General features: G+C 69.7%; 54 protein-coding genes, 1 tRNA gene and 2 pseudogenes (1 of these 57 running past the window's edge). 40 read left to right on the top strand and 17 right to left on the bottom strand.

Annotated elements, in window-relative coordinates; all coding sequences use genetic code 11:
* The 4 genes in view from AU196_RS06100 to AU196_RS06085 are tightly spaced (at most 11 nt apart) and all read right to left on the bottom strand, a layout consistent with a single transcriptional unit that may run on beyond the window.
* Nucleotides 1-599 carry the start of an ABC transporter family substrate-binding protein gene (locus AU196_RS06100; protein ID WP_059094203.1) on the bottom strand. The gene continues 1069 nt to the left of window position 1, outside the view, so only the first 599 of its 1668 coding nucleotides appear in the window; its start codon is at nt 597-599; its stop codon lies beyond the left edge, outside the window.
* Between the two features lie 11 nt (nt 600-610).
* Nucleotides 611-2446, bottom strand: coding sequence for a dipeptide ABC transporter ATP-binding protein (locus AU196_RS06095; RefSeq protein ID WP_059094202.1), 1836 nt, complete (start codon nt 2444-2446; stop codon nt 611-613).
* A complete protein-coding gene (locus tag AU196_RS06090) occupies nt 2443-3366 on the bottom strand; it encodes an ABC transporter permease (protein ID WP_059094201.1) in 924 nt (307 codons plus the stop codon). Before AU196_RS06090 ends, AU196_RS06095 begins: the two co-directional genes overlap by 4 nt.
* Nucleotides 3363-4340, bottom strand: coding sequence for an ABC transporter permease (locus AU196_RS06085; protein ID WP_059094200.1), 978 nt, complete (start codon nt 4338-4340; stop codon nt 3363-3365). The genes AU196_RS06090 and AU196_RS06085 overlap by 4 nt, the downstream gene beginning before the upstream one ends.
* A 280-nt stretch (nt 4341-4620) precedes the next feature.
* Between AU196_RS06085 and AU196_RS06080 the strand changes: the two genes are divergently transcribed.
* From AU196_RS06080 to AU196_RS06030, 11 genes are all read left to right on the top strand, one after another.
* The gene (locus AU196_RS06080; protein WP_059094262.1) at nt 4621-5325 is read left to right on the top strand and encodes a response regulator transcription factor; all 705 of its coding nucleotides are present in this window, start codon (nt 4621-4623) and stop codon (nt 5323-5325) included.
* Nucleotides 5300-6907 carry a sensor histidine kinase gene (locus tag AU196_RS06075; protein WP_059094199.1) on the top strand — a complete coding sequence of 536 codons (1608 nt, stop codon included), beginning with the start codon at nt 5300-5302 and terminating at the stop codon, nt 6905-6907. Before AU196_RS06080 ends, AU196_RS06075 begins: the two co-directional genes overlap by 26 nt.
* Before the next feature lie 70 nt (nt 6908-6977).
* Entirely contained in the window at nt 6978-8219 is a 1242-nt protein-coding gene (locus AU196_RS06070) for a glycosyltransferase (protein ID WP_502687218.1), read from the top strand.
* A gap of 29 nt (nt 8220-8248) precedes the next feature.
* Complete coding sequence (locus tag AU196_RS06065) at nt 8249-10123, top strand: ArnT family glycosyltransferase (protein ID WP_059094197.1); 1875 nt, start codon at nt 8249-8251, stop codon at nt 10121-10123.
* Nucleotides 10124-10167: 44 nt separating this feature from the next.
* The gene (locus AU196_RS06060; RefSeq protein WP_059094196.1) at nt 10168-10659 is read left to right on the top strand and encodes a beta-class carbonic anhydrase; all 492 of its coding nucleotides are present in this window, start codon (nt 10168-10170) and stop codon (nt 10657-10659) included.
* Nucleotides 10660-10812: 153 nt separating this feature from the next.
* Entirely contained in the window at nt 10813-11742 is a 930-nt protein-coding gene (gene cysD, locus AU196_RS06055; protein ID WP_059094195.1) for a sulfate adenylyltransferase subunit CysD, read from the top strand.
* A gap of 1 nt (nt 11743) precedes the next feature.
* Nucleotides 11744-13594, top strand: a complete 1851-nt coding sequence (gene cysN / locus AU196_RS06050; RefSeq protein ID WP_059094194.1) for a sulfate adenylyltransferase subunit CysN — start codon at nt 11744-11746, stop codon at nt 13592-13594.
* Nucleotides 13591-14319, top strand: a complete 729-nt coding sequence (locus tag AU196_RS06045; RefSeq protein WP_059094193.1) for a 3'(2'),5'-bisphosphate nucleotidase CysQ — start codon at nt 13591-13593, stop codon at nt 14317-14319. Before cysN ends, AU196_RS06045 begins: the two co-directional genes overlap by 4 nt.
* A 14-nt stretch (nt 14320-14333) precedes the next feature.
* A complete protein-coding gene (locus tag AU196_RS06040; protein WP_059094192.1) occupies nt 14334-14933 on the top strand; it encodes a cysteine hydrolase family protein in 600 nt (199 codons plus the stop codon).
* Nucleotides 14934-15003: 70 nt separating this feature from the next.
* Nucleotides 15004-15492, top strand: a complete 489-nt coding sequence (locus AU196_RS06035) for an Rrf2 family transcriptional regulator (RefSeq protein ID WP_059094191.1) — start codon at nt 15004-15006, stop codon at nt 15490-15492.
* 43 nt (nt 15493-15535) lie between these two features.
* Nucleotides 15536-17116 carry a threonine/serine exporter family protein gene (locus AU196_RS06030; protein ID WP_059094261.1) on the top strand — a complete coding sequence of 527 codons (1581 nt, stop codon included), beginning with the start codon at nt 15536-15538 and terminating at the stop codon, nt 17114-17116.
* A 1-nt stretch (nt 17117) separates the two neighbouring features.
* On the opposite strand, the gene AU196_RS06025 is transcribed toward AU196_RS06030, so the two are convergent.
* From AU196_RS06025 to AU196_RS06005, 5 genes are all read right to left on the bottom strand, one after another.
* On the bottom strand, nt 17118-17588 hold the full coding sequence (locus AU196_RS06025; RefSeq protein ID WP_231737399.1) for a cupin domain-containing protein: 471 nt from the start codon (nt 17586-17588) through the stop codon (nt 17118-17120).
* A gap of 46 nt (nt 17589-17634) precedes the next feature.
* On the bottom strand, nt 17635-17883 hold the full coding sequence (locus tag AU196_RS06020) for a hypothetical protein (RefSeq protein WP_059094189.1): 249 nt from the start codon (nt 17881-17883) through the stop codon (nt 17635-17637).
* 147 nt (nt 17884-18030) lie between these two features.
* On the bottom strand, nt 18031-18924 hold the full coding sequence (locus tag AU196_RS06015) for a DUF4097 family beta strand repeat-containing protein (RefSeq protein WP_059094188.1): 894 nt from the start codon (nt 18922-18924) through the stop codon (nt 18031-18033).
* Nucleotides 18925-18943: 19 nt separating this feature from the next.
* A complete protein-coding gene (locus AU196_RS06010) occupies nt 18944-19588 on the bottom strand; it encodes a response regulator transcription factor (protein WP_059094187.1) in 645 nt (214 codons plus the stop codon).
* On the bottom strand, nt 19576-20880 hold the full coding sequence (locus tag AU196_RS06005) for a sensor histidine kinase (RefSeq protein WP_059094186.1): 1305 nt from the start codon (nt 20878-20880) through the stop codon (nt 19576-19578). Before AU196_RS06005 ends, AU196_RS06010 begins: the two co-directional genes overlap by 13 nt.
* A 102-nt stretch (nt 20881-20982) precedes the next feature.
* On the opposite strand from AU196_RS06005, the gene AU196_RS06000 reads away from it, so the two are divergent.
* Nucleotides 20983-21864 carry an LLM class flavin-dependent oxidoreductase gene (locus AU196_RS06000; protein ID WP_059094185.1) on the top strand — a complete coding sequence of 294 codons (882 nt, stop codon included), beginning with the start codon at nt 20983-20985 and terminating at the stop codon, nt 21862-21864.
* A 7-nt stretch (nt 21865-21871) separates the two neighbouring features.
* A pseudogene (locus tag AU196_RS26320) lies at nt 21872-21976 on the top strand (DUF899 domain-containing protein); the annotation flags it as partial.
* 100 nt (nt 21977-22076) lie between these two features.
* Here the strand turns inward: AU196_RS26320 and AU196_RS05995 are convergent.
* Nucleotides 22077-23117: pseudogene (locus tag AU196_RS05995) on the bottom strand (glycosyltransferase); the annotation flags it as partial.
* A 95-nt stretch (nt 23118-23212) separates the two neighbouring features.
* Here AU196_RS05995 and AU196_RS05990 point away from each other — a divergent pair.
* Nucleotides 23213-24187, top strand: coding sequence for a Gfo/Idh/MocA family protein (locus tag AU196_RS05990; RefSeq protein ID WP_059094183.1), 975 nt, complete (start codon nt 23213-23215; stop codon nt 24185-24187).
* Nucleotides 24180-25274 carry a zinc-dependent alcohol dehydrogenase gene (locus AU196_RS05985; RefSeq protein WP_059094182.1) on the top strand — a complete coding sequence of 365 codons (1095 nt, stop codon included), beginning with the start codon at nt 24180-24182 and terminating at the stop codon, nt 25272-25274. Before AU196_RS05990 ends, AU196_RS05985 begins: the two co-directional genes overlap by 8 nt.
* Nucleotides 25275-25343: 69 nt before the next feature.
* Here AU196_RS05985 and AU196_RS05980 read toward each other — a convergent pair whose 3' ends face one another.
* The gene (locus AU196_RS05980; RefSeq protein WP_059094181.1) at nt 25344-25826 is read right to left on the bottom strand and encodes a hypothetical protein; all 483 of its coding nucleotides are present in this window, start codon (nt 25824-25826) and stop codon (nt 25344-25346) included.
* Between the two features lie 397 nt (nt 25827-26223).
* On the opposite strand from AU196_RS05980, the gene AU196_RS05975 reads away from it, so the two are divergent.
* Nucleotides 26224-27384, top strand: a complete 1161-nt coding sequence (locus AU196_RS05975; protein ID WP_059094180.1) for a serine hydrolase domain-containing protein — start codon at nt 26224-26226, stop codon at nt 27382-27384.
* An 18-nt stretch (nt 27385-27402) separates the two neighbouring features.
* On the opposite strand, the gene AU196_RS05970 is transcribed toward AU196_RS05975, so the two are convergent.
* Nucleotides 27403-29388 carry a SpoIIE family protein phosphatase gene (locus AU196_RS05970; protein ID WP_059094179.1) on the bottom strand — a complete coding sequence of 662 codons (1986 nt, stop codon included), beginning with the start codon at nt 29386-29388 and terminating at the stop codon, nt 27403-27405.
* A 109-nt stretch (nt 29389-29497) separates the two neighbouring features.
* Nucleotides 29498-29570: transfer RNA gene (locus tag AU196_RS05965), tRNA-Arg, on the bottom strand.
* 102 nt (nt 29571-29672) lie between these two features.
* Between AU196_RS05965 and argS the strand changes: the two genes are divergently transcribed.
* The 6 genes from argS (at nt 29673) to rho (ending at nt 38413) form a co-directional block, all read left to right on the top strand.
* The gene (argS, locus tag AU196_RS05960) at nt 29673-31325 is read left to right on the top strand and encodes an arginine--tRNA ligase (protein ID WP_059094178.1); all 1653 of its coding nucleotides are present in this window, start codon (nt 29673-29675) and stop codon (nt 31323-31325) included.
* Nucleotides 31326-31360: 35 nt separating this feature from the next.
* A complete protein-coding gene (lysA, locus tag AU196_RS05955; protein ID WP_197415716.1) occupies nt 31361-32746 on the top strand; it encodes a diaminopimelate decarboxylase in 1386 nt (461 codons plus the stop codon).
* Nucleotides 32743-34065 (top strand): homoserine dehydrogenase, encoded by a 1323-nt coding sequence (locus tag AU196_RS05950; protein WP_059094176.1) that lies wholly within the window; start codon nt 32743-32745, stop codon nt 34063-34065. Before lysA ends, AU196_RS05950 begins: the two co-directional genes overlap by 4 nt.
* Nucleotides 34062-35144: a threonine synthase gene (gene thrC / locus AU196_RS05945; RefSeq protein ID WP_059094175.1), complete on the top strand. Its 1083-nt coding sequence runs from the start codon at nt 34062-34064 to the stop codon at nt 35142-35144. Before AU196_RS05950 ends, thrC begins: the two co-directional genes overlap by 4 nt.
* Nucleotides 35145-35156: 12 nt before the next feature.
* Nucleotides 35157-36101: a homoserine kinase gene (gene thrB / locus AU196_RS05940; RefSeq protein WP_059094260.1), complete on the top strand. Its 945-nt coding sequence runs from the start codon at nt 35157-35159 to the stop codon at nt 36099-36101.
* A gap of 284 nt (nt 36102-36385) precedes the next feature.
* Nucleotides 36386-38413 (top strand): transcription termination factor Rho, encoded by a 2028-nt coding sequence (gene rho, locus AU196_RS05935; RefSeq protein ID WP_059094174.1) that lies wholly within the window; start codon nt 36386-36388, stop codon nt 38411-38413.
* Nucleotides 38414-38554: 141 nt separating this feature from the next.
* Here rho and AU196_RS05930 read toward each other — a convergent pair whose 3' ends face one another.
* Entirely contained in the window at nt 38555-39214 is a 660-nt protein-coding gene (locus AU196_RS05930; RefSeq protein ID WP_502687217.1) for a TetR/AcrR family transcriptional regulator, read from the bottom strand.
* 88 nt (nt 39215-39302) lie between these two features.
* Here AU196_RS05930 and fadD1 point away from each other — a divergent pair, with 88 nt between their 5' ends.
* On the top strand, nt 39303-40901 hold the full coding sequence (gene fadD1, locus AU196_RS05925) for a fatty-acid--CoA ligase FadD1 (RefSeq protein WP_059094172.1): 1599 nt from the start codon (nt 39303-39305) through the stop codon (nt 40899-40901).
* Here the strand turns inward: fadD1 and AU196_RS05920 are convergent.
* Nucleotides 40882-41316 (bottom strand): MarR family winged helix-turn-helix transcriptional regulator, encoded by a 435-nt coding sequence (locus AU196_RS05920; protein ID WP_059094171.1) that lies wholly within the window; start codon nt 41314-41316, stop codon nt 40882-40884. The two genes, fadD1 and AU196_RS05920, sit on opposite strands and share 20 nt — an antisense overlap.
* A 64-nt stretch (nt 41317-41380) precedes the next feature.
* Here AU196_RS05920 and AU196_RS05915 point away from each other — a divergent pair, with 64 nt between their 5' ends.
* The 16 genes from AU196_RS05915 (at nt 41381) to AU196_RS05840 (ending at nt 54906) form a co-directional block, all read left to right on the top strand.
* Nucleotides 41381-41971 carry a maleylpyruvate isomerase family mycothiol-dependent enzyme gene (locus AU196_RS05915; RefSeq protein WP_059094170.1) on the top strand — a complete coding sequence of 197 codons (591 nt, stop codon included), beginning with the start codon at nt 41381-41383 and terminating at the stop codon, nt 41969-41971.
* A 119-nt stretch (nt 41972-42090) separates the two neighbouring features.
* Nucleotides 42091-42303 carry a 50S ribosomal protein L31 gene (gene rpmE, locus AU196_RS05910; RefSeq protein ID WP_059094169.1) on the top strand — a complete coding sequence of 71 codons (213 nt, stop codon included), beginning with the start codon at nt 42091-42093 and terminating at the stop codon, nt 42301-42303.
* Between the two features lie 87 nt (nt 42304-42390).
* On the top strand, nt 42391-43464 hold the full coding sequence (gene prfA / locus AU196_RS05905) for a peptide chain release factor 1 (protein WP_059094168.1): 1074 nt from the start codon (nt 42391-42393) through the stop codon (nt 43462-43464).
* A complete protein-coding gene (gene prmC, locus AU196_RS05900) occupies nt 43461-44354 on the top strand; it encodes a peptide chain release factor N(5)-glutamine methyltransferase (RefSeq protein ID WP_059094167.1) in 894 nt (297 codons plus the stop codon). The genes prfA and prmC overlap by 4 nt, the downstream gene beginning before the upstream one ends.
* Nucleotides 44351-45007 (top strand): L-threonylcarbamoyladenylate synthase, encoded by a 657-nt coding sequence (locus AU196_RS05895; RefSeq protein WP_059094166.1) that lies wholly within the window; start codon nt 44351-44353, stop codon nt 45005-45007. Before prmC ends, AU196_RS05895 begins: the two co-directional genes overlap by 4 nt.
* 31 nt (nt 45008-45038) lie before the next feature.
* On the top strand, nt 45039-46217 hold the full coding sequence (locus AU196_RS05890) for a glycosyltransferase family 4 protein (RefSeq protein ID WP_059094259.1): 1179 nt from the start codon (nt 45039-45041) through the stop codon (nt 46215-46217).
* A 246-nt stretch (nt 46218-46463) separates the two neighbouring features.
* Nucleotides 46464-46937: an ATP synthase subunit I gene (locus AU196_RS05885; protein WP_059094165.1), complete on the top strand. Its 474-nt coding sequence runs from the start codon at nt 46464-46466 to the stop codon at nt 46935-46937.
* Nucleotides 46934-47689, top strand: a complete 756-nt coding sequence (gene atpB, locus AU196_RS05880; protein WP_059094164.1) for a F0F1 ATP synthase subunit A — start codon at nt 46934-46936, stop codon at nt 47687-47689. Before AU196_RS05885 ends, atpB begins: the two co-directional genes overlap by 4 nt.
* Nucleotides 47690-47764: 75 nt before the next feature.
* The gene (locus AU196_RS05875; protein ID WP_011561261.1) at nt 47765-48010 is read left to right on the top strand and encodes a F0F1 ATP synthase subunit C; all 246 of its coding nucleotides are present in this window, start codon (nt 47765-47767) and stop codon (nt 48008-48010) included.
* A gap of 21 nt (nt 48011-48031) precedes the next feature.
* Nucleotides 48032-48544 (top strand): F0F1 ATP synthase subunit B, encoded by a 513-nt coding sequence (locus tag AU196_RS05870; protein WP_059094163.1) that lies wholly within the window; start codon nt 48032-48034, stop codon nt 48542-48544.
* A 3-nt stretch (nt 48545-48547) separates the two neighbouring features.
* Entirely contained in the window at nt 48548-49879 is a 1332-nt protein-coding gene (locus AU196_RS05865; protein ID WP_059094162.1) for a F0F1 ATP synthase subunit B/delta, read from the top strand.
* A 45-nt stretch (nt 49880-49924) separates the two neighbouring features.
* Nucleotides 49925-51571: a F0F1 ATP synthase subunit alpha gene (gene atpA / locus AU196_RS05860; protein ID WP_059094161.1), complete on the top strand. Its 1647-nt coding sequence runs from the start codon at nt 49925-49927 to the stop codon at nt 51569-51571.
* A 14-nt stretch (nt 51572-51585) separates the two neighbouring features.
* Nucleotides 51586-52515 carry a F0F1 ATP synthase subunit gamma gene (locus tag AU196_RS05855; protein WP_059094160.1) on the top strand — a complete coding sequence of 310 codons (930 nt, stop codon included), beginning with the start codon at nt 51586-51588 and terminating at the stop codon, nt 52513-52515.
* 32 nt (nt 52516-52547) lie between these two features.
* Nucleotides 52548-54083, top strand: coding sequence for a F0F1 ATP synthase subunit beta (atpD, locus tag AU196_RS05850; RefSeq protein ID WP_059094159.1), 1536 nt, complete (start codon nt 52548-52550; stop codon nt 54081-54083).
* 2 nt (nt 54084-54085) lie between these two features.
* A complete protein-coding gene (locus tag AU196_RS05845; RefSeq protein WP_011561255.1) occupies nt 54086-54451 on the top strand; it encodes a F0F1 ATP synthase subunit epsilon in 366 nt (121 codons plus the stop codon).
* Between the two features lie 8 nt (nt 54452-54459).
* Nucleotides 54460-54906 (top strand): DUF2550 domain-containing protein, encoded by a 447-nt coding sequence (locus AU196_RS05840; RefSeq protein ID WP_059094158.1) that lies wholly within the window; start codon nt 54460-54462, stop codon nt 54904-54906.
* Between the two features lie 42 nt (nt 54907-54948).
* Here AU196_RS05840 and AU196_RS05835 read toward each other — a convergent pair whose 3' ends face one another.
* Entirely contained in the window at nt 54949-55515 is a 567-nt protein-coding gene (locus AU196_RS05835; RefSeq protein ID WP_059094157.1) for a cob(I)yrinic acid a,c-diamide adenosyltransferase, read from the bottom strand.
* Nucleotides 55516-55598: 83 nt separating this feature from the next.
* On the opposite strand from AU196_RS05835, the gene murA reads away from it, so the two are divergent.
* Nucleotides 55599-56852 (top strand): UDP-N-acetylglucosamine 1-carboxyvinyltransferase, encoded by a 1254-nt coding sequence (gene murA / locus AU196_RS05830; RefSeq protein WP_059094156.1) that lies wholly within the window; start codon nt 55599-55601, stop codon nt 56850-56852.
* Nucleotides 56853-56936: 84 nt separating this feature from the next.
* On the opposite strand, the gene AU196_RS26020 is transcribed toward murA, so the two are convergent.
* On the bottom strand, nt 56937-57236 hold a 300-nt coding region (locus tag AU196_RS26020; protein ID WP_231737393.1), incomplete at its 5' end, for a hypothetical protein.

Here is a 57236-nt window from a genome sequence, read left to right as displayed (position 1 = left end):
GGCAGCAGCATGGTGTTGCCCGAGAGCATGCCGCGCCATTCCGCGTAGGGCTTCGCGAAGGTCATCACCGCCTGCCGGTCGTCGGCCCCGCGGGTCACCGAGGCGACGCGGTCGGAGCCGTTGGGGCTGGCGAACGCGAACCCCTCCTGCTTTCCGCTGGTGGCGTTCACCTGCGCGGCGATGTCCTCCCAGGTGATCGGCGCCCCGTCGCTCCAGACCGCCTTCGGGTTGATCGTCCACGTGACGACCTGGGGGTCGGTGCCGGTGACCTCGGCGCCGGTGAAGTAGTCGGTGTTCAGCGTGGCCGAACCGTCCGCGGCGATCCGGAACGCGCGCGGCATGGTGGCCTTGAGCATGCCTGCGGCGTCGGCGACGTTGCCGTCGATGTGCAGGCTGTTGAAGTTCGCCGGGAACGCGGTCAGCGCCAGCCGCAGGTTGCCGCCCTGGCGCAGGGCGCCGACGTCCTGGGGGTTGACGTCGTTGGTTGCGCCCACCTCCGCGCTACCGCCCGCCGACGGCGTCTCCTCGTTGCCGCTCGAGCACGCGGCAAGGGTGAGGGTGGCAACGAGGGCGGCCGAGATCAGGCGTCGCAACGTCATGCACACGGACTCTAACGTTGCGGGACCGTCGGCTGGGGGACCGCCGCCAGCAGACGCCGCGTGTACTCGTGTGCGGGGGCGGTGAAGACCTGCTCCCCGTCGCCCTGTTCGACGATGGCGCCCTTGTGCATGACCGCCACCCGGTGGGCGAGGTGGCGGACCACCGACAGGTCGTGCGAGACGAACAGGTACGACAACCCGAACCGCTCCTGCAGATCCAGCAGCAGGTTGATGATGCCCGCCTGGATCGACACGTCCAGCGCCGAGACCGGTTCGTCGAGGGCGAGGATTCTCGGCTGCGTCGCCAGTGCCCGCGCGATGCCGATGCGCTGCTTCTGCCCGCCCGAGAACTCGGCCGGGTAGCGGCTGGCGTCTTCGCGGCGCAGCCCGACGATCCCGAGCAGTTCGGCCACCCGCTCGTCGATGCGGCTCTTGTCGAAGTTGTTGGCCTGCAACGGTTCGGCGAGCACATCGAACACCGGCAGGCGCGGATCGAGCGAGGCCACCGGATCCTGGAACACCACCTGCAGGTCACCGCGCAGCGCCCGTCGCCGCCGGGTGTCGAGCGTGGCGACGTCCTCGCCGAGCACCTCGATCGAACCGCCCTGCGGCGGGGCCAGCTCGAGGATCTGGTGCAGCGTCGTCGACTTGCCCGATCCGGATTCGCCGACGATCGCCAGCGTGCGTCCCTGCTGCAGGTCGAAGCTGATGCCGTCGACGGCGCGGACCTCGCCGATCCGGCGCCGGAAGACGGTGCCCTTGGTCAGCGCGTAGGTCTTGACCAGATCGTTCACGCGCAGCACCACCGGATCGTCGGCCGACGGCGGCGTCGCGGGAGGCGCGGTGGACACGCCGTACACCTCGGCGGCGCTGCGGCCCGCGACGTGTTCGGTGCGGATGCACGCCGCCCGGTGCCCCGGCGCCACCTCGATGAGTTCGGGTTCGGCGGTGCGGCAGTCGTCGATCGCCAGCGGGCAGCGGGGTGCGAACGGGCAACCCGGCGGCAGCGCGGCCAGCGACGGCGGCGCCCCGGGGATGGGCACCAGCCGGGCGCCCTGCCGCGCGTCGAGCCGTGGCACCGAGCCCAGCAGCCCGACCGTGTAGGGCATCCGCCGCCGGCTGTAGAGCTCCGACACCGTGGCGATCTCGACGGCCCGGCCGGCGTACATGACCAGCGCGCGGTCGGCGAACTCGGCGACGACGCCCAGGTCGTGGGTGATGATCAGCACACCGGCCCCGGTGACGTCGCGCGCGGTCCGCAGCACCTCGAGGATCTGCGCCTGCACGGTCACGTCCAGTGCGGTGGTCGGCTCGTCGCAGATGAGCAGGTCGGGGTCGTTGGCGATCGCGATCGCGATGACCACCCGTTGCCGCTCGCCGCCGGACAGTTCGTGGGGGAAGGCGCGGGCGCGGCGTTCGGGCTGGGCGATGCCGACGAGTTCGAGCAGTTCGACAGCGCGGGTGCGGGCCCCGCGCCGGTCGAGGTCGCGGTTGTGCACGCGCAGCGCCTCGGCGATCTGGTCGCCGACGGTGTACACCGGCGTCAGCGCCGACATCGGGTCCTGGAACACGGTGCCGATCCGGCGGCCGCGAATCCGCGACATCTCCGCGTCCGAAAGCCCGAGCAGTTCGGTGCCGTCCAACCGCACCGAACCGGCCACCTCCGCATGTTCGGGCAGCAGCCCCGCGACGGCCATCGCCCCGGCCGACTTGCCCGCCCCGGACTCGCCGACCAACGCCACCACCTCACCGGCGTCGACGTGGTAGTCCAGGCCGCGCACCGCGGACACCCGCTCGGTGTCGGTCGCGAACGTCACGGTCAGTCCGGAGACCTGCAGCAGGCTCATGTCTTGCGGCCCTTCCGGCTTCTCCGGCCGTTTCGCGCCGGCCGGGCACCCGGATCGAGTGCGTCACGCAACCCGTCACCGACGAGGTTGGCGCACAACACGATCAGCACCAGCACGCCGGCCGGGAACAGGAACACCCACGGGAACGTGGTGACCGACGCGGTGCCGTCGGCGATCAGCGTGCCCAGCGAGACGTCGGGCCGCTGCACACCGAAACCCAGATAGCTGAGGCCTGTTTCGGCGATTACCGCGGTACCGACGTTGAGCGCGGTGTCGATGATGAGGATCGACGCGACGTTGGGCACGATGTGGCGCACGATGATCCGCCAGTGCGGCACGCCCATGTAGCGCGCCGCGACGACGAACTCGCGGTCGCGCAGGCTCATCGTCAGGCCCCGCACGATGCGCGAACTGATCATCCAACTGAAGGCCGCCAGCAGGAGGATCAGCCAGACGATGTCGCCCCTGGTGCGGGGCGTGACGATCGCTATCAACAGGAAAGCGGGGACCACGAGCAGCAGGTCGACCAGCCACATCAGCGTGCGGTCCCGCCACCCGCCGAAGTATCCGGCGACCGCCCCGACCGTGGTGGCGATGATCGTCGAGATGAACGCCACCGCGACGCCGATGAGCATCGACTTCTGCATCCCGCGCAGCGTCTGGGCCAGCAGATCCTGTCCGAGAGCGTTGGTGCCGAACCAGTGTTCGGTGGTCGGCGGCTGCTGCAGCGCGTCGTAGTCCAGGTCGGTGTAGCTGTAGGGCAGCAGCGGTGGCAACAGGTAGCAGCCCGCGAACATCAGCACCAGCAGTACCAGTGCGCCGACGGCCGGCTTGTTGCGCAGGAACCGTCGTAGCACCAGGGTGCGGCGCGAGGCGAACCGCGAGGTGTCCAGTCCGGAACGGGCGGTGGTGTCGGTCATCGCACCCTCACCCGCGGGTCCAGCGCCGCGTAGATAACGTCGGACAGCAGTCCGGCCAGCAGGATCGCCACACCGGACAACACGGTGATCGCGACGACGATGTTGGTGTCCTGGGTGGTGATGCCCTGGATCCACCATTCTCCGACGCCGTGCCAGCCGAAGATCTTCTCGACGAACACTGCACCGGTGACCAGCGCGCCGAACCCGTACGCGAACAGCGTCGCCATCGGGATCAGCGCGGTGCGCAGGCCGTGTTTGAACAACGCCTGCCGCCGGGTGAGTCCCTTGGCGCGGGCCGTGCGGATGAAGTCGTGTCCGAGCACGTCGAGCATCGCGTTGCGCTGGTAACGGCTGTATCCGGCGATCGCTGTCAGTGCCAGCGTGACCGTCGGCAGGACCAGGTGCTGCACCCGGTCGATGAACCGGTTGAACGTACCGCCGACCGCATCCGGTGAGGTCTCGCCGGTGTACTCGAACAGTTGCACGCCGAGCCACGAGTTCGCGTTGAGCGCCCCGAGGATCAGCAGGTTGGCCATCACGAAGGTCGGCGTGCTGATGACCAGCAGCGACAACAGCGTGATCACCCGGTCGGACAGCCGATACTGGCGGATCGCACCCCACGCGCCGACCACGACACCGATGACGGTGCCCAGCACCGACCCGATGACCAGCAGCCGCAGGCTCACCCCGATCCGCCGGCCCAGTTCGTCGGAGACCGGTTGACCGGTGATCGTGGTGCCGAAATCGCCGCGCACCGCGTCACCCAGCCACTGCGCGTACCGCACCGGGATGGGCTTGTCGAGGTTGAGTTCGGCGGCCTTCGCGTCGATCGTCGACTGCGGGGGCCGCGGATTGCGCTGCAGCAGGCTGTCGAGCGGTTCGAAGGTCAGCGACGTCAGCGTGAACGTCAGGAACGACGCGAGCGCCAGCAGCACGACGTAGTTGAGCAGCCGGCGCGCGAGGAACCGCGTCATCGGCGACTGCCGGTGCAGGGCTGCATGGGCTAGAGGGTAGAAGAAAACCCGCCGCCCGCCGGTTCAGGGCGGTGGCGGCGGCGCGCCCGGCTGTGCGCCGAATGTGAATCCAGGGCGTCGACTGTGCGCACGTGGTGAGAATCCGCGCCCGATCCCGCCGCTGATGCACACTCGGCGCCCCGGCTCACAGCGGGCGCATAGACAACGCACAGGACCGGCCCATCGCGGTGCGAATAATGGGGGTATGAGCCCCAATCAGACCGACACCGAGCGGTCGGTCATGCGCCGCGCCGACGGCAACCCGGTCCGGGTGCTCGTGGTCGACGACGAACCGGTGCTCGCCGAACTCGTTTCCATGGCGCTGCGCTACGAGGGGTGGGACATCGCGACCGCGGGCGACGGTGCGACGGCGCTCGCGCTGGCCCGCGAGAACGCGCCCGACGTGGTGGTGCTCGACGTCATGCTGCCCGACATGAGCGGACTCGACGTGCTGGCCAGGCTGCGCGAGCAGATCCCCGGGTTACCGCTTCTGCTGCTGACCGCCAAGGACTCCGTCGAGGACCGCATCGCGGGGCTGACCGCGGGCGGCGACGACTACGTCACCAAACCGTTCTCGCTCGAAGAGGTGGTGCTGCGGCTGCGGGCGCTGCTGCGCCGTACCGGGGTGAGCGAGACCGGCGGCGCGAAGATCGTCGTCGGCGACCTGGTGCTCGACGAGGACAGCCACGAGGTGACCCGCGCCGGCGATCCGATCACGCTCACGGCGACGGAGTTCGAACTCCTGCGGTTCATGATGCGCAACTCCAAGCGGGTGCTCTCCAAGGCCCAGATCCTCGACCGGGTGTGGAGCTACGACTTCGGCGGCCGCTCCAACATCGTCGAGCTGTACGTGTCGTATCTGCGCAAGAAGATCGACAGCGGCCGCGAGCCGATGATCCACACGCTGCGCGGCGCGGGCTATGTCCTCAAACCCGCCGGTCGCTGAGCCGGTCGGCCGCACGCGGCTGCGTTCGCCGCGCACCTGGTCGCTGCGGGGCCGTCTGCTGGCCACGCAGATCGCGCTGCTCGCGCTGGTGTGCGCCGCGGTCGGAGTGGGCACCGAACTCGCGCTGCAGCGGTTCCTGGTCAACCAGCTCGACAACCAGCTCGCCGAGACCGCCCGCCGGTCGGCCGGCCTGTTCGCCTTCGGCCCCCCGCCGCCCGGCCCGCCGATGATGATGCCGGTGCCGCGGTTCCCCCCGCCGCCCGGTTTCCCGCACCGCCGGCTCATCCGCGACGACACCGGACCCGGGCCCGCGTTCCTCAATGCGCCGGGCCAGGCCGCCCGCACGGTCGGTGCCGTCGTCGCCCACGGCGCACCGGTCGACGCCGGCGTCATCACCGCCGACGGTGACCGTGTCGAGATCAGCGACGCCGCCGCCACACAGCTGGCCGGGATGCCGGCCGACGAGACACCGCGCAGCGTCACGCTCGACGGCCTCGGCCGGTACCGGGTGATCGCGCTGCCCGCCCGGGGACCCGCCGAGGTGATCGTCACCGGACTGCCGACCTCCGACGTCGACGACACCCTGCTCACCGTGCTGGTCATCTTCTGCGTGGTGGCGGTGATCGCGCTGCTCGGCGCCGCCGCGGCCGGGGTGTGGATCATCCGCAGGCAGCTGGCGCCGTTGTCGCGGGTGTCGGCGGCCGCGCGTGAGGTCGCCGATCTCGAACTCGACCGCGGCGAGGTGCGGCTGCCCACGCCGATCGTCGACGTCGACCCGGCGAGTGCGCACACCGAGGTCGGCCGGCTCGGGACGTCGCTGAACCGGATGCTCGACCGGATCGCCGGGGCCCTGTCCGCGCGGCACGCCAGCGAGACGCGGGTGCGTCAGTTCGTCGCCGACGCCAGCCACGAGCTGCGCACACCGCTGGCAGCCATCCGCGGTTACACCGAACTGGCGCAACGGCATTCCGACGCGCTGCCCGGCGACGTCGCGCACGCGATGAACCGCGTGGAGTCCGAGACGGCCCGGATGACGCGGCTGGTCGAGGACATGCTGCTGCTGGCACGCCTCGACGACGGCCGGCCCCTGGAGCGCGAGCCGGTCGACCTGTCGCGGTTGGTCGTCGACGCGGTCAGCGATGCGCACGCCGCCGCACCCGACCACAGATGGTCGCTGGACCTGCCGCCCGAACCGGTGGTCGTCGATGGCGACGAGGCCCGGTTGCACCAGGTGCTGGCCAACCTCCTCGCCAACGCCGGTGCGCACACACCGCCCGGCACCACGGTCGTCACGTCGCTGGCCGAGGGCCCCGACGGCGGCGCCGTGCTCACGGTGACCGACGACGGCCCGGGGATCCCGCCCGCACTGCAACCCGAGGTCTTCGAGCGCTTCGCCCGCGGGGACTCGTCGCGTTCACGCCGCGACGGTGGTACCGGGTTGGGGCTGGCCATCGTCGCCGCGGTGGTCAAGGCCCACGGCGGATCCATCGGCGTGGACAGCGGGCCGGGCCGCACCGCGTTCGTCGTGGCGCTGCCGGGCGCCGCACAGCCCGCGCACCGCGCGGACCCGTCACCGGCCTGACGCCGAGCTCACAGCAGGCGCATAGCTTCGGCCCATCGTGAGCACAATCGGCGCAACCACGATGGCTCCCATGACAGGAATCGCCGTGGACCTCGACGCCGACCGCCGCCCCGACGTCGTGGAGACGGCCAGGGCCGCCGGTGCGCCGGTGCTCGACGTGGTCGTCCCCGTCCACAACGAACAGGCCGCTCTGGCGGAGTCGGTGCGCCGCCTGCACCGGCACCTGCGCGACCACTTCCCGTTCTCGGCGCGGATCACGATCGCGGACAACGCCAGCGTCGACGCCACGCCACAGGTCGCCGCGCGACTCGCCGCCGAACTGCCCGACGTGCGCGTCGTGCGCCTCGAAGAGAAGGGCCGCGGCCGCGCCCTGCACACGGTCTGGTCGCAGTCCGACGCGCCGGTGCTGGCGTACATGGACGTCGACCTGTCCACCGATCTGGCCGCCCTCGCCCCGCTGGTCGCCGCCCTGATCTCCGGACACTCCGATCTGGCGATCGGCACCCGGCTCAGCCGCGGCGCCCGTGTGGTGCGCGGCGCCAAGCGCGAGTTCATCTCCCGGTGCTACAACCTGATCCTGAAATCCACGCTGTCGGCCCGCTTTTCGGATGCCCAGTGCGGTTTCAAGGCCATCCGCGCCGACGTCGCGCATCAGCTGCTGCCGTACGTGTCCGACACCGGATGGTTCTTCGACACCGAACTGCTGGTGCTCGCCGAGCGCAGCGGTCTGCGGATCCACGAGGTGCCGGTCGACTGGGTGGACGACCCCGACAGCCGGGTCGACATCGTCGCGACGGCGACGGCCGACCTCAAGGGCATCGGCCGGCTGCTGCGCGGTTTCGCCGACGGGTCGATTCCCGTTCAGCTGCTCGCCGCGCAGGTGGCGCCGTCGCGGCTGGCGGCGGCACCCGGATCGCTGCTGCGCCAGAGCGTCCGGTTCGCGGCGGTGGGCGTGGTCTCCACACTGGCCTATCTGCTGCTGTTCGTGCTGACCCGCGGATGGCTGGGCGCCCAGGCCGCGAACCTGATCGCGCTCGCGGTGACCGCGGTCGGCAACACCGCGGCCAACCGTCGCTTCACCTTCGGAATCGCCGGACGCGGCGGTGTGGCGCGCCACCACCTCGAGGGCCTCATCGTGTTCGCGATCGCGCTGGGGATCACCAGCGGGTCCCTGGCGGTGCTGCACTCGGTCACCTCGGAGCCGCACCGGTTCGTCGAGCTCGGCGTCCTGGTGGGCGCCAACCTCGCCGCCACGGTCATGCGCTTCGTCCTGTTGCGCGGCTGGGTGTTCCACCCCCGGCGCACCCGCTGAACCCACCCCTTCGACACCGAGGACCTTCCATGACCTTGACCGCCGACGCGTCACACCTGACGGCGCCCGCCTCGCCCGACCGATCCCCGCGCTGGGTGCGCCCCGCGTTGATCAGCCTGCTCGCCGCCACCGCGCTGCTCTACCTGTGGGGGCTGGGCGCCTCCGGGTGGGCCAACGAGTACTACGCCGCGGCGGTACAGGCCGGCTCCCAGGACTGGACGGCCTGGCTGTTCGGGTCGCTGGACCCCGGCAACGCCATCACCGTCGACAAACCTCCTGCGTCGCTGTGGCTGATGGTGTTGTCCGCCAGGCTGTTCGGGTTCAGCGCGTTCGCGATGCTGTTACCGCAGGCCCTGACGGGGGTCGCGACGGTGGCGGTCCTGTTCGCCGCGGTGCGGCGGGTGAGCGGCCCGGCGGCCGGGCTGATCGCGGGTGCGGTGCTGGCCGCGACGCCGGTGGCGGCGTTGATGTTCCGCTTCAACAACCCCGACGCACTGCTGGTGCTGCTGCTGGTCGTCGCCGCGTACGCCATGGTGCGGGCCATCGAGACCGGGGGCACCCGGTGGATGGTCCTCGTCGGCTGCGCGCTCGGTTTCGCCTTCCTGACGAAGATGCTGCAGGCGTTCCTCGTGATGCCGGGTCTGGCGCTGGCGTTCTTGGTGGCCGCGCCGTCGGGACTGTGGCGGCGCATCGGCACACTCGCCGTCGGCGCGGTGGCGATGGTGGTGTCCGCGGGATGGTTCATCGCGCTGGTCGAGGTGTGGCCCGCGTCGTCGCGTCCCTACATCGGCGGCTCGACCGACAACAGCCTGCTGCAGTTGGCGTTGGGCTACAACGGGATCGAGCGCATCGCCGGTGGCGGGGGACCGGGCGGCGGCCCCGGCGGTGGTCCCGGTGACGGTGTCGGACGGGGCGCCAACCTGTTCTTCGGTGGTGAGCCGGGAATCGGCCGGCTGTTCGGGAACTCGATGGGTGTCGAGGCATCCTGGCTGCTGCCCGCGGCGCTGCTCGGCCTGGCGGCAGGCATCTGGTTCACCCGGCGCACTGTGCGCACCGACGCCGTGCGCGCGAGCCTTCTCCTGTGGGGCGGCTGGCTGCTGGTGACCGGCGCCGTGTTCAGCTTCATGGACGGCACCATCCACACGTATTACACGGTGGCGCTGGCCCCCGCGGTGGCCGCACTCGTCGGGATCGCGGCAGCGGAATCTTGGCGCGGCAGAAGGGACGTGCTGCCCCGGCTGGTGCTGGCGGCGATGGCGGCGGTGACGGGTGTCTGGGCGTTCGTGCTGCTCGACCGCACCCCGGACTGGCAGCCGTGGCTGCGGTGGGCGGTGCTGGTGGTGGCGGTGGTGGCCGCGGCCGTGCTGGCCGCCGGGGCGCACCGGCTGGGGCGGGCGACGGCGGCCGTGGTCGTCGCCGCGGTGCTGGCCGGCCTCGCCGCGCCCACGGCGTTCGCGATCCACAACGTGGCGCACCCGGCCAGTGGTCCGGGCACGATGTCCGGACCGGCACGGGATGGCGGGTTCGGCGGTAGGCCGCCGGGCATGCGTGGTGCGACGGACGACGCCGCGCTGCACGAGCTGGTGCGGGGAGCCGACAACCGTTGGGCGGCAGCCAGTATCGGATCGATGGGTGCGGCCGGCCTGCAACTGGAGACCGGGGCGTCGATCATGGCGATCGGCGGGTTCACCGGCGGGGACGATTCCCCGACGCTCGCGCAGTTCCAGCAGTACGTCGCAGACGGTGAGGTCCGCTACTTCATCGGAGGCGACCGCGGCGGTCCCGGCGGGCCGCCAGGAACGGGACGCCACGGCGCCGCAGGTGAGATCACCGCGTGGGTGCAGCAGACCTTCAGCCCGATACAGGTGGGGGGAGCCACCGTCTACGACCTGCAATCCGGCTGATTTTGACCGGTGCCACGAGGCGCCCCGGTTGCTATCGTCGCGACATGTCGGTGACCGATGAGTACCTGAAGAACAACGCGGAGTACGCGAAGACCTTCAGCGGTCCGCTGCCGCTGCCGCCGAGTAAGCACGTCGCGGTGGTGGCGTGCATGGACGCCCGCCTCGACGTCTACCGGATCCTCGGTCTCGCCGACGGTGAGGCGCACGTGATCCGCAACGCCGGCGGGGTGGTCACCGACGACGAGATCCGCTCCCTGGCGATCAGCCAGCGGCTGCTGGGGACGAAGGAGATCATCCTCATCCACCACACCGACTGCGGCATGCTGACGTTCACCGACGACGAGTTCAAGAAGTCGATCCAGGACGAGACGGGCATCAAACCCGAGTGGGCGGCCGAGGCCTTCGGCGATCTCGAAGAAGACGTCCGACAGTCGCTGCGGCGCATCGAGGCCAGCCCGTTCGTCAACAAGCACGAATCGCTGCGCGGTTTCGTCTTCGACGTGGCCACCGGCCGGCTCACCGAGGTCACGGTCTGACTGTGCAACCAGGGCGGGATTGCGGCCGTTTCTCCGACCTGGCGGCACACTCGACGCCCTGACGGCACACTCGACGATCTTTGACACCTCCACCCGCGCCGCGCTACATTCCTCGTAAATCTGGCAAGTTCAACCAACTTAACGAGGAATGCGATGACAGCCGCTCAGGTGGCCGCCCCGGAACCGGGCCAGTACGAGCTGAGCCATCTGCGCTCACTGGAGGCCGAGGCCATCCACATCATCCGCGAGGTCGCCGCCGAGTTCGAGCGGCCCGTGCTGCTGTTCTCCGGTGGCAAGGACTCGATCGTCATGCTGCACCTGGCGATCAAGGCGTTCGCCCCGGCGCGCCTGCCGTTCCCGGTCATGCACGTCGACACCGGCCACAACTTCGACGAGGTCATCGAGACCCGCGACCGCCTGGTCGCCGAGAACGGCGTGCGCCTGGTCGTCGCCTCGGTGCAGGAGGACATCGACGCCGGCCGCGTGGTCGACAACGGGCCGTCGCGCAACCCGCTGCAGACCGTCACGCTGCTGCGGGCCATCCGGGAGAACAAGTTCGACGCGGCCTTCGGCGGTGCGCGCCGTGACGAGGAGAAGGCCCGCGCCAAGGAGCGGGTGTTCAGCTTCCGCGACGAGTTCGGCCAGTGGGATCCCAAGGCCCAGCGGCCGGAGCTGTGGAACCTCTACAACGGCCGCCACCGCAAGGGTGAGCACATCCGGGTGTTCCCGCTGTCGAACTGGACTGAGTACGACATCTGGGCCTACATCGGCGCCGAGGGCATCACGCTGCCGGGGATCTACTACGCCCACACCCGTCCGGTGTTCCAGCGCGACGGCATGCTGCTCGCGGTCCATCCGTTCATGCAGCCCCGCGACGACGAAGAGGTGTTCGAGACCAGCGTGCGGTTCCGCACCGTCGGCGACGTCACCTGCACCGGTTGTGTCGAGTCCACCGCGTCGTCGGTCGAGGACATCATCGCCGAGACCGCGGTGTCGCGGCTGACCGAACGCGGCGCGACGCGCGCCGACGACCGCATCTCCGAGGCCGGGATGGAAGACCGCAAGCGGGAAGGCTACTTCTGACATGACCACGCTGCTGCGCATCGCCACCGCGGGCTCGGTCGACGACGGCAAGTCGACGCTGATCGGCCGGCTGCTCTACGACTCCAAAGCCGTCATGGAGGACCAGCTCGCCGCCGTGGAGCGCACCTCCAAGGAGCGCGGTAACGACTACACCGACCTCGCCCTGGTCACCGACGGGCTCCGCTCCGAGCGGGAACAGGGCATCACGATCGACGTCGCGTACCGCTACTTCGCCACGGCCAAGCGGAAGTTCATCATCGCCGACACCCCCGGGCACCTGCAGTACACCCGCAACATGGTCACCGGCACCTCGACCGCGCAGCTGGCGATCGTGCTCGTCGACGCCCGCCACGGACTGCTCGAGCAGTCGCGCAGGCACGCGTTCCTCGCGTCGCTGCTCGGCGTGCAGCACATCGTGCTCGCGGTCAACAAGATGGACCTGATCGACTGGAACCAGGAGAAGTTCAACGACATCCGCGACGAGTTCCATGCGTTCGCCGCTCGTCTGGACATCCACGACGTCACCACGATCCCGATGTCTGCGCTGCTGGGCGACAACGTCGTCACCAAATCGGACAAGGCCCCGTGGTACGACGGACCCGCGCTGCTGAGCCACCTCGAAGAGGTCTACATCGCCGGCGACCGCAACCTGACCGATGTGCGCTTCCCGGTGCAGTACGTGATCCGCCCGCAGACCCGCGATCACGCCGACCACCGCAGCTACGCCGGCACCGTCGCCAGCGGCGTGATGCGCGTCGGGGACGAGATCGTCGTGCTGCCCAGCGGTAAGAGCAGCAGCATCACCGCGATCGACTCGCCGACCGGCCCGGTCACCGAGGCGTTCCCGCCGATGGCGGTGTCGGTCAGCCTGGCCGACGACATCGACGTCTCGCGCGGCGACGTGATCGCCCGCGTCAACAATCAGCCCCACGTCTCGAATGAATTCGACGCCACCGTCTGCTGGATGGCCGACGCGTCGGCACTGGAACCGGGCCGCGAGTACCTGATCAAGCACACCACCCGGGTGACCCGCGCCCGCGTCGCGGCGCTGGACTACCGCCTCGACGTCAACACGCTGCACCGCGACAAGTCGGCGACCGCGCTCAAACTGAACGAACTCGGCCGGGTCACGCTGCGCACCCAGCAACCGCTGCTGCTCGACGAGTACTCTCGCAACGCCGCCACCGGCTCGTTCATCCTGATCGACCCGGACACCAACGGCACCGTGGCGGCGGGCATGGTCCGCGACACCACCCCCGTCGCGAACCGCGCCGCCACCCCGAACACCGTGCGGCACCAGTCGCTGGTCAGCGCCAAAGACCGGCTGTCGAAGGGCCGCACCGTGTGGTTCACCGGCCTGTCCGGCTCGGGGAAGTCGTCGGTGGCGATGCGGGTCGAGCAGAAGCTCCTCGAACGAGGTTGTCCCGCATATGTTCTCGACGGCGACAACCTGCGGCACGGGCTGAACGCCGACCTCGGGTTCTCGATGGCGGACCGCGCGGAGAACCTGCGGCGCCTCGCCCACATCGCGACCCTGATGGCCGATTCCGGCCTGACGGTCCTGGTGCCGGCGATCAGCCCGCTGGTCGAGCACCGCGAACTGGCCCGTGCCGTCCACGTCGACCAGGGCTACGACTTCTTCGAGGTGTTCTGCGACACCCCGCTGGAGGACTGCGAGCGGCGGGATCCCAAGGGCCTCTACGCCAAGGCGCGCGCGGGGGAGATCACCCACTTCACCGGCATCGACAGCCCGTACCAACGGCCGAAGACACCGGATCTGCGGTTGACCCCCGACCGCGACGTCGACGATCTGGCCCAGCAGGTCATCGACATGCTGGACGGCGCCCGGTGAACGATCACGAGCTGGCCGCCCGGCTGGCCACCCGGGCCGGCGACCTGCTGCTCGATGTCCGCGCGGAGTTCGCCGACGCCACCCCCGAGGAACGGAAAGCCGCCGGCGACAAGCGGTCTCACGACTTCCTGATGGCCGAGCTCGGTGAACAGCGCCCCGGAGACGCGGTCCTGTCGGAGGAGGGCGCCGACGATCCGGTACGCCTGCGGTCACAGCGGGTGTGGATCGTCGACCCGCTCGACGGGACCAGGGAGTTCTCCGAACTCGACCGCGTCGACTGGGCGGTCCACGTGGCGCTGTGGCAGTCCGGCGAGGTGGTGGCCGGGGCCGTCGCGCTGCCCGCGCAGAACACCACGCTGGCGACGCCGGACGTCGCCGCCCCGAGGCCGCTCGACGGGCCGCCGCGGATCGTGGTGTCGCGCACCCGCCCGCCGGCCCTCGCGCTCGCGGTGCGCGACGCGCTCGGCGGCACGCTGGTCGAAATGGGCTCGGCGGGAGCCAAAGTCGCCTCGATCATGCAGGGGTTGTCGGACGTCTACGTCCACGCGGGCGGGCAGTACGAATGGGATTCGGCCGCGCCGGTCGCCGTGGCCCGCGCCGCAGGGCTGCACACGTCCCGCATCGACGGCTCGCCGCTGGTCTACAACCGCGAGGACCCCACGTTGCCCGATCTGGTGGTGTGCCGGCCGGAACTGGCCGAGGCGGTGCTTGCCGTCACCCGCTGAGTAGGCTCGACGGCGTGTCGAATCCAACCCTGCGCGTGCTGGCCGACCTGCCCCAGCAGCCCGTCAACCTCTCCGAGTCCGCCCTGGTCCTCATCGACTGCCAGAACACCTACACCCGCGGTGTGATGGAACTCGAGGGCGTGCAGGCAGCGTTGGAGGAGGCGGCGTCCCTGCTCGACCGGGCGCGGTCCGCCGGCATCCCGGTCATCCACATCCAGCACTCGGACGGCTCGGACGGGCTCTACGACATCGAGGGGGAGAGCGGGGCGATCGTGCCGATCGTCGCGCCGCGCGAGGGTGAGCCCGTCGTGGTCAAGAACTACCCGAACTCGTTCGTGCAGACCGACCTCGACGACCGGCTCAAGGCCGTCGGCGCGTCGAACCTGGTGCTCGCCGGCTTCATGACGCACATGTGCGTCAACTCCACCGCGCGCGGCGCCTTCAACCTCGGCTACGCGCCGACCGTGGTGGCGTCGGCGACCGCGACGCGCGCGCTGCCGGGGCTCGGCAGCGATGACACCGTGCCCGCCGCCGCGATGCAGACGGCCAGCCTCGCGGCGATCGCGGACCTGTTCGCGGTGGTGGTGCCCAGCTCGCAGGACATCCCCGACTAGACCTGACTGTCGGGCTCCTCATCGCGGCTCCTCCGTCACCGCTGGATCGTCACCCGACTAGCCTGGGACCATGCGGATGTCGGCCAAGGCGGAGTACGCCGTCCGGGCCATGGTTCAACTGGCCACCGTCGACGACGGTGTGCTGGTCAAGACCGACGACCTGGCGAAAGCGCAGGGGATCCCGGCGCAGTTCCTCGTCGACATCCTCTCCGATCTGCGCACCGACCGGTTGGTGCGCAGCCAACGTGGCCGCGACGGCGGGTACGAACTGGCCCGGCCGGCCGCCGACATCAGCATCGCCGACGTGCTGCGCTGCATCGACGGCCCGCTGGCCAGCGTGCGTGACATCGGGCTCGGCGACCTGCCGTACTCCGGGCCGACCGCCGCGCTGACCGACGTGTGGCGCGCGCTGCGGGCGAGCATGCGTTCGGTGCTCGAGCAGACCAGCCTGGCCGACGTCGCCACCGGCGCGCTGCCCGAGCACGTGGCGTCGATGGCGGGTGACTACCTCGACCAGGAGCACAAGCGCGGGCACCAGGACCGCGTGACCTCGAAATAGCCTGCACCTGAGCTGATTCCGCGGCATCAGTATCGTCGTCGTGGTGGAGCCCGATCGATCTGACCGGCCGGCCCGGCGTCGGCGCGCACTGCACCTGGCCCTGCGTGGCCGACGCGACCCGGCGTCCGGCGCCGGCCAGCGCAGGCAGGCGTCCGGTGGGCTGAGCGAGCGGCACACCCGCAAGGTCCTCGACCTGACCGTCCGCCTCGCCGAGGTGATGCTGTCCTCCGGGTCGGGTACCGCCGACGTCGTCGCCACCGCTCAGGACGTGGCGCAGGCGTACCAGCTCACCGACTGCGTCGTCGACGTCTTCGTCACCACCATCTTCGTCTCGGCGCTGCCCACGGCCGACAGCCCGCCGGTGACGATCGTGCGGTCGGTGCACGCGCGCTCGACCGATTACTCGCGGCTCGCCGAACTCGACTCGCTGGTGCGGCGGATCACCTCGGGCGGTGTGTCGGTCGACGACGCCCACGAGGCGATGGACGTGTTGACCGAACGGCCCCATCCGTACCCCCGCTGGGTCGCCACCGCGGGGTGGGCCGGGTTCGCGCTGGGCATCGCGATGCTGCTCGGCGGCAGCTGGTTGACGTGGATCCTGGCCGCCGTCTCGTCGGCGCTGATCGATCGCGTCGGCCGGGTGCTCAACCGATGGGGCACACCGTTCTTCTTCCAGCAGGCCGCCGGCGCGTTCATCGCGACGATGATCGCGGTCGCGGCCTATCTGTACGCCGGGGTGGGACCGACCGCCCTGGTGGCGACCGGGATCGTGATGCTGCTGGCGGGTCTGACGCTGGTGGGTTCGGTGCAGGACGCGTTGACCGGATACATGGTCACCGCGGTCGCGCGGCTCGGCGACGTGCTGTTCCTCACCGCGGGCATCGTCGTCGGGATCCTGGCCGGGCTGCAGGTCGCGGCGCTCGCCGGCATCCAGATCGAGCTCCACGTCGACGCCACCGAATCGTTCGTGATGCCCACCCGGCCGGTGCCGATCCTGCTCGCGGTGGTCGGCGCCGCGATCGCCGGGGCATGCCTGACAATCGCCAGTTATGCGCGGTTCCGCTCAGTGGTCACCGCGGGCATCGCGGCGGCGCTGGCCGAGTCGGTGCTGATCGGTTTGAGTGCGGCCGGGATCGGTGGGGTGGTCGCCACCGGTACCGCGGCGGTCGGTGTCGGTCTGCTCGCCACGCTGATCTCGATTCGCCGACAGGCTCCCGCGCTGGTCACCGCGACCGCGGGCATCACCCCGATGCTGCCGGGCCTGGCGGTGTTCCGTGCGGTGTTCTTCTTCGCCGTCGACCGCAACATCCCGGGCGGTATCGCGCAGGCGTTGGGCGCCGCGGCCATCGCGCTGGCGATCGGGGCGGGTGTGGTGATGGGTGAGTTGCTCGGCTCGCCGCTGCGCTACCGCGCCGGCCGCATCGGCGAGATCCTGCGCGTCGAGGGACCCCCAGGGCTTCGCCGGGCGATCGGCAACGTGGTGGCGCTGCGGCCGTCCGCCGGCCAGCAGCAGGCACGTACCCCGCACCGGCGGTCGTGGAGCGTCGCGCTGGAACCGGCGTCGTCGGACGCGGTGGACGACGAGCCGACAGGCCCCTCGGGTGGTGAATCCACGCAGCGGTGACTCAGCCGCCTGCGCCCGTGATGTGATCGAGCACTGGCGTGATGCTTGCGGTGGGCGAGAAATCGACGTACTCGCAATCCGTGATCGCCTCGGGTGCGTGCCCCGCGGCCCAGTAGAACGCGTCCCCGGCGGTGTAGACGTGCTGTCCATCCCGGGTGTGCATACGCAGTTCGCCGGTAAGCATGTAGCCCCAATGAGGGCACTGACAGAGATCGTCGTCGAGTCCCACCAGGGCCGGCCGCAGATCGGTTCCCGCCGCCAGCCGAACCCACGCGATCGACATCTCCCCGACCTCTCGGCTGCGGAAGTCCACGCCATCGCCCTCCACGACCGCCGGGATGTCCTCGCGTTTCAATCGCTCCATGTCGGCTCCCGGAAGTTCGCTGTCAGCCCAGGTCGAGCGTAGTTCCTCGCCTGCGCCACCGCGGCGGAGTTCCCGATCGTTGTGCGCGCCTCTGACGGCCGAGCGCACGAAAAGGGGCCACCCGGTTTCCGGGTGGCCCCCCCGTGGATCGCTGTCAGCGGACGGTGACGTAGACGACGCGGTCGTCGTTGTCGTAGCGGACCGAGACGATGCTGGACTCATCGAGCGGCTTGACCATGCCCTGGTGGTTGACCCGCACCGCGTAGCCGCGGTCGTCGAGCTGCTCGATGGTGTTCTGCGCGTTGCCCGGTCCGGCCGGGGCGGCCTGGGCGGGGGCGGCCAGGCCGAGGATGGCGGTGGCGGCGGCGCCGGCGAACAGTGTGGTGGCTGCGAACTTGGTCATTTCTCTCGCTTCTCTCCGGTGATGTTCGAGCCGTGGCGGTGGTCGCGGTTCGGACGCTTTCGTTGTTTCCTGACTGGTCAAACCAGCAGGTGAGGCCGATGATTTCCGCTGGCAGGGATTGACCGGCCGTTGGCAGAATCGAGGTGTTCAGCGGTGCCAGTCGCCCTCGGTCTCCTCGATCACGACGCTGCCGGTGTCGGTGCGCGCGGTGATCTGGCTCGTCGCTTCGCCGGCCTGGGAGGTCTCCGGCACCCGCACCTGCGTCGAGTCACCGGACTGTGCGCGCACCAGATAGGGCCCGCGGTCGGGGACCCCGAGGACGATCTCGCCCGTGCGGCTGATCGCCTCGACGGTGCGCGGCGCGGCGTCGCGGAAGTCGACGACGATGTCGCCGTCGGATGTGGTGGCCGCGAACCGCTCCCGCACCGAGATCGGGTCGCGTGCGGTCACCTCTCCCTCGACGGTCTGCACCTCGATGCGCCGGGCCGATCCGCTGAGCACGATCGCCCCTCGGGTGGTCCGCGCGCTCAGCTGATCGACGTCGGCGTCGGCGAGCACCACACCCGTCTCCTGCTGGGTGCGCACGCTGAGCCGGCGGGCCTGTTCGGGTGGGAGTGCGACGGTGATCTCCCCGCCTCGCGCCCAGCCGAACGCTGGCGACGGCTCACCCTCGAGCACGATGCGGGTCTCCGGCCCGGCCGTGGTGACCGCCAGCCGATGCTCGCCGCCGCTCGCGGTGTTCACCAGGCGCAGGTTCGCGCGGCCCTCGCGGGCCTGCGGATCGCTGGTGATGCGCACGGCCACCGGGATGTCGGCGGTGTCGATCACCAGCGACCGCATGGCCGAAGGGAGCGCATGGCTGTCGCTGAGCACGCGCACGGTGCTCAGCCCCCATGCCGTGACCGCCAGCGCCGCAACGCTGCCGACCACCAGCACCGCCGCTGCGGCGATGAGCACGCCCCGCAGTGCGGTCCGGCCCCCGGGGGACAGTTCGGGCGGCGGGCCGACCGGGGCGGGAGGTGGAGGGGTGAGGGTCGTCATCGGGAGTCCTTCCACGCGTTCAGGATTCGAGGAACCGCAGGACCGCCAGGACGCGGCGGTTCTCGGTCTCGTCGGGGGCCAGGTTCAGCTTGGTGAAGATGGAGGCGATGTGTTTCTCGGCCGATCCGACCGAGATGTGCATCCCGCTCGCGATCGCCGAGTTCGTCTTCCCCTCGGCCATGAGCTGGAGCACCTCGTGCTCGCGGGGCGTGAGTTGTTCGAGAGCGGCGCGCCGGTGGGAGCGCACCAGGATCTGCGAGACCACCTCGGGATCGAGCACCGTGCCGCCGCCGCCGCCGACCTCGACGGCATCGAGGAAGGCGGGCACGTCGGCCACCCGGTCCTTGAGCAGATAGCCGAAACCCCTGGTGTCCGAGGCGATCAGCTCGGCGGCGTAGCGCTGTTCCACGTAGTGCGACAGGACCAGGACCGGGGACTCGGGGTTCTGGCTGCGCAGCAACGCGGCGGCCCGGATGCCCTCGTCGGTGAAGGTCGGCGGCATCCGCACGTCGAGGATCGCCAGATCGGGACGGGTCTCGTTGACCAGCCGCAACAGGTTGGTGGCATCGGGGACGCCGGCGACCACCTCGTGGCCGGCGTCGGCGAGGATGCGTTCGATCCCGGCGCGCAGCAGCGCGGAATCCTCGGCGATCACGATGCGCATGGCAGCACCGCGGTGACGATCGTGGGCCCGGTCGCCGGGCTGGACACGGAGAACGTGCCGCGCGCCGCGCGCACCCGTTCGTCGAGACCCCGCAGGCCCGTGGCGTTGTCGTCGTCGGCGATCGCCGCGCCGCCGCGTCCGTCGTCGAAGACGGACACATACAACGAGTTCGACGGTTCGTCGAACCGCACGGTGACCACGGCCTGACTGGCACCGGCGTGTTTGGCGACGTTGGTCAGGGCCTCGGCGACGACGAAGTAGGCGACGGATTCGGTCTCGTCAGGCAGTCGCCGCGGCAGGTGCAGGTTCAATGTCGTGGGCACTCCGGAGTTCTCGGCCCGCTGCACGACGGCGGACAGCGCCGCGTCGAGCCCACGGTCGGCCAGGATCGTCGGCGCGATGCCCCGCACCACGTTGCGCAGGTCGACCAGAGCGTTCTTCGCCTCGTCGTGCGCCTCGGCGATGAGCTGCTTCGCCGCGGGCAGATCGGTGTCGAGCTTCGTCTGCGCCAGGCCGATCGCCATGGCCAGCGACACCAGCCGCGGCTGGACGCTGTCGTGCAGATCCCGTTCGATGCGGTGGCGTTCGGTCTGCGCCGACGAGACCGCGCCCGCCCGGGCATCGCTGAGCGCGCTCACCTCGTATTTCAGTGCCGCGGTGGGCGACGGGGTGAGCAGCCGGCGGTCGATGATCGCGTCGAGTGCGGGTGCGAACACCACGATCCCGACCGACGCCGCCACGGCCACCACGGCCAGCGGCCACGCGAGCGCCGGTGGGAGGAACGCCAGACCCGCGGCGTCGTCGCTGTGGTCGACGGCGAGGGCGGCCGCGGGCGCCAGGAACCCGAATGCCAGCAGCGCGAAGGCCAGCGCGGTCGCCAGGATGTCGTAGACCATCCGCAGGTAGTGGTGGCCGAACGTCTTCCAGAACCGGGCGCTGCTGACGTCCAGCCACAGCTGATGCAGCCAGCCCTGGAATCCGGTGTAGGTGGTCAGGCGGCGGAACGGGCGCCCGATGCCCATCCCGAACACCGCTTCGCTGCGCACACGCTCGACGCGGTCGATCCCTCGGACGAGGTAGACGAAAACCACTGCGGCGAGGATGAATCCGATGACCGACGGGATCGAGGAGGTGCCGAGCACCAGGATCCCCAACGGGATCCAGAACCACACCACGCCGATGGCGGCGCCGGTCAGCATGGAGGCCGTCGGGACGATGCCGATGGTGCGCGGTGGTGACGGGGTGTCACCGACCGCGAGGGACGCCGGTGGGGGGCTGGTGACTGCGACCATGCATTTAACCTATGGAGTGCGCGTCCGCTGCGACACAGCGTTTTCCGCCGAGCCGGCCGGGGGTTAACCCCCGGATGCCAGAATCGCGGGGTGCGAATCGGAATGACCCTGCCGGTGATGGAGCCCGATCTCGACTCCGCGACGCTGCGCGCGTGGGCCCGGACGGTCGACGAGGGGCCGTTCTCCGCGCTGTGCTGGGGTGAGCGGATCGCGTTCGACAACCCCGACAGCCTGACGCTGCTCGGTGCGGTGGCGGCGTGGACGGAGCGCGTGCGGTTGGTGACGACGGTGGTCGTACCGCAGTTGCACGATCCGGTCATGCTCGCCAAGGCGCTCGCGACCGGCGATCTCATCAGCGGCGGCCGGTTGACGGTCGGCATCGGCGTCGGCGGCAGGCACGAGGACTACGAGGCGGTCGGCGCGGACCCGGCCACCCAGACCATGCGGCAGATGGCGGAGCGGGTCGCGGTGATGAAGCGGGTCTGGGCCGGGGAGAAGGTCACCGAATCCGTGCTGCCGGTGGGGCCGCCGCCGGTGCAACCGGGCGGCCCGCCGCTGCTGGTCGGCACCATCGGACCCAAGACGGTGCGCAGCGCGGCCGCGTGGGCCGACGGCATGGCGGGCACCATCCTCGACCTCGACCCGGCCAAACAGGACGAGCTGTTCGACGTCGCCCGCACCGCCTGGGCGGACGCGGGCAAGCCGCGGCCGCACCTGGCGACGTCGTTTTGGTTCGCAGTCGGCGAGCGCGACGAGGCGCGTGCCCAGGTGCACCGGCACCTGCGCCGCTATATGAACTGGATCCCGGGCGAGTACGTCGACGCGATGGCTCCGGCGACGGGGTTCGCCGGCACCGAGGACGATCTGCTCGCGGTGCTCGAACGGTTCGACGAGATCGGCACCGACGAGGTCCACCTCATCCCGACCAGTTCCGACATCGGTCAGCTCAACCGGATCGCCGACGCGGTGAAGGGCCGGGGGTAGCCGAGCGCTCGGCCTCACCCCGTACGACCGTCAGGAGACGTGGGAGGACTCGCCGTCAGGCCGGCCCCAGCGGCCGCCGTACGAGTGGATCCGCCTGCACGACGCGTACTGAGCAGCCGCGGTGTGTGACCGCGGTGGACGCATTCCGCGTACATCCGGAGATATCCGGCGGCCATCACCGCGGGGGAGAACCGCCGCCGCGCCTCCGCGCGGCACCGGGCCGGATCGATCTCGTCGGTTTGCGAGAGCAGGCCGGCCAGCGCCGTCTCGTCGCCCGGATCGGCGAGCCGGCCGGTGTCGGGGGTGACCAACTCCGGCAGACACCCCCGCCGGTAGGCCACCACCGGTGTGCCCAGCGCCAGCGACTCGATCACCGCGGTGCCGCCCGGCTCCTCCCAGGTGAGCGGGAACAGCGTGGCCCGCGCCGTGGCGACCAGGTGGTCGCGGGCCTCCCCCTCGAGGCTGCCGACCCAGCGCACCCGCCGGTTGTCGATCAGCGGCGCCACCGCGTCGCGGTGGTACCGCACGTCGGGATACCGCTCGGCGTGAGGGTCCGCCGCCAGGTCCGCGGCGTTCGCGTACGGGCCGACCGGGCCGGCCAGCACGAGGTCGACACCGCACCGGTGGGCCAGCCGTGCGGCCACATGCTGACCCTTGGTCGGCGAGATCCGCGCGACGAGGGCGACGTGTCGGCCCTTGGGCGCCGGATCGCGAGGGGCCGTCCGGGTCAGCGACGTCGCGAGGTGGACGTGGCCGAGGCTGCGCTGCCGCAACGGCTCAGGTCCGCGGGCGATCTGCGCGGCCGACACACCGTTCACCCAGAGGTGGTCGACCGACAGATTCCCGTACAGGTCAGGGTGTTTGGACAGATCCCAGTGCAACGTGTGCAGAACCGGCGGCAGCCGGCGCCCGGCCGCCGCGAGCACGGTCGGCCCCACCGCCTCGAGGTGGTCGTGCACGAGGTCGACGTCACCGCGGTGCGCCAACTCCGTCACCAACCGGTGCATGTGGGTGGCGGCGATGCCCATCACCTGGTTGTACGGCTCGGTGAGATGCCGGAACTGCGGTTCGTCGAAGGTGACGATCTTCTCGTCGACGTCGACCGTGCTGCCCCCGACGGTGGCCAGGACCACCCGCACGCCGGCGCCGCGCAACTCCGGGATCAACGTCGCGATCATGTTCTCGATGCCGCCGTATCCGCGCGGCGGCACTGTCAGCCACGGGCCCGCGTTGATCAGCACCGTCAGCGACATGGCATGCGGATACCCGGTGAGATTCGACGTATACGTCAAAAAATGCATACCGACGCGAACGGCGGGTATCCACCGCGAACCAGGGGAGGGTGCCCATGTCCCGCTGCAGAGTGGCGTTCGTCGGAGCCGGTGGCGTCGCCGTCCGCCATGCCCGGCACCTTCTCGAACTGCCCGACGTCGTGATCGCCTCCGTCACCGATCCCGCGGCATCCGCCGCCGACGCGTTCGCACGCGCCACCGGGGCCGCCGTCGTCCCCGACCTGACCGCCCTCCTGGCCGACACGCCGGATGCCGTCTACGTCTGCGTCCCCCCACACGCGCACGGGCCGATCGAGGAGTCGGTCGTCGCCGCGGGCGCCGCGCTGTTCGTCGAGAAGCCGCTCGGCACCGATGCGGACACCGCCCGCCGCATCGCGGACCTCATCGGCGAGCGGGGTGTGACCAGCGCCGTCGGCCACCACTGGCGGTATTCGGCGGCCGTCGGCCTGGTGCGGGAGATGTTGGGCGACAGTGTGATCCGGCTCGCCGTCGCGTCGTGGCTGGACCGGGTGCCGCCGGTGGCGTGGTGGTGCCGACGGGACCTGTCCGGCGGGCAGATCGTCGAACAGGCGGTGCACGTACTCGACATGCTGCGCTACCTGGTCGGCGAGGTCGCCGAGGTCAGCGCCTTCGCGAACGCGGCCCCGCCGCGCTCGCCCGATGCGGACATCGACGGGGCGACCGCGGCGACGCTGCGCTTCAAATCGGGCGCGGTCGGCACGGTCGCCGCGGCCTGCTGTCTGACGTGGAAACACCTCGCGGGCATCGACATTCACGGGGACGCGGTGAGCGTCGCCGTCCGCGAGGACGGCATCACGGCCCGCACGGCCGACGGAACGCTGCAGCGCGACCTCCAGCCCGACGACGCCAAGAGGGCCGCCGACCGCGCCTTCATCGACGCCGTGACGGGCCGCGGAGCGGGCCCCGACGGCATCCTCGTCGACTACGCGGACGCCCTGCGCACACACGAAGTGGCCTGCGCCATCGCCGAATCCGCCGCCCGCGCGCGGCCGGTGACGCTCCATGGCTGACGCCGGGTACACCGTGGTCGTCGAGCGGCCCGGCGTGGTCGCGTGTGAGCCGCAGCCGCCGGACGGCGCCCTGTCCGAGGGGCAGTTCGACGTCGCGACCGTGTTCAGCGGACTGTCCGCCGGGACCGACCTCAGCTGGGTCAAGGGCACGAACCCGGCGCTGCACCGGCATTGGGATGCCGACCTCGGGCTCTTCCTCGCCGGCGAACCGAACGCCGGCTACCCGGTCAAGAGGTTCGGTTACATGCAGGTCGGCCGGGTGGTCGAGAGTCGCGTGCCGTCGCTCGCCGTCGGTCACCTCGTGGCGATGACATACGGCCACCGCAGCCGTTACCGGGCGGATGCGCTGCGCGACCGGTTCGTCGTGCTGCCCGCCGGGTTCGACGCGGTGCTGGGGATCTACGTCGCGCACATGGGGCCGATCTGCGCCAACGGACTGTTGCACGCCGCGTCCGACGTCGTGGGCGCCGACGTGCGGACGCTGGGTGACGGCGTGCGCGGCAGGCGGATCGCGGTCGTCGGCGCCGGCGTCGTCGGTCTGCTGACCGCGCTGCTGGCCGCCCACCACGGCGCGGCCGACGTCGTGGTGCTCGACGAGACGGCGGGACGGCGGCACATCGCCGAACGCCTGGGCCTGACGGCGCTGGATCCGGGGGACGGCGATCCGGCGCTCGCGGTGAAGCGGCGCTGGGGCGGAGTCGGCGAGCGCGGTGCGGACGTGGTCTTCCAGTGCCGTGGCCGGGGCAGCGCGCTGGCCCTGGCGCTGCGCCTGCTGCGACCCCAGGGCACCGTCATCGATCTGGCGTTCTACCAGGACGGGTGCGGGGACGTCCGCCTCGGCGAGGAATTCCACCACAACGGGCTGTCGGTGCGCTGCGCCCAGATCGGCCGGGTGCCGCGGGGGACGGGTCACCTGTGGAACCGCGACCGCCTCAGCGCGGAGACCGTCGCCTTCCTGCAGGTCCGCGGGGACGACGTCCGGGCGCACCTGATCACCGACTACGCACCGCTGGCCGAGGCGCCGCAGACGCTGAGCCGGCTGGCGACCACCCGGCACGACGGCCTTCAGCTCGTCTTCTCCTGTTGAACCGGCCCGGCGAACGACAGTGGCCGCCTCGCATCGGCGAGGCGGCCACTGTCGTCTGTCAACGCCGGATCAGAAACCGATCTTCGGCAGCTTGAACGGGTTGTTCGGCGGGCCCAGGTTCAGCGGGTTGTTCGGCGGTCCGAGCTTCGGCGCCGGAAGGTTCACGCTGGGCATCCCGACGGAGGGCAGGCCGACGCCGCCCAGGGCGGGCGGATGCAGGTGGACCGGCGCGCTGAAACCGATGTCCGGAACCACGTCCGGCAGGCCGACGGAGACCGGCACGCTGCCGTTCGCCTCGACCGGTGACGGCAGGTTGGCCACGTTCTTGGCGACCTCGCGAGACCACGCCTCGGGAATCTGGATCGGCGCCTTGTTCGCGTTGGACTTCTTCTCGGCCGGCTTCTCTTCAGGTGCCCGCTCACAGGTCGCCGGATCGGCGCATTCGGCTCCGGCGGCCGGTTCGGCTGAGGCGACCCCCGCGCCCAGGAACCAGGCCGGAAGGCCCACGACGCCGACGATCGACGCCCCGGCCAGTACTCGTTTGATATCCACAGTCAACCCCTCGGATAGGAAATCACTGAGATCGTATCTCGTCTGAGCAAATCCTGCGTCGGCTTATCGGCCTTTGCGGACGCATAGTCCACGACTTGTTTAGCTCTGCGAACCAACCTCCGCAACTGCGCAGATGCGCTGACGATAGCGGTTCGTGCCCAGGAAGCTTGCGCCAGCAAACAATGTCACGCCGGTGATGTGGGGTTGAGCCGCAAAACGTGCGGCCCCGGCGATCAGGCAGCGAATCTCTGCGGCTGCGCCGGGTGTCTTCGCCGTCGATCGCCCGTCGGGGCAGACGAAGGTGTGACGAAGAAATCGGACGTCCGGCGTACCGGGGGGTTGCCCCCGCTACACTTCACCCACCATCTGCCCAGGTCACCGACGATTGGGGACGGCCATGCGAGTCGCCCGGACACTGGCCGCACTCACGCTCACGGCGGTGATGCTCGTCGCGGCGCCACCTGCGCTCGCGCAGCCCACCGACCTGACCGCGGCGCTCGACCGGGCGATCGAACAACGGCTCGCGCAGATGGGTGCCCCCGGCGCGGTCGTGAGCCTGTCGATACCCGGTGAGATCGACTACGTGAAGGCGTTCGGGGTCGGTGACACCGGAACCGGTGCGCCGATGCGGGCCGACGATCACTTCCGCATCGGCAGCGTCACCAAGACCTTCACCGGCACCGCGATCCTGCAACTCGCCGATCAGGGACGGGTCCGCCTGAGCGATCCCATCTCCCGTTACGTGGAGGGGGTGCCGTCGGGTGACGTCATCACGCTCGACCTGCTGGGGAGGATGCGCAGCGGACTGCCGAACTACACCGAGGCGGAGACGTTCATCGACCGCGTCTACCGTGAATCGCCCGCCGGGCCGGACGCATTCGCGACCACGCCGCGCGACCTCGTCGACCTCGCCTTCTCTCAGCCGCTCGACTTTCCGCCCGGGAGCCAGTACGCGTACTCGAACACCAACACGGTGCTGCTCGGCATGGTGGTCGAGAAGGTCACGGGTGTGCCGTTCGGTACCTATCTGCAGGACAACATCTTCGGCCCGGTGGGGCTGACCCGTACCAGTTACCCCGGCAACGGACTGCTCCCGAGTCCCTACGCGCACGGTGACAACAAGGCGCCCGACGGCCGGTTCCTCGACACGACGCTGTGGAACCCGTCGTGGGCCGACGCCGCGGGCAAGATCGTGTCGAACGTGTACGACCTGCGCACCTGGGCGGCAGCACTGGGCAAGGGCACGCTGCTGCGCCCCGACACGCAGGCGCAGCGCATCGCCAACGGCTCACCGGTGGTGCCGGGCGTCGATTACGCGTTCGCGATCTTCGATGCCCGGGGCTGGCGCGGCCACAACGGCGACATCCCCGGCTATGCGACGGTCGCGGTGTACCTGCCGGAACGCGACGCGACGCTGGTGGTGTTCGTCAATTCCGATGTGGCCGAACCACATTCGGCGGGACAGATCGCCTACGTCGTGACCGAGCTGGCGACGCCGGGCCACCTCTACGAACTCGGCCCGCAGCCCCCGGAGATGGTCGACGAAAGCGCCGCCTGAGGACGTCCCCACGCGGTTTCAGTGTGCTGCCGCGTCCACCGGCTCCCGCCGCAGGACCACGGCCGTCACGTCGTCGCGGTCCAGATCGCCGTTGGCCCGCGCGCACAGTGCGTCGACCAACGCCTGGGGGCTGGTGCCGTGCTGTCGGGCGCACTGCGCCACGGCGGCCGACAGTTGCTCGACCGAGCCGCCCCACAGATCCATCACGCCGTCGCTGACGAGCAGGAGCGCGTCGCCGGGCTGCAGTGCTCCCTGCTTCTCGGCCCAGCCGCTGTCCAGCCCGACCGGCAGATCGCTCGAGGCTGCCCGCTCCACGCGGTTGGATCCGGTCCGGACGATGAAGTGCAGCCCGTGCCCGGCGTCGGCGAAGCGGAAGTCGCCGGTGACCAGGTCGACGAGCACGTAGGTGAGCGTGATGAACGCACTTGTGCGCTGCAGGTCGTGATCGACGATGCCGGCCACGCGGCTCATGGCGGCCGACGGGCTGAGCTGGGGGTCGTTGGCGCGCAGCGCGGCCCGCGTCGCGGCCGCGAGCATTCCCGCGCCCATACCCTTGCCCATCACGTCGCCGAGGCTCAGGACGGCGTGCGGAACCTCGACCCGGATGTCGTAGAAGTCCCCGCCGACCTGTTTGGCGGGCACCGACGCCGCACCGGAACTCCATCCGGGCGTCGGCGGGAGCTTCCCGGGCAGCAGGGCCCGTTGCACCTCCGCGGCGCGTTCGAGTTCCTCCTGTTCCAGGCGGCGGGCGCGCATCGCCTCGGTGATGTCGTAGAACTGCAGCGCCAGCGTGCGGCTGTCCCCGTCGTCGCTGATCAGCGAGATACTGACGTTGAGGATGCGCCCGGCGCTGGTGGTCAGGGTGAGGCGCGCATTGCCCTCGGTCAGTGCCTCGGCTTCGGCGGAGAGCGCCGCGGTCGCCTCGTCGCCCAGCAGGTCGCTGAGCCGAGTCGGGGGGTCGGCGAGTCCGGGGACGATGGTCACCGCGGACTCGTTGGCGCGCAATATCGTCCACCCGTTGGCGGTGCGCGTGGCGATCACCATCCCGGCGACCGACGTGTCGAAGATCCGGCGGAACAGTTCCTCGCTCTCGTTGAGCCGCCGTGCGGTGGTGCGTTCCTGGCCCACCGCGAGCGAGAGCGACAGGAACACGACCACCATCGACAGCTCGAAGACCTGGAGGACCAGGTTGCCCATCTCCGGGTCGAGGAGGTGGAAGGCGAACGGCCCGGTGCCGTAGGCGCTGCCTGCCGAGGCGATCACGGCGATCGCCAGCATCAGGAAGATCAGCTCCCGGGTCGTCAGGCGCATCGCCACCCACACCAGCGGCATGAAGGGCAGGAACGACAGCGGCATCCCCGGGTTGAACGCGAACACGAACGTGACCAGGCCCAGGGTCGTGACGACCTGGGCGACGGTCTCCACCGGGCCCGCGGGCCGGGGGCGTCTCGGCAGGTGCATGAACAGCGGGACGAGCAGCAGCATCCCGGCCGCGTGCTTCGGCGCCGACGTCACCAACCGGACCCAGGCCTCGGTGGAATCGGCCAGCAGGTAGGTGGCGCTGGCGCCGACCAGGTCGTAGACCACCGCCGCCGAACCGACGGCCACCAGCAACCGGCCGAGGTCCCGCGGGGCCGCCAGGGTCGGCAGGCAGTCGTGGCGTCCGCGCAGGATCAGGGTCGCGATGACCATCTCGAGCGCGACGGTCAGGGCCAGCGCGATCGCGAGTGGGGTGGGCCGCCCCGCCCAGATCAGAAGCGGCAGGGTGATCCCGGCCACCGCGGCGGCCAGGGCCCAGACGTGACGACGCCGGAAGCGGATGCCCAGGCCGACGGCGATTCCGGCCACGGGCCACCACGCCGTGGACGCCAGCGCGGTCGGCTGCGTCACCAGTGAGAGCCACCCGACGACGAGCACGGCCACGAGGCAGCCGCCTACGAAGACGACTGCCGACCTCCCGGAGCGAATTCGCTGATCTCCCGACGCCCCCTGATCAGGATCCACCCGCTCACTTTTACACGCTGATCACGGGGAATGCCTGCAACTCGAGAACCTTGCCGACGCACCCAACGCGTGACGGCACAGTTAATTAGCGGGAATCCGCGGACATGGGTGCCCCCGGCAGGATTCGAACCTGCGGCCTTCTGCTCCGGAGGCAGACGCTCTATCCCCTGAGCTACGGGGGCGCGTTCGGACGTACCGCGCCATTGGGCGTGCACAGCGTAACGCATCCTGCGCCGAGGAACGGATTCGGGCACTGACCACCCCAGACCATAGGATGGACCCCCGTGACACCCGCCGACCTCGCCGACTTGCTCAGGACCACCGCCACCGCTGTGTTGACCGAGCGCGGCCTCGACACCGCCGCGCTGCCCGCGACCATCACGGTGGAGCGTCCTCGCAATCCCGAGCATGGCGACTACGCCACGAACCTGGCGTTGCAACTCGGCAAGAAGGTCGACACCAACCCCCGCGAACTGGCGGGATGGCTCGCCGAGGCGCTGACCGCGGCCGCAGGCATCTCGTCCGCCGAGGTGGCCGGCCCGGGCTTCGTCAACCTGCGCATCGAGGCCGCCGCCCAGAACGTGATCGTCGGCGACATCATCACCGGCGCCGGGCGCTACGGGCACTCCGCCGCGCTCGCCGGACGCGACATCAACCTCGAATTCGTCTCGGCCAACCCCACCGGCCCCATCCACATCGGCGGCACGCGGTGGGCCGCGGTCGGCGACGCACTGGGCCGGCTGCTGGCCACCCAGGGCGCCGCGGTGGTACGGGAGTACTACTTCAACGACCACGGCGCGCAGATCGACCGGTTCGTCAGCTCGTTGATCGCGGCGGCGAAGGGGGAGCCGACCCCCGAGGACGGCTACGCGGGCAGCTACATCGGCGACATCGCCGCCCAGGTGCTCGCCAAGGATCCGGGTGCGCTCGACCTGCCCGACGACCAGATGCGTGAGGCGTTCCGCGCGATCGGCGTGGACCTGATGTTCGACCACATCAAGACCTCGCTGCACGAATTCGGCACCGACTTCGACGTGTTCACCCACGAGGACTCGATGCACACCAGCGGTCGCGTCGACGAGGCGATCGCCCGGCTGCGCGACAACGGCGCGATCTACGAGAAGGACGGCGCGACCTGGCTGCGCACCACCGACTTCGGTGACGACAAGGACCGCGTCGTCATCAAGAGTGACGGCGCCCCCGCCTACATCGCCGGTGACCTCGCCTACTTCCTGGACAAGCGGCAGCGCGGATTCGACCTCTGCATCTACATGCTCGGCGCGGACCACCACGGCTACATCGCCCGGCTCAAGGCCGCAGCGGCCGCACTCGGCGACGATCCGGACACCGTCGAGGTGCTGATCGGCCAGATGGTCAACCTGGTCCGCGACGGCCAGCCGGTGCGGATGAGCAAGCGTGCCGGCACCGTGATCACCCTCGACGACCTCGTCGAGGCGATCGGTGTCGACGCCGCCCGGTACGCGCTGATCCGCTCCTCGGTGGACACCCCGATCGACATCGACCTCGCGCTGTGGTCCTCGGCGTCCAACGAGAACCCGGTCTACTACGTGCAGTACGCCCACGCGCGGCTGTCGGCGCTGGCCCGTAACGCGGCCGATCTCGGCGTCGTCGCCGGCACCGACCACCTCGATCTGCTCATCCACGACAAGGAGGGCACGCTGATCCGCAACCTCGGCGAGTTCCCGCGGGTGCTGGAGTCGGCGGCCGCACTGCGCGAACCGCACCGGGTGTGCCGCTACCTCGAGGACCTCGCCGGTGACTACCACCGGTTCTACGACCAGTGCCGCGTGCTGCCCCAGGGCGACGAGACACCGGGCAGCCTCCACCAGGCCCGCCTGGCGCTGTGCCAGGCCACCCGTCAGGTGATCGCCAACGGCCTGGCGATCCTCGGCGTGAGCGCCCCGGAGCGGATGTGAACGCCCATCCCGCCGGCCCCCGGCACGCCGAGGAGATCCACCACGGCGGCGCGCCGCCGCGTCCGGCCGGCCCCGACGAGGTTCTCCAGATCGCCCCGAACGTCTGGCCGCGCAACGCCGTTCGCGGCGCCGACGGTGTGGTGTCGATCGCCGGGGTGCCGATCACCGACATCGCCGCCCGATTCGGCACACCGGTCTTCGTCATCGACGAGGACGACTTCCGCTCCCGCTGCCGGGAGATCTCCGCCGCGTTCGGCGGGGGCGAGTACGTGCGCTACGCCGCCAAGGCCTTCCTGTGCACCGAGGTGGCGCGCTGGATCGACGAGGAGGGCCTGGCCCTCGACGTGGCCAGCGGAGGAGAACTCGCCGTCGCACTGCACGCCGGTTTCCCGGCCGAGCGGATCGCCCTGCACGGCAACAACAAATCGCTGGACGAACTGGCGCTCGCGGTCAAGTCCGGCGTCGGACACGTGGTGGTCGACTCGATGATCGAGATCGAACGCCTCGACGAGATCGCCGCCGCGGCCGGGGTGGTCCAGGACGTGCTGGTGCGGGTGACCGTCGGCGTGGAAGCCCATACGCACGAGTTCATCTCGACCGCCCACGAGGACCAGAAGTTCGGGCTGTCGCTGGCCAGCGGGGCCGCGATGGCCGCCGTGCGGCGGGTGTTCGAGACCGACAACCTGCGGCTGGTCGGCCTGCACAGCCACATCGGCTCGCAGATCTTCGACGTCGCGGGTTTCGAGATCGCCGCGCACCGGGTGATCGGCCTGCTGCGCGACGTCGTCGCCGAGTTCGGCGTGGACAAGACCGCGCAGATGTCGACCGTCGATCTCGGTGGCGGCCTGGGCATCTCCTATCTGCCGCAGGACGATCCGCCGCCGGTCGCCGAACTCGCGGCCAAGCTGAGCGCGATCGTCCGCGACGAGTCGGCGGCCGTCGGCCTGCCCACCCCGAAGCTGGTGGTCGAGCCGGGCCGGGCGATCGCCGGACCGGGCACGATCACGCTGTATCAGGTCGGCACCGTCAAGGACGTCGCCGTCAGTTCCACCGCGCACCGCCGCTACGTGAGCGTCGACGGCGGGATGAGCGACAACATCCGCACCTCGTTGTACGGCGCCGAATACGACGTCCGGCTGATCTCCCGGGCCAGCGACGCCGACCCCGCGCTGAGCCGGGTGGTCGGGAAGCACTGCGAGAGCGGCGACATCGTCGTGCGCGACACGTGGATCTCCGGCGACGTGGCGCCGGGTGATCTGCTGGGTGTGGCCGCGACCGGTGCCTACTGCTATTCGATGTCGAGCCGTTACAACCTGATCGGCCGCCCCGCGGTGGTGGCGGTGCGCGACGGGCACGCGCGCCTGATCCTGCGCCGCGAGACGGTCGACGATCTGTTGAGTCTGGAAGTGAGTGGTCAATGAGTTACGAAAAGCCGGTGGGCGTTGCGGTTCTGGGTCTGGGCAATGTGGGCAGTGAAGTGGTCCGCATCATCGAGCAGAGCGCGGCCGACCTGGCTGCGCGCGTCGGCGCCCCGCTCGTACTGCGCGGGGTCGGTGTGCGCCGGGTGGCCGACGACCGCGGGGTGCCGGCCGACCTGCTCACCGACAACGTCGAAGAACTGGTCTCGCGCGAGGACGTCGACATCGTCGTCGAGGTGATGGGTCCGGTCGAACCGGCCCGCAAGGCGATCCTCGCCGCGCTCGAACAGGGCAAGTCGGTGGTGACCGCGAACAAGGCGCTGATGGCACAGTCGACGGGCGAGCTGGCGCAAGCCGCCGAGGCCGCCCGCGTCGACCTGTACTTCGAGGCCGCGGTCGCAGGCGCCATCCCGGTGATCCGCCCGCTGACCCAGTCGCTGGCCGGCGACAGCGTGCTGCGGGTGGCCGGGATCGTCAACGGCACAACGAATTACATCCTGTCGGCGATGAACGACACCGGCGCCGACTACGACAGCGCACTGGCCGACGCCAGTGCGCTCGGATATGCCGAGGCGGACCCGACCGCCGACGTGGAGGGCTACGACGCCGCAGCCAAGGCGGCCATCCTGGCGTCCATCGCGTTCCACACGCGGGTGACCGCCGACGACGTCTACCGCGAGGGCATCACCCGGGTCTCCGCCGAGGACTTCGAAAGCGCCCGCTCGCTGGGGTGCACGATCAAGCTGCTCGCCATCTGCGAGCGGCTGACCACCGACGACGGCCAACAACGCGTCTCCGCCCGCGTCTACCCGGCGCTGGTTCCGCTCGAGCACCCCCTGGCAGCGGTCAACGGCGCCTTCAACGCCGTGGTCGTCGAGGCCGAGGCCGCCGGCCGGTTGATGTTCTACGGCCAGGGCGCCGGTGGTGCACCGACCGCCTCGGCAGTCATGGGCGACCTGGTGATGGCCGCGCGCAACCGCGTTCAGGGCGGCCGCGGTCCGCGCGAGTCGAAGTATGCCAAGCTGCCGGTGTCGCCGATCGGGTTCATCCCCACGCGGTACTACGTCAACATGAACGTCGCCGACCGCCCGGGCGTCCTGTCCTCGGTCGCAGCCGAATTCGCCCGGCGTGAGGTCAGTATCGCCGAGGTGCGCCAGGAGGGCGTGGTCGACGAGGGCGGACAGCCTTGCGGTGCGCGCATCGTCGTCGTCACCCACCGTGCCACCGACGCGGCGCTGTCCGAAACCGTCTCGGCCCTCGCCGAACTCGACGTCGTGCAGAGCGTCAACAGCGTGCTGCGCATGGAAGGAACGAACGAATGAGTACGCCAGTGAACGCGGTGCACCGCCCGTGGCCCGGTCTCATCGAGGCCTACCGTGACCGGCTTCCCGTCGGCGAGAACTGGACGCCGGTCACCCTGCTCGAGGGCGGCACACCGCTGGTCCACGCCAAGCGGCTGAGCGAATTCACCGGTTGCACAGTGCATCTCAAGGTGGAAGGGCTCAACCCGACCGGTTCGTTCAAGGACCGCGGGATGACGGTCGCGGTCACCGAGTCCGCGGCCAGCGGCAAGCAGGCGGTGTTGTGCGCGTCGACGGGCAACACCTCGGCCTCGGCCGCGGCGTACGCGGCGCGCGCGGGCATCACGTGTGCGGTGCTGATCCCTCAGGGCAAGATCGCGATGGGCAAGCTGGCCCAGGCGGTCATGCACGGCGCCAAGATCATCCAGATCGACGGCAACTTCGACGACTGCCTGGAACTCGCCCGCAAGCTCACCGCCGACTTCCCGACCGTCGCACTGGTCAACTCGGTCAACCCGTACCGCATCGAGGGTCAGAAGACCGCCGCGTTCGAGATCGTCGACGTCCTGGGCGCCGCACCCGACGTGCACGCCCTGCCGGTCGGCAACGCGGGCAACATCACCGCATACTGGAAGGGCTACAGCGAGTATCACCGGGACGGCCTGTCCGACCGGCTGCCCCGCATGCTCGGCACCCAGGCGGCGGGGGCGGCCCCGCTGGTGACCGGTGAGCCCGTCAAGAACCCGGAGACGATCGCCACCGCGATCCGCATCGGCGCGCCCGCGTCGTGGACGTCGGCGGTCGAGGCCCAGCAGCAGTCGGGTGGCCGGTTCCTCGCGGCCACCGACGAGGAGATCCTGGCGGCGTACCACCTGGTTGCGCGCACCGAAGGGGTCTTCGTCGAACCGGCCTCGGCGGCCAGCGTCGCCGGGCTGCTCAAGTCGATCGAGGACGGCTGGGTGGCCAAGGGGTCGACGGTGGTGTGCACCGTCACCGGGAACGGGCTCAAGGATCCCGACACCGCGCTCAAGGGCATGCCCGCCGTCACGCCGCTCGCGGTGGACCCGGTCGCGGTGGCGGCCGAACTCGGTCTGGTCTGACAGGACGTGCCGGTGACGCAGACTCTCCCCGTCGGGCTGACCGCCACGTCCACGGTCGCGGCGTCGAGCGCCAACCTCGGTCCCGGCTTCGACAGCCTCGGCCTGGCGCTGCGCCTCTACGACGACATCGTCGTGGAGACAGTCGATTCCGGTTTGACCGTCACCGTCGAGGGGGAGGGCGCCGGTCAGGTGGCCCTGGACTCGTCGCACCTGGTGGTGCGGGCGATCGAAGCCGGTCTGCGGGCGACCGGATGTGCCGCGCCCGGGCTCGTGGTGCGGTGCCGCAACGACATCCCGCACTCACGCGGGCTCGGGTCGTCGGCGGCGGCCGTCGTCGGCGGGCTCGCTGCCGCCAATGGTCTTGTCGCCCAAACTGATTCGAGTCCTCTCACTGTGGAGCAGCTGATTCAGCTGTCGTCGGCGTTCGAGGGGCACCCGGACAACGCCGCGGCCGCCGTGCTGGGCGGGGCGGTGGTCACCTGGACCGACGGTGCGGGTGCGCAGGCGCGCTATGCGGCCGCACCCCTGCGGGTGCATCCCGACATCCACCTCTTCCCGGCCATTCCGCAGCAGAGGTCCTCGACAGCCGAGACCCGGGTGCTGCTGCCGGACACCGTCAGCCACGAGGCCGCGCGGTTCAACCTCAGCCGGGCCGCGCTGCTGGTGGTGGCGTTGACCGAGCGTCCCGACCTGCTGATGGCGGCCACCGAGGACGTGCTCCACCAACCGCAGCGGGCGCAGGCGATGCCGGTCTCGGCGGAATTGATCCGCGTCCTTCGTGGTTGTGGTGTGGCAGCGGTGCTGTCCGGGGCCGGGCCCACGGTGATCGCACTGGGTACCGATCCGGAACTGCCCGCCGAGGCGGCCGAGTTCGGCGCCGCCAACGGGTTCACGATCGCCGAGATGGCCGTCGGCGACGGTGTGCGCTGGTCAACCGGCGTCGCCGCACGCAGCTGAGGGTTGACATGCATCACGCCACGTTTCTTGCTTCCGGCACGTAAGCGGGTTATTCTCGCTTTCGTCCAGCAATTGCAGCGTCTCTGCCTGCGCCGACACTAGGACGATCCTCATCTTTCCCGTGTTTCACTCGTGGACCGACGGTTCGCCCCATGGCGGCGAATCCCGGCGATCACCGTTGCACAGGCGACGGTGGAACCTTCGCGTTCGGCGGATCGGCTGAACGCCAAGGACATTTTGAGCCCTCGCGCAAACGCAATCAGCGAGGGAAAGAAAGGAATTCCGTGACCGATACGGACCTCTTCACGGCCGACAGCGCTGAGCGAACAGACTCGCCGGACGTCGTGAACACCGATTCCCCGGCGTCGGAGACCCCGGCCGTCACCACGACGACCGCGGAGACCGCTCCGACGGCCACCGTCGCGTCGGGTGACCGCGCGACCTCCCTGACCTCGATGGTGCTGCCGGAACTGCGCGCTCTGGCCCGGCAGATCGGCGTCGAAGGCGCCTCCGGTATGCGCAAGAGCGAACTGATCGCCGCCATCCGTGAGCGCCGCGGTGAGGGCAACGGCGCCAAGGCGGAGAACGCCTCGGCGGACACCGCCGCACCGCAGACCCCGCCGCGCCGCGAGCGTCGTGGGGCGTCCCGCCAGGCCGGCGCCGCCCAGCCCAAGGCCGCCGAGCCCACAGCCGACGAGCCCAAGAGCGATGAGCCGAAGACCGATGAGGTCAATGCCGATGAGCCGGCCACCGTCGCCGCCCCAGCCGAACAGGCCGCGGCCGAGCCCAAGAATGAACGGCCCAGGAACGAGCGCACGAAGGGCGACAAGCCCGCGCAGCAGCAGTCCGACGCCGAGCAGCCCAGGGACGGCCAGCCCAAGTCCGATCAGGGCAAGGGTGACCAGGGCAGAGGCGACCAGTCCAGGGGCGAGCAACGTCGTGGCGACCGTCAGCGCGACCAGTCCGATGACCGGTCCGACAACCGCTCCGACAACGATCAGGGCCAGGGCAACCGTAACAACAACAACGCCGACGGTGACGCCGACGGCGACGGCCGCGGTGGCCGCCGCGGACGCCGGTTCCGCGACCGCAGGCGTCGCGGCGAGCGGGGCGGCGAGAGCGGCGGCGGGGCCGGTGACACCGAGATCCGCGAGGACGACGTCGTCCAGCCCGTCGCCGGCATCCTCGACGTCCTCGACAACTACGCGTTCGTCCGCACCTCCGGCTACCTGCCCGGGCCGAACGACGTCTACGTGTCGATGAACATGGTGCGCAAGAACGGACTGCGCCGCGGCGACGCCGTGACCGGTGCGGTCAAGGTGCCCAAGGAGGGTGAGGGCGGCGGTCAGAATCCGCGCCAGAAGTTCAACCCGCTGGTGCGTCTGGACAGCGTCAACGGCGGGCCGGTCGAGGACGCCAGGAAGCGTCCCGAGTTCGGCAAGCTGACCCCGCTGTACCCGAATCAGCGGCTGCGCCTGGAGACCTCTCCGGACAAGCTGACCACCCGCGTCATCGACCTGATCATGCCGATCGGCAAGGGGCAGCGCGCGCTGATCGTGTCGCCGCCCAAGGCCGGTAAGACCACGATCATGCAGGACATCGCCAACGCGATCACCCGTAACAACCCGGAATGCCACCTGATGGTGGTGCTCGTCGACGAGCGTCCCGAAGAGGTCACCGACATGCAGCGCTCGGTCAAGGGTGAGGTCATCGCCTCGACCTTCGACCGGCCGCCGTCGGACCACACCACCGTCGCCGAGCTGGCCATCGAGCGCGCCAAGCGTCTGGTGGAGCAGGGCAAGGACGTCGTGGTGCTGCTCGACTCGATCACCCGACTGGGCCGCGCCTACAACAACGCCTCCCCGGCGTCGGGCCGCATCCTGTCCGGTGGTGTGGACTCGACCGCGCTGTACCCGCCCAAGCGGTTCCTCGGCGCCGCGCGCAACATCGAGGAGGGCGGTTCGCTGACCATCGTCGCGACCGCGATGGTCGAGACCGGGTCGACCGGCGACACGGTGATCTTCGAGGAGTTCAAGGGCACCGGCAACGCCGAGCTCAAGCTCGACCGCAAGATCGCCGAACGCCGGGTGTTCCCGGCGGTCGACGTGAACCCGTCGGGCACCCGCAAGGACGAGCTGCTGCTCGGCCCGGACGAGTTCGCGATCGTGCACAAGCTGCGCCGGGTGCTGTCGGGTCTCGACAGCCATCAGGCCATCGACCTGCTGATGAGCCAGCTGCGCAAGACCAAGACGAACTACGAGTTCCTGGTGCAGGTCTCCAAGACCGCGCCGGGGTCGGCGGACAACGACTAGTCCCGGACACCGAAAAGCCTCCGCCTCGGCGGGGGCTTTTTCGTGTCGACTGTGCCTCCACGGCGCCGACTGTGAACACACGGCGGGAAATCGGCGGCACCGCCGCCATGGCGACACACTCGACGCCCTGACGCGCCGGCCTCAGACCGCCGGGTCGGCCCGCAACCCCGGCATCACATACCTGCGGACGTGGGTGAGCAGAGCGGCCCGGTCCGTGGGGTCGAGTGTGTTGCCCGGAACCGTCGCCAGCGAGATCACCGACCGGGCCACCCACTCCGACGCCTCGGCGACGTCGGTGGCCGGGTGGATCTCGCCGCGCTCTCGGGCGGCGAGGAGGTAGCGGCTCCAGAAGTCGGCCAGGTCGGGCACCAGACCCTGCACGCCGGCACCGGCGCAGGCGGCGAACTCCTCCGGTTCCTCCAGGCGAAGCCTCATCAGCAGGGCGCCGGGATCGTCGTAGGCCTGCCTGCCGTGCCGGATGCCCGCCACGATCTGTTCGGCCAGCCCGTCGACGGGCTCGAGCACCGCGTGCGCCTCGGACCAGTAGGCCTCGTTGAGCCGCACGATCGCCGCCCCGAGCAGGGACGCCTTGTCCGGGAAATGCCGGTAGAGCCAGCCGCGCGAGACGCCGGCCACCTCGGCCACCTCGGATACGGTCGTCGCCCGAATCCCCTTGGCGCGCAAGCAGGATTCCGCTGCGTCGATCAACCGGTCACGTGCAGACCGCGTGGGCGTCGTTGCCGTCACCGGGCTTCTGCCTCCTTCGGGCGTTTCGCCGCGTGGGCAACGCGACGAGTGCATTCTGCCAACAGGCGCGCCGTTCCGGTGCGCCGGACGAACATGGTAGACAGATTGGGAAATCTGTTCACTCAACGATCGAGGTGGACTCGTGCCCGACACTCTGCAGGGCCTGCTGCGCGAGCGCGCCGACTCCGACGCCGTCGCGGTCCGCTACGGCGACCGCAGCTGGACGTGGCGCGAACACCTCGCGGAGGCGTCGAGGGAGGCCGCCGCGGTCATCGCCGCCGCCGATCCGGCCCGTCCGCTGCACGTGGGCGTCCTGCTGGGCAACACGCCCGACATGCTCACCACACTGGCCGCCGCGGCGCTCGGCGGCTACGTGCTGTGCGGGGTCAACACCACCCGGCGGGGTGAGGCGCTGGCCCGGGACATCGCGCGGGTGGACTGCCAGATCCTGCTGGTCAACGCCGAGCACCGGGCGCTGATCGACGGGCTCGACCTGCCCGGCGTCACCGTGATCGACCTCGGCGCCGACGACTGGGCTCGGCGCCTGGCCGGCGCGCCCGAACTCACGCCGCACCGCGAAGTCGGCGCCGACGACACGTTCATGATGATCTTCACCTCGGGGACCAGCGGGGAACCCAAGGCCGTGCAGGTGCCGCACGCGATGGTCCTGTTCGCCGGCAGCGCCCTGGTGGAGCGCTACGGGCTCACCGAGGACGACGTCTGTTATCTGGCCATGCCGCTGTTCCACTCCAACGCCGTCTATGCGGGCTGGAGCGTCGCCGTCGGCGCGGGCGCGGCGATGGCCCCGGCGACGTTCTCGGCGTCGCGGTTCCTCTCCGACATCCGCCGCTACGGCGCCACCTACATGAACTACGTCGGTAAACCGCTCGCTTACATCCTCGCCACCACCGAGAAGCCAGACGACCACGACAACCCGCTGCGCATCGCCTTCGGCAACGAGGCCGCCGACCGCGACATCGAGGCGTTCGGCCGCCGGTTCGGGTGCACGGTCTGGGACGGATTCGGGTCGACCGAGACCGCGGTCATCATCACCCGGCCCGACGACTGCCCTCACGGATCGATCGGCAAGGGCTTCCCGGGCGTCGCGATCTACGACCCCGACACGGTCCGCGAGTGCGAGGTGGCCCGGTTCGACGAGAACGGGGCGCTGCTCAACGCCGACGCCGCGGTGGGAGAGTTGGTCAACACCGCAGGCGGTGGACTGTTCCGTGGTTACTACAACGATCCCGGCGCCACGGGGGAGCGGATGCGCCACGGCATGTACTGGTCGGGCGACCTCGCCTACCGCGACGCCGACGGGTGGATCTATCTGGCCGGACGGACCGGAGACTGGATGCGCGTCGACGGGGAGAACCTCACCGCGGCGCCCATCGAACGAATCCTGTTGCGCCTGCCCGCGATCAACCGTGTCGCGGTCTACCCGGTGCCCGACGACCACGTCGGTGATCAGGTGATGGCCGCGGTCGTGCTGCAGGACGATGCGAAGCTGACGCCCGAGGAGTTCGAGGCGTTCCTCACCGCCCAGCGCGACCTCTCGACGAAGGGCCGGCCGCGGTACGTGTGGATCGCCGGCGATCTGCCGAGCACCGCGACCAACAAGATCCTCAAGCGCGAACTGGTCGCGATGGGCACCGAACCGCGAGGCCGCCTGCTGTGGAAACGCGACCGGAACACCTACCGGGTCCTGACCGAGCCGTCGGTCAGCGGTACGGGTCGGTGATCTCGCGCAGCGACACCATCGCCTCGTGCAACCGGTCGAAGGTCTCCGCTCCCAGATGTGAGCGCCACTCCCGCTCGACGACCGCCAGCTCGGACGCGGCGGCGGCGCACAACCGCCGCCCCCGGTCGCTCAGCATCACCAGGCGGGCCCGCGCGTCGGTGGGATCGGGCGTGCGGACGACGTAACCGGCGCGTTCGAGTTGGTCGACCAGCGCGCCGGCCGTCTGCTTGGTGACCCGGGCCTCCTCGGCCAGGTCGGTGAGGCGGATGCCGTCCGGGCGCAGCCGCTGGCCGATCCTGCTCTGCGCCAGTGTCAGGTCGTCGAAGCCCGCTGCGCGCAGGGCGTCGAAAATCCGCGTCTCCGCGGCCCGGTGCGCGACGAACATGAGCGTGGTGACGCTCGGAGTCTCGGCCACCCCGTTGACTTTAGTACGGTTCCCTGACTAATTTAGTCAGGTAAGCTGACTAAAGGGAGCCATCGTGGACGACGCCGAGATCTGGACCCACATCGATGCGCAGCGCACCGCCCTCGCCGACCTCCTCGACACGCTGACCGCCGAGCAGTGGGCCGCCCCGTCGCTGTGCGAGGGCTGGTCGGTGCGCGACGTCGCGGTCCACCTCACGCACTCGACGGCGCCGTGGCCGCGTATGGCGTTCGAGGCCGTGCGGTCGGGTTTCCGGTTCAACGCCATGGTGTCGCGGCTGGCCCGGCAGGATCCGCGCCCACCCGACGAGATCGTCGCGGCGCTGCGGGCCATGGTGGGGGTCCGGCGCAGGCCGCCCGGCACGGCGGTCGCCGACCCGCTGACCGACGTGCTCGTCCACACCCAGGACATCGCCGTTCCGCTCGGCATCGAGCGGGAGATGCCGCCGGCGCCCGCCGTGATCGCCGCGCAGCGGCTGTGGAGCATGGGCTTCCCGTTCCATGCCCGCAGGCGGTTCGCCGGGATGGCGCTGCAGGCGACGGACGCCGACTTCGCGGTGGGCTCCGGCAGGCCGGTCAGCGCCCCGATCCGCGACATCGTGCTGGCGCTGTCCGGCCGGAATAGCGCCGTCCTGCCGCGCGTTTAGGCTCTTGGCGGTTGACCTGGCATAATTGACCGCTAGTCACACCCTCGGTTCCGGTTCACGCCCACCTCAGCGCAGGTCATGAGCGGGCGACCCGGCGGCCCCGATCGAAGAGGACACCAATGAAGACGGGTATTCACCCTGACTACGTCGAGACCACGGTCCAGTGCGGCTGTGGGAACACGTTCACCACACGCAGCACCAAGAAGAGCGGCAACATCGTCGTCGAGGTCTGCTCACAGTGCCACCCGTTCTACACCGGCAAGCAGAAGATCCTCGACAGCGGCGGCCGCGTCGCGCGCTTCGAGAAGCGCTACGGCAAGCGCAGCAAGTAGCTACCACTCCGACGCCCGCTCTGTCGCCACGCGCGCAGGCCGGGCGTCGGTTTGCGTCCGGGGAAGTCTCGGCGGAAGGAGGTCGCGATGAGTGCTCCCACCACAGCGGTTGACGCGTTGCTCGCCGAGCACGCCGACCTGGAGCGTCAGCTCGCCGACCCCGCTCTGCACGCCGACGCGGGGAAAGCCCGCAAGGCCGGTCGCCGGTTCGCCCAGCTGGCGCCGATCGTCACCACCTACCGCAAGCTCGAAGCGGCGCGCGGTGACCTCGAGGCCGCCCGCGAACTGGCCGCCGACGACGAGTCCTTCGCCGCCGAGGTGCCCGAACTCGAGGCCACCGTCGACGCGCTGGAGACCCAGCTGTCGGATCTGCTCGCGCCCCGCGATCCGCACGACGCCGACGACATCGTGCTCGAGGTGAAGTCGGGGGAGGGCGGCGAGGAGTCGGCACTGTTCGCGGCCGACCTCGCGCGGATGTACATCCGGTACGCCGAGCGGCACGGGTGGACCGTCACGATCCTCGACGAGACCAGCTCCGACCTCGGCGGCTACAAGGACGCGACGCTGTCGATCCGCAGCAAGGGCGACTCCGCCGACGGCGTCTGGTCGCGGCTGAAGTTCGAGGGCGGCGTGCACCGGGTGCAGCGGGTCCCGGTCACCGAATCCCAGGGCCGGGTGCACACGTCGGCGGCGGGCGTGCTCGTCTACCCCGAACCCGAAGAGGTCGAGCAGGTTCAGATCGACGAATCCGATCTGCGGATCGACGTCTACCGGTCGTCCGGCAAGGGCGGGCAGGGCGTGAACACCACCGACTCGGCGGTCCGGATCACCCACCTGCCCACCGGCATCGTCGTCACCTGCCAGAACGAACGCTCGCAGCTGCAGAACAAGGCGCGCGCCATGCAGGTGCTCGCCGCCCGGCTGCAGTCGCTGGCCGAGGAGCAGGCCCAGGCTGACGCGTCGGCCGACCGCGCCAGCCAGATCCGCACCGTCGATCGCAGCGAGCGCATCCGCACGTACAACTTCCCGGAGAACCGGATCGCCGACCACCGCATCAACTTCAAGGCGCACAACCTCGACCAGGTGCTCGACGGCGACCTCGACCCGCTGTTCGACGCGCTGGCGGCCGCCGACAAACAGGCGCGACTGCAGAGCTCATGACCCGGGCGCCCGCGTCATCGCTGCGCCAGGTCATCGACGAGGCCACGGCGGCGCTGGCCGCCGCCGGGATCGCGTCGGCGCGGGTGGACGCGGAACTGCTGGCCGCGCACGCGGCGGGCACCGACCGTGGGCGCCTGATGTTCGCCGACCTGCCGCCGCACTTCCACACCCGCTTCGGCGACCTGGTGGCCGCGCGTGCGACGCGCATCCCGCTGCAGCACCTCACCGGAACCGCGGCGTTCGGGCCGGTGCAGGTCAGCGTCGGCCCCGGGGTGTTCATCCCGCGGCCGGAGACCGAGGCGATGCTGGAATGGGCTCTGCGGCAACCACTTCCGGATGATCCGGTGATCGTGGACCTGTGCACCGGTTCGGGAGCGCTGGCGCTGGCGATCGCCACCGCGCACCCGGGGGCGCGGGTGATCGCCGTCGAGAACTCCGCCGACGCGCTCGGCTACGCCCGGCGCAACCTCGCCGGCACCGGCGTCGAGCTGGTCGACGCCGACGTCACCGCGCCCGGCCTGCGTCCCGATCTCGACGGGGCCGTCGACCTCGTCGTCGCCAACCCGCCGTACATCCCCGACGGTGCGGAGCTCGACCCCGAGGTCGCCGACCACGATCCACCCCAGGCGCTGTTCGGCGGACCCGACGGCATGGTGGTGATCCACGCGATCGTCGAACTCGCGCGGCGCTGGCTGCGGCCCGGTGGCCGCTGCGCGGTCGAACACGACGACACCACCTCGGCGCTCACGGCCGCGGCCTTTCGCCGCAGCCGCGCGCTCGACGCCGCGGTCTTCGACGACGTGACCGCCCACACCGATCTGACCGGCCGGCCGCGTTTCGTCACCGCCCGGCGTCGACCGGCCACCACTGCCACCGCGGAGGGGCGATGACCGAACTGTTCGACTGCACCGACCCCGACAACCGGGCGACCGGTATCGCGACCGCCGTCAGTGCGCTGAAAGACGGCGGGTTGGTGGTGCTGCCGACCGACACCGTCTACGGCATCGGCGCGGACGCGTTCAACAACGACGCCGTCGCCGCGCTGCTGGCCGCCAAGGGCCGCGGCCGCGACATGCCGGTGCCCGTGCTGGTCGGCTCCTGGCACACCATCGAAGGCCTCGTCTACACGGTGCCGCACACGGCGCGGGAACTGATCCGCGCGTTCTGGCCGGGGGCGCTGAGCCTGGTGGTCCGGCAGGCGCCGTCGCTGCCGTGGGATCTCGGTGACGCGCACGGCACGGTGATGCTGCGGATGCCGCTGCACCCGGTCGCCATCGAACTGCTGCGCGAGGTCGGCCCGATGGCCGTGTCGAGCGCCAACATCTCCGGCCGGCCCGCCGCGGTGTCGGCGGCCGACGCGCGCGAGCAGCTCGGCGACCTGGTCGACGTCTATCTCGACGGCGGCCCCTCCGAACAGCGGGCGGCCTCGACGATCGTCGACCTCAGCGGCGCCCACCCGCGCATCCTGCGGACCGGGCCCGTCACCGCCGAAGCCGTCGCCGAGGTCCTCGGGGTCAACACCGAAAGCCTGCTCACGGAGTGAGCACAGCTGCGTGCAGTACCGTTTCGCGGTGATGGTCGAGTACCTTGCGCTCTCGGATCGCGGCGCGGGCGTGCCGCTGCGCGAGCTCGTCCTCGTCGGCCTGACGGCCGCGATCATCACCTACCTCGCCACCGGGTGGGTGCGTGTCCTCGCCACCCGGTTGGGTGCGGTGGCCTACCCGCGTGAACGCGACGTCCACGTCCAGCCCACCCCGCGGATGGGAGGGCTGGCGATGTACGTCGGCGTCGCCTGTGCGGTACTGCTGGCCTCCCAGCTGCCCGCGCTCACCCGCGGCTTCGTCTACTCCACCGGCATGCCCGCCGTCGTCGTGGCCGGTGGGCTGATCATGGCGATCGGGCTGATCGACGACCGGTGGGGACTCGACGCGCTCACCAAGTTCGCCGGTCAGCTCACCGCGGCCAGCGTGATGGTGACCATGGGCGTGGCGTGGAGCGTGCTGTACATCCCGATCGGCGGCGTCGGCACCATCGTGCTCGACCAGGTCGCGTCGATCCTGCTGACCCTGGCGCTCACGGTGGCGATCGTCAACGCGATGAACTTCGTCGACGGACTCGACGGTCTGGCAGCCGGACTCGGGCTGATCACGGCGCTGGCGATCTGCCTGTTCTCCGTCGGCCTGCTGCGCGATCACGGCGGTGACGTGCTGTTCTACCCGCCCGCGGTGATCTCGGTGGTGCTCGCAGGCGCCTGCCTGGGCTTCCTGCCGCACAACTTCCACAAGGCCAGGATCTTCATGGGCGACTCCGGTTCGATGCTGATCGGCCTCATGCTGGCCGCGGCATCGACCACCGCGGCCGGGCCGATCTCGCAGACGGCCTACGGGGCGCGCGACGTCTTCGCGCTGCTGTCACCCTTCCTGCTGGTCGTCGCGGTCATGTTCGTCCCGGCGCTGGACATGCTGCTGGCGATCATCCGGCGCACCCGGGCGGGTCTCAGCCCGTTCAGCCCCGACAAGATGCATCTGCACCACCGGTTGCTGGAGATCGGCCACTCGCACCGCCGGGTGGTGCTGCTGATCTACATGTGGGTGGGCATCGTCGCCCTCGGCGCGGCGAGCACGATCTTCTTCGATCCGCGCCACACCGGGATGGTCATGCTGGGGGCGACCGCGGTGGCCGTCGTCGTGACCCTCGTGCCGTTGCTCCGGCGCCGGGAAGTGGCAGCGGAAAGCGTGTACGACAAAAAGTAGTAGGCCCGGTTTAGGGCTGCCTACCATGTGGTAACGTGCTGCTAGAACCCAGCCAGGAGCACCAGAAACCTCGCGGGTTGCCGGCCACCGGACCGTCGGTTTCGCCACCGAATCGGACCGTTTCAGACCGACAAAAAGGGAGTACCCCTTGGGTGATTCCAGCGAGTCCGTAGCCCTCCGATACGCTCTGCAGGTTACTGACAGGAATCGACACGGGTCCCACCAACCGCGGATTGAGGTGAAGCAGTGACGACGCCAGCGCAGGACGCGCCGTTGGTGTTGCCGGCAGTTGCCTTCCGGCCTGTCCGTCTGCTCGTCATCTGCGTGGCACTGGCCGCGGTCGCCGCGGTCGCCGCGGCACTTCTCGGAGTCCCGATGGTGGGGCTGTTCTTCGCGATCGGCCTCGCGCTCGGCCTGACCAACGCCGTGATGATCCAGCGTTCGGTCGAGTCCATCACCGCGAAGGACCATCCCCTCAAGCGCAACATGGCCATGAACTCGGCCACCCGACTGCTGATCATGACCGTGATCGGCCTGACCATCGCCTACGTGTTCAAGCCCCAGGGGCTGGGCGTGGTGTTCGGCATGGCGTTGTTCCAGGTGATCCTGGTGGCGTCCACGACCCTGCCGGTCGTGAAGAAACTCAAGGCCCAGGCCGCTGACGCGGATGCGGGGAGCACTGGGGGAACGGGACTCGAAGGAGAGACTCCACAGCAATGACGCAGACGTTCCTCGCCGCGGAGAGCGGCATCCAGGTCGGCCACCACACCGAGGCCAACTGGTTCGGGCTGACGGTCAACACCGATACGCTGCTGTCCACCGCGATCGCCGCCGCGATCGTGCTCGGGCTGGCGTTCTTCCTGCGCGCGAAGGTCACCTCCACCGGGGTGCCCAACGGTGTCCAGTTGTTCTGGGAGACGCTGACGGTCCAGATGCGCAATCAGATCGAGGCGGCCATCGGGATGCGGGTGGCCGGTTTCGTGCTGCCCCTGGCCGTGACGCTCTTCGCGTTCATCCTCATCGCCAACTGGCTGTCCGTGCTGCCCGTGCAGTACAAGGACGAGACCGGCATCCACGAGCTGCTCAAGCCGGCGGCGTCCGACATCAACTTCGTGCTGGCGCTCGCGCTCTTCGTGTTCATCGCCTACCACGCCGCCGGGTTCTGGCGCCGTGGCGTGCTCGGCCACCCGAAGAAGCTGCTGAAGGGTCACGTCGCGATCCTCGCGCCGATCAACCTGGTCGAGGAACTCGCCAAGCCGATCTCGCTGTCGCTGCGACTCTTCGGCAACATCTTCGCCGGCGGCATCCTGGTCGCCCTGATCGCGCTGTTCCCGCCGTGGATCATGTGGGCGCCCAACGCGATCTGGAAGAGCTTCGACCTCTTCGTCGGCGCGATCCAGGCGTTCATCTTCGCGCTGCTGACCATCCTGTACTTCAGCCAGTCGATGGAGCTCGAAGAAGACCACCACTGACCTGCACGACCGCTCGATATCAACGCTCGACCCACGTCCTGGTAGGCGACTACCAGATATCAAGGAGGATAAGGAATGGATCCCACAATCGCTGCCGGCGCCCTCATCGGCGGTGGACTGATCATGGCCGGCGGCGCGATCGGCGCCGGTATCGGTGACGGTATCGCCGGTAACGCGCTGATCGCCGGCATCGCCCGCCAGCCGGAGGCCCAGGGTCGCCTGTTCACGCCGTTCTTCATCACGGTCGGTCTGGTGGAGGCCGCGTACTTCATCAACCTGGCCTTCATGGCGCTGTTCGTCTTCGCCACCCCGGTCGCTTAGTCGGTATTGGAATCTTCAGTCATGGGTGACCTGAGCACGACCATCTTGGCCGCGGAGGGCGGTGGGGGAGGAAGCAACTTCCTCGTCCCCAACGGCACCTTCTTCTTCGTGCTGCTCATCTTCCTGATCGTCCTGGGTGTCATCGCCAAATGGGTGGTGCCCCCGATCAGCAAGGTGCTGCAAGAGCGCGAGGCAATGGTCACCAAGACGGTTGAGGACAACCGCAAGTCGGCCGAACTGTTCGCCGCCGCCCAGGCCGACTCCCAGAAGGTGATGGCCAAGGCGCGTCGTGACGCCTCGGGCATCCGGGACGAGGCCCGCGGCGAGGGTCGCAAGATCCTCGAGGACATGCGGTCGCGCGCCAGCGAGGAATCGGCGGCCACTCTGCAGAAGACCAACGAAGAGCTGTCCCGCCAGGGGCAGCAGACCGCGGGCGAACTGCAGTCGTCGATCGAGACGTTGTCGGCCACGCTGGCCAGCCGCGTCCTCGGCGTCGACATCTCCAGCGCCGCCGCGACGAGCCAGGGACGGTAGCGCATGTCGACATTCATCGGTCAGCTCATCGGGTTCGCGGTCATCGTGTTCCTGCTCGTGCGCTTCGTGGTGCCGCCGGTGCGGCGCATGATGACCGCGCAGCAGGAGACGGTGCGCCGTCAGCTCGAGGAGAGCTCGACCGCGGCGAACAAGGTGGCGCAGGCGGATCAGCAGCACGCCAAGGCGGTCAAGGACGCCGAGGAGGACGCCAAGCGCGTGGTCGCCGAGGCCCGTGCGGACGCCGAGAAGATCGCCGAGCAGATGCGCGCACAGGCCGACGCCGAGGTGGAGCGGATCAAGGTCCAGGGGCAGGCGCAGGTGCAGCTGCTGCGCCAGCAACTGATCCGCGAACTCCGTGCCCATCTCGGCACCGAGTCGGTGGCCCGGGCCCGCGAACTGGTCCGCGATCATGTCTCCGACGACGACAACCGGTCGGCAACCGTCGACCGGTTCCTCGACGAACTCGACGCCATGGCGCCTTCGGATGCCGTGCTCGGCGACGCCGTGGGTGCGCGGCTGCGCTCGACGAGCCGGGAAGCGCTCAAGGCGCTGGTGTCGCGGTTCGACGAGCTGACCGCCGACGTCGACGCCGACGGCCTGACGTCGCTCGCCGACGACCTGGCGGCCGTCGCCAAGCTGCTCAAGACCGAGCCGGTGTTGAGCAAGCACTTCGGCGAGCCCACCGAGAACGGCGAGGCGAAGGCCAACCTGGCGGAGGCCGTGCTCTCCGGCAAGGTCTCGGACACCGCGCTCGAGGTCGTCAAAGCCGCTGTGACGCAACGGTGGTCGGACGAATCCGATCTGGACTACGCGATCCGGCACACGGCGCGGCTGGCACTGCTGGTGCGCGCGGAGCGCAACGACGAGACCAGCGAGGTCGAGGACCAGCTCTTCCGGTTCAGCCGGATCCTGGACTCGGAGTCGCGGTTGAGCTCGGTGCTCAGTGACTACACCACCCCCGTCGACGGCCGGATCGGTCTACTGGACCGGCTGCTCGAGAACCAGGCGGGGGAGACCACCAGGGCGCTGCTGGCGCAGACGGTGGACCTGCTGCGCGGCGAGCGCGCCGACGAGGCAGTGCGTGAACTGGCCGAGCTCGCAGTGGCTCGGCGCGGCGAGGTCGTGGCGCACGTCAACGCCGCGGCGGAGCTCAGCGATGCGCAGCGCACCCGGCTCACCGAGGTGCTCGGCCGGATCTACGGCCGCCCGGCATCGGTGCAGCTGCACGTCGACCCCGACATGCTCGGCGGCCTCACCATCGCCGTGGGCGACGAGGTGATCGACGGGTCACTGGCTTCGCGGCTGGCTTCGGCTGAAACCCAGCTGCCCGACTAACTCCGAACACCACCAGACTCAACACGAAGGCAGGAAGACGAACCCATGGCAGAGTTGACTATCTCGGCTGCTGACATCCAAGGGGCGATCGAGGACTACGTCGCCAACTTCGCCACCGACACCGAGCGGGAAGAGATCGGCACCGTCGTCGACGCCGGCGACGGTATCGCGCACGTCGAGGGTCTGCCCTCGGTGATGACGCAGGAACTCCTCGAGTTCCCCGGCGGTGTCCTGGGTGTCGCGCTGAACCTCGACGAGCACAGCATCGGCGCGGTCATCCTCGGCGACTTCGACAAGATCGAAGAAGGCCAGCAGGTCAAGCGCACCGGCGACGTGCTCTCCGTCCCCGTCGGTGACGGCTTCCTCGGCCGCGTGGTCAACCCGCTCGGCCAGCCGATCGACGGCCGCGGCGACATCGAGACCACCGAGCGCCGCGCGCTCGAACTGCAGGCGCCCTCGGTGGTGCAGCGCCAGGGTGTCGGCGAGCCGCTGCAGACCGGTATCAAGGCCATCGACTCGCAGACGCCGATCGGCCGCGGCCAGCGCCAGCTGATCATCGGCGACCGCAAGACCGGCAAGACCGCGGTCTGCGTCGACACGATCCTCAACCAGCGCCAGAACTGGGAGACCGGCGATCCGGACAAGCAGGTCCGCTGCGTCTACGTCGCGATCGGTCAGAAGGGCACGACGATCGCCAGCGTGCGCCGCACCCTCGAAGAGGGCGGCGCGATGGACTACACCACCATCGTCGCGGCCCCCGCCTCGGACTCGGCCGGCTTCAAGTGGCTGGCTCCGTACACCGGTTCGAGCATCGCCCAGCACTGGATGTACGACGGCAAGCACGTGCTGATCGTGTTCGACGACCTGACCAAGCAGGCCGAGGCCTACCGCGCGATCTCGCTGCTGCTGCGCCGCCCGCCGGGTCGCGAGGCCTACCCGGGTGACGTCTTCTACCTTCACTCGCGTCTGCTGGAGCGCTGCGCGAAGCTGTCCGACGAGCTCGGCGGCGGCTCGCTGACCGGCCTGCCGATCATCGAGACCAAGGCCAACGACATCTCGGCCTACATCCCGACGAACGTCATCTCGATCACCGACGGTCAGTGCTTCCTGGAGACCGACCTGTTCAACCAGGGTGTGCGCCCGGCCATCAACGTCGGTGTGTCGGTGTCGCGTGTGGGTGGCGCCGCGCAGATCAAGGCGATGAAAGAGGTGGCGGGCAGTCTGCGTCTGGACCTGTCGCAGTACCGCGAGCTCGAGTCCTTCGCGGCGTTCGCCTCGGACCTCGACGACGCGTCGAAGAAGCAGCTGGACCGCGGCGCCCGCCTCGTCGAGCTGCTCAAGCAGCCGCAGAACAGCCCGATGCCGGTCGAGGACCAGGTCGTCGCGATCTTCCTCGGCACCCGCGGCCACCTCGACACCGTCCCCGTCGAGGACGTGCAGCGCTTCGAGCAGGAGCTCCTGGAGCACGTCCGGACCTCCAACGAGGACATCCTCACCGAGATCCGGGACTCCAAGAAGCTCTCCGAGGAGCTCGAGGACAAGCTGGCCGGTGTGGTCAACGAGTTCAAGAAGGGCTTCTCCACCACCAGCGGTGAGTCTGTGGTGCCCGACGAGAACGTCGACGCCATGTCCGAGGATGACCTCGAGAAGGAATCGGTGAAGGTCCGCAAGCCCGCCCCGAAGAAGAAGTAAGGCGCTCATAACCCATGGCTGCCACACTGCGCGAACTGCGCGGCCGCATCCGCTCCGCCGGGTCGATCAAGAAGATCACCAAGGCCCAGGAGCTGATCGCGACCTCGCGTATCGCCAAGGCGCAGGCTCGAGTCGAAGCGGCTCGGCCCTACGACCGCGAGATCACCAACATGCTGACGGAACTCGCCAGCGCCAGCGCCCTGGACCATCCGCTGCTCGTCGAACGTGAGAAGCCGCGGCGGGCCGGCGTGCTGGTGGTGTCGTCCGACCGTGGTCTGGCCGGTGCCTACAACGCCAACGTGTTCCGTCGCTCCGAGGAGCTGTTCTCGCTGCTGCGTGAAGAGGGCAAGGAACCGGTGCTGTACGTGGTCGGCCGAAAGGCGCTCGGCTACTACAGCTTCCGGAACTGGGACATCACCGAGTCGTGGACCGGCTTCTCCGAGCGGCCCAACTACGAGCACGCCCAGGAGATCGGCGGCACGCTGGTGGAGGCGTTCATGGCCGGCGTCGACGACGAGGGCGATGACGCCGGTGCGGACGGCGTGCTCGGACTCGACGAACTGCACATCGTGTTCACCGAGTTCCGGTCGATGCTCTCGCAGTCGGCGGTCGCCCGACGTATCGCGCCGATGGAGGTGGAGTACAGCGAGGAGGACCAGAACGAACCGCACACGCTGTTCTCCTTCGAGCCGAGCGCCGAGACGCTGTTCGACGCGCTGCTGCCGCGGTACGTCTCGACGCGCATCTTCGCCGCGCTTCTCGAGGCGGCGGCATCGGAGTCGGCCTCGCGCCGGCGCGCCATGAAGTCGGCGTCCGACAACGCCGACGACCTGATCAAGGACCTGACGCTGATGGCCAACCGCGAACGGCAGTCCCAGATCACCCAGGAAATCAGCGAGATCGTCGGTGGCGCGAACGCGCTCGCGGACGCCGCCAAGAAGTAGCCCAGCGAAATAGCTAGGAAGCGAATAAGAAAATGACTGCTACTGCTGAAAAAGAAACCAGCAACGATCTCGCGGGCCGCGTCGTACGCGTCACGGGCCCCGTGGTGGACGTGGAGTTCCCGCGCGGGCACCTGCCGGAGCTGTTCAACGCCCTGCATGCGGAGATCGACTACAAGGATCTCGCCAAGACGCTGACCCTCGAGGTCGCCCAGCACCTCGGTGACAACCTGGTGCGCTGCATCTCGATGCAGCCGACGGACGGCCTGGTCCGCGGCGTCGACGTCAAGGACACCGGATCCTCGATCTCGGTGCCCGTCGGCGAGGGCGTCAAGGGCCACGTGTTCAACGCCCTCGGCGACTGCCTGGACGACCCGGGCTACGGCAAGGACTTCGAGAAGTGGTCCATCCACCGCAAGCCCCCGGCCTTCGACGAGCTCGAGCCGCGCACCGAGATGCTCGAGACCGGCCTGAAGGTCGTCGACCTGCTCACCCCGTACGTCCGCGGCGGCAAGATCGCCCTGTTCGGTGGTGCCGGTGTGGGCAAGACCGTGCTCATCCAGGAGATGATCAACCGCATCGCCCGCAACTTCGGCGGCACCTCGGTGTTCGCCGGCGTGGGTGAGCGCACCCGTGAGGGCAACGACCTCTGGGTCGAGCTCGGCGACGCGAACGTGCTCAAGGACACCGCGCTGGTGTTCGGCCAGATGGACGAGCCGCCCGGCACGCGTATGCGCGTCGCCCTGTCGGCGCTGACGATGGCGGAGTACTTCCGCGATGAGAAGCAGCAGGACGTGCTGCTGTTCATCGACAACATCTTCCGGTTCACCCAGGCCGGTTCCGAGGTGTCCACGCTGCTCGGCCGTATGCCGTCGGCCGTGGGTTACCAGCCGACCCTGGCCGACGAGATGGGTGAGCTCCAGGAGCGCATCACCTCGACGCGCGGTCGCTCCATCACCTCGATGCAGGCCGTGTACGTGCCCGCCGACGACTACACCGACCCGGCGCCCGCCACGACGTTCGCGCACCTCGACGCGACGACCGAGCTCAGCCGTTCGGTGTTCTCGAAGGGCATCTTCCCGGCGGTGGACCCGCTGGCCTCCAGCTCGACCATCCTCGACCCCTCGGTCGTCGGTGACGAGCACTACCGCGTGGCCCAGGAAGTCATCCGCATCCTGCAGCGCTACAAGGACCTCCAGGACATCATCGCGATCCTCGGTATCGACGAGCTCGCGGAGGAGGACAAGCAGCTCGTGCAGCGCGCGCGCCGCATCGAGCGCTTCCTGAGCCAGAACATGATGGCCGCCGAGCAGTTCACCGGCCAGCCCGGTTCGACGGTGCCGCTCAAGGAGACCATCGAGGCGTTCGACAAGCTCTCCAAGGGCGACTTCGATCACCTGCCCGAGCAGGCGTTCTTCCTCATCGGCGGTCTCGAGGACCTGCAGCGCAAGGCCGAGAGCCTCGGCGCGAAGATGGAGGACGGCGGCAGCGACGGCGCGCCGGTCGAGAGCGACTCCAAGAGCGACTCCAAGGGTGACGACAAGGGCGACGACGCAGACAAGGACGCCTAACGATGGCCGACCTTGACGTTGACATCGTCGCCGTCGAGCGGGAGATCTGGTCGGGTAAGGCGACGTTCGTCTTCACCCGCACCACCTCCGGTGAGATCGGCATCCTGCCGCGGCACATCCCTCTGGTGGCTCAACTCGTCGACGACGCCATGGTGCGCGTCGAGCGCGAGGGCGAGGAGGATCTGCGCGTCGCGGTCGGCGGTGGCTTCATGTCGGTGACCGAGTCCGGTGTGATCATCCTCGCCGAGACGGCCGAACTGGAGTCGGAGATCAACGCCGACGAGGCTCGTCGTGACTCCGAGTCCGACGACCCGGCGACGGCCGCACGGGGTCGCGCGCGGCTTCGCGCGCTGGGCCAGATCGACTAACGGCACCGATGAGCGCGTCCATGTGGGGCATGGTCGCGCTCATCGGCGTGCTGTTGCTGGTCGTCGTCGCGCTGTCCTACCGCCTGTGGAAACTGCGTCAGGTCGGTGGCACGGCGGCCATCCTGCGTGACGTCCCCGCGGTCGGCGGCCACGGCTGGCGGCACGGGGTCATGCGTTACCGCGGAGGCGAAGCCGGCTTCTACCGGTTGTCGAGCCTGCGCTGGTGGCCCGATCGCCGGCTCAGCCGACGTGGTCTGGAGATCGTGTCCCGGCGCAGTCCGCGCGGTGACGAGTTCGACATCATGACTCACGAGATCGTCGTGCTGGAACTGCGCGACACCAGCCCCGAACGCCGGCGCGGCTACGAGATCGCGCTGGACCGGGGAGCGCTGACGGCGTTCCTGTCCTGGCTCGAATCGCGGCCGTCGCCGCGGGCCCGGCGCCGCAGCGTCTAGCAGGCGCTCATCCGCCGGGTTCGATGGTCTTCGCGCAAGCGCTCATCCGCCGGGTTTCCACAGCACGTCGCCGTCGGGATTGGCGACGCGCGACAGGATGAACAGCAGATCCGACAGCCGGTTGAGGTACTTCGCCGGCAGCACGCTGATGGTCTCGCCGTGCGCGGCCACCGCCTCCCACGCCGAGCGCTCGGCGCGCCGGGCCACCGTGCGCGCGACGTGCAGCTGCGCCGACAACGGTGTCCCGCCCGGCAGGATGAACGAGGTCAGTGCCGGCAGCGGCTCGTTGAACTCGTCGCACCAGGACTCGAGTCGGTCGATGTAACCCTGCGCGATGCGCAGCGGCGGGTACTCGGGATTCTCCGCGACCGGGGTGGACAGGTCCGCACCCGCGTCGAACAGGTCGTTCTGGACCTGGCGCAGGACGGCGCAGATGCGCTCCGGCGGATCGCCGAGTGCGATCGCGACGCCGATGGCGGCGTTCGTCTCGTCACAGTCGGCGTACGCGACCAGGCGCGGGTCGTTCTTGCTCACACGGCTGAAGTCGCTGAGTCCCGTGGTCCCGTCGTCACCGGTGCGGGTGTAGATGCGGGTCAGATGCACGGCCATGGCTCAAACCGTACTAGGCGCGCACGGTGTGCAGACCTCCTCGGAAACTGACATGGCCGGAGCCGCTGTTTACACTGACCGGCGTGAGCGAGCGATTCGTGGTGACCGGCGGCAACCGGTTATCGGGCGAAGTCGCGGTGGGTGGAGCGAAGAACAGCGTGCTGAAGCTGATGGCCGCGTCGCTGCTGGCCGAGGGCACGAGCACGATCACGAACTGCCCCGACATCCTCGACGTCCCGTTGATGGCCGAGGTGCTCCGCGGGCTCGGCGCCACAGTCGAGCTCGACGGCGACGTCGTGCGCATCACCTCACCGGACGAACCGAAGTACGACGCCGACTTCGCCGCGGTGCGCCAGTTCCGCGCCTCGGTGTGTGTGCTGGGTCCGCTGGTCGGGCGGTGCAAGCGCGCCCGTGTGGCGTTGCCCGGCGGCGATGCGATCGGATCGCGACCGCTGGACATGCATCAGGCGGGGCTGCGCCAGCTCGGGGCCCGCTGCAACATCGAGCACGGATGCGTGGTCGCCGAGGCCGACGAACTGCACGGCGCGGAGATCCAGCTGGAGTTCCCGTCGGTCGGGGCCACCGAGAACATCCTGATGGCGGCGGTGCTCGCCACGGGGGTGACGACGATCCACAACGCGGCCAGGGAGCCGGACGTGGTGGATCTGTGCGCGATGCTCAACCAGATGGGGGCGCAGGTCACCGGCGCCGGGTCGTCCACGCTGACGATCACGGGTGTCGACCGTCTCTATCCCACCGAACACCGGGTGATCGGCGACCGGATCGTCGCCGCGACGTGGGGGATCGCCGCGGCGATGACCCGCGGGGACATCTCGGTCACCGGCGTCGACCCGCAGCACCTGCAGTTGGTGCTGCACAAACTGCACGACGCCGGCGCGACCGTCACCCAGGACGACAACGGTTTCCGGGTCGTGCAGTACGAGCGGCCGAAGGCGGTCAACGTCGCGACCCTGCCGTTCCCCGGGTTCCCGACCGATCTGCAACCGATGGCGATCGGGTTGGCGGCCATCGCCGACGGCACGTCGATGATCACGGAGAACGTCTTCGAAGCGCGGTTCCGGTTCGTCGAGGAGATGATCCGGCTGGGCGCCGACGCCCGCACAGACGGGCACCACGCCGTGGTGCGGGGGATCCCGCAGTTGTCGAGCGCCCCGGTGTGGTCGTCGGACATCCGGGCCGGCGCGGGCCTGGTGCTCGCCGGCCTGGTCGCCGACGGCGACACCGAGGTCCACGACGTGTTCCACATCGACCGCGGCTATCCGCTGTTCGTGGAGAACCTCCAGAGCCTGGGCGCCGAGATCGAGCGCGTGGTGTAGCCGCCGGACCGCTGACGCCGCCCAAATAGCGGTTGGCAGGGCTCTGACCAGGCGATTTTGGCATCAGCGCAACCTGTGCGTAAGCTATCGGACATACCGCAGGCCCCCGGCCGAAAGGCCCGGGAGGAACCTGGTTGACTTCCTCGAAACAATGCAGTACAGTATCGGGGTTGCCTGCTCAGCGGGTGTGTTGTTTGAGAACTCAATAGTGTGTTTGGTGGTTTTTGTTTGTTGTTTTTTGTTGTGCCATGCCTCTTTTTCCCGTTTAGGGGTGTGGTTGTTTTTTGCCAGATGTTTCTGGTTGTGATCGGATTTTCCTGATTGCCTTTTTGAGGTTTTGTTTGGAGAGTTTGATCCTGGCTCAGGACGAACGCTGGCGGCGTG

It is taken from the genome of Mycobacterium sp. IS-1742, assembly GCF_001500125.1.
Taxonomy (GTDB): Bacteria; Actinomycetota; Actinomycetes; order Mycobacteriales; family Mycobacteriaceae; genus Mycobacterium.
The sequence above is the reverse complement of the archived record's forward strand: the minus strand, read 5'-3'. Positions and strand labels throughout refer to the sequence as shown.

Coding starts and splice junctions, on each gene's coding strand:
- AU196_RS05875 (WP_011561261.1), top strand. CDS start 47,765: ATGGATCCCACAATCGCTGCCGGCGCCCTCATCGGCGGTGGACTGATC.
- AU196_RS05930 (WP_502687217.1), bottom strand. CDS start 39,214: ATGCACTCGTCGCGTTGCCCACGCGGCGAAACGCCCGAAGGAGGCAGA.
- atpB (WP_059094164.1), top strand. CDS start 46,934: ATGACGCAGACGTTCCTCGCCGCGGAGAGCGGCATCCAGGTCGGCCAC.
- AU196_RS05975 (WP_059094180.1), top strand. CDS start 26,224: ATGCGAGTCGCCCGGACACTGGCCGCACTCACGCTCACGGCGGTGATG.
- AU196_RS06000 (WP_059094185.1), top strand. CDS start 20,983: ATGACCCTGCCGGTGATGGAGCCCGATCTCGACTCCGCGACGCTGCGC.
- AU196_RS05985 (WP_059094182.1), top strand. CDS start 24,180: ATGGCTGACGCCGGGTACACCGTGGTCGTCGAGCGGCCCGGCGTGGTC.
- thrC (WP_059094175.1), top strand. CDS start 34,062: ATGAGTACGCCAGTGAACGCGGTGCACCGCCCGTGGCCCGGTCTCATC.
- AU196_RS06085 (WP_059094200.1), bottom strand. CDS start 4,340: ATGACGCGGTTCCTCGCGCGCCGGCTGCTCAACTACGTCGTGCTGCTG.
- AU196_RS06090 (WP_059094201.1), bottom strand. CDS start 3,366: ATGACCGACACCACCGCCCGTTCCGGACTGGACACCTCGCGGTTCGCC.
- AU196_RS05890 (WP_059094259.1), top strand. CDS start 45,039: ATGGTCGAGTACCTTGCGCTCTCGGATCGCGGCGCGGGCGTGCCGCTG.
- AU196_RS06035 (WP_059094191.1), top strand. CDS start 15,004: ATGCGGATGTCGGCCAAGGCGGAGTACGCCGTCCGGGCCATGGTTCAA.
- rpmE (WP_059094169.1), top strand. CDS start 42,091: ATGAAGACGGGTATTCACCCTGACTACGTCGAGACCACGGTCCAGTGC.
- AU196_RS06005 (WP_059094186.1), bottom strand. CDS start 20,880: ATGGTCGCAGTCACCAGCCCCCCACCGGCGTCCCTCGCGGTCGGTGAC.
- AU196_RS05870 (WP_059094163.1), top strand. CDS start 48,032: ATGGGTGACCTGAGCACGACCATCTTGGCCGCGGAGGGCGGTGGGGGA.
- AU196_RS06080 (WP_059094262.1), top strand. CDS start 4,621: ATGCGCCGCGCCGACGGCAACCCGGTCCGGGTGCTCGTGGTCGACGAC.
- atpA (WP_059094161.1), top strand. CDS start 49,925: ATGGCAGAGTTGACTATCTCGGCTGCTGACATCCAAGGGGCGATCGAG.
- AU196_RS05855 (WP_059094160.1), top strand. CDS start 51,586: ATGGCTGCCACACTGCGCGAACTGCGCGGCCGCATCCGCTCCGCCGGG.
- AU196_RS05895 (WP_059094166.1), top strand. CDS start 44,351: ATGACCGAACTGTTCGACTGCACCGACCCCGACAACCGGGCGACCGGT.
- atpD (WP_059094159.1), top strand. CDS start 52,548: ATGACTGCTACTGCTGAAAAAGAAACCAGCAACGATCTCGCGGGCCGC.
- prmC (WP_059094167.1), top strand. CDS start 43,461: ATGACCCGGGCGCCCGCGTCATCGCTGCGCCAGGTCATCGACGAGGCC.
- AU196_RS05990 (WP_059094183.1), top strand. CDS start 23,213: ATGTCCCGCTGCAGAGTGGCGTTCGTCGGAGCCGGTGGCGTCGCCGTC.
- cysN (WP_059094194.1), top strand. CDS start 11,744: ATGACCACGCTGCTGCGCATCGCCACCGCGGGCTCGGTCGACGACGGC.
- AU196_RS06060 (WP_059094196.1), top strand. CDS start 10,168: ATGTCGGTGACCGATGAGTACCTGAAGAACAACGCGGAGTACGCGAAG.
- AU196_RS06010 (WP_059094187.1), bottom strand. CDS start 19,588: ATGCGCATCGTGATCGCCGAGGATTCCGCGCTGCTGCGCGCCGGGATC.
- AU196_RS06020 (WP_059094189.1), bottom strand. CDS start 17,883: ATGACCAAGTTCGCAGCCACCACACTGTTCGCCGGCGCCGCCGCCACC.
- cysD (WP_059094195.1), top strand. CDS start 10,813: ATGACAGCCGCTCAGGTGGCCGCCCCGGAACCGGGCCAGTACGAGCTG.
- AU196_RS06075 (WP_059094199.1), top strand. CDS start 5,300: ATGTCCTCAAACCCGCCGGTCGCTGAGCCGGTCGGCCGCACGCGGCTG.
- AU196_RS06070 (WP_502687218.1), top strand. CDS start 6,978: ATGACAGGAATCGCCGTGGACCTCGACGCCGACCGCCGCCCCGACGTC.
- AU196_RS05840 (WP_059094158.1), top strand. CDS start 54,460: ATGAGCGCGTCCATGTGGGGCATGGTCGCGCTCATCGGCGTGCTGTTG.
- AU196_RS06065 (WP_059094197.1), top strand. CDS start 8,249: ATGACCTTGACCGCCGACGCGTCACACCTGACGGCGCCCGCCTCGCCC.
- AU196_RS05865 (WP_059094162.1), top strand. CDS start 48,548: ATGTCGACATTCATCGGTCAGCTCATCGGGTTCGCGGTCATCGTGTTC.
- AU196_RS05950 (WP_059094176.1), top strand. CDS start 32,743: ATGAGTTACGAAAAGCCGGTGGGCGTTGCGGTTCTGGGTCTGGGCAAT.
- AU196_RS05845 (WP_011561255.1), top strand. CDS start 54,086: ATGGCCGACCTTGACGTTGACATCGTCGCCGTCGAGCGGGAGATCTGG.
- AU196_RS06095 (WP_059094202.1), bottom strand. CDS start 2,446: ATGAGCCTGCTGCAGGTCTCCGGACTGACCGTGACGTTCGCGACCGAC.
- AU196_RS06015 (WP_059094188.1), bottom strand. CDS start 18,924: ATGACGACCCTCACCCCTCCACCTCCCGCCCCGGTCGGCCCGCCGCCC.
- prfA (WP_059094168.1), top strand. CDS start 42,391: ATGAGTGCTCCCACCACAGCGGTTGACGCGTTGCTCGCCGAGCACGCC.
- AU196_RS05835 (WP_059094157.1), bottom strand. CDS start 55,515: ATGGCCGTGCATCTGACCCGCATCTACACCCGCACCGGTGACGACGGG.